This is a genomic window from Streptomyces sp. NPDC101227, from assembly GCF_044767545.1.
GTDB lineage: Bacteria > Actinomycetota > Actinomycetes > Streptomycetales > Streptomycetaceae > Streptomyces.
This window is the reverse complement of sequence record NZ_JBIWOD010000004.1, coordinates 545,366-596,372: the sequence shown is the minus strand read 5'-3', so window position 1 is coordinate 596,372 and position 51,007 is coordinate 545,366. Positions and strand designations below refer to the sequence as shown.

At 69.1% G+C, this 51,007-nt stretch carries 49 protein-coding genes, 1 rRNA gene and 1 pseudogene; 30 read left to right on the top strand and 21 right to left on the bottom strand.

Annotation, left to right across the window (positions count from 1 at the left end; genetic code table 11):
- The 9 genes from rrf to ACIRPT_RS12330 form a co-directional block, all read left to right on the top strand.
- A 5S ribosomal RNA gene (gene rrf / locus ACIRPT_RS12370) occupies positions 1-93 on the top strand; the annotation flags it as partial.
- A 72-nt stretch (positions 94-165) separates the two neighbouring features.
- Complete coding sequence (locus ACIRPT_RS12365; protein ID WP_403825833.1) at positions 166-849, top strand: HAD family hydrolase; 684 nt, start codon at positions 166-168, stop codon at positions 847-849.
- 43 nt (positions 850-892) lie between these two features.
- Positions 893-2,107 carry an MFS transporter gene (locus ACIRPT_RS12360; RefSeq protein WP_403825830.1) on the top strand — a complete coding sequence of 405 codons (1,215 nt, stop codon included), beginning with the start codon at positions 893-895 and terminating at the stop codon, positions 2,105-2,107.
- Positions 2,076-3,251: an acetoin utilization protein AcuC gene (locus ACIRPT_RS12355; protein ID WP_403825827.1), complete on the top strand. Its 1,176-nt coding sequence runs from the start codon at positions 2,076-2,078 to the stop codon at positions 3,249-3,251. The genes ACIRPT_RS12360 and ACIRPT_RS12355 overlap by 32 nt, the downstream gene beginning before the upstream one ends.
- 156 nt (positions 3,252-3,407) lie before the next feature.
- On the top strand, positions 3,408-4,223 hold the full coding sequence (locus ACIRPT_RS12350; RefSeq protein WP_403825824.1) for a phosphatase: 816 nt from the start codon (positions 3,408-3,410) through the stop codon (positions 4,221-4,223).
- Positions 4,224-4,351: 128 nt separating this feature from the next.
- Positions 4,352-4,561: a helix-turn-helix domain-containing protein gene (locus tag ACIRPT_RS12345; RefSeq protein WP_014144137.1), complete on the top strand. Its 210-nt coding sequence runs from the start codon at positions 4,352-4,354 to the stop codon at positions 4,559-4,561.
- A gap of 120 nt (positions 4,562-4,681) precedes the next feature.
- Positions 4,682-4,780 (top strand): 30S ribosomal protein bS22, encoded by a 99-nt coding sequence (locus ACIRPT_RS12340; RefSeq protein WP_003948845.1) that lies wholly within the window; start codon positions 4,682-4,684, stop codon positions 4,778-4,780.
- Positions 4,781-4,984: 204 nt separating this feature from the next.
- Positions 4,985-6,019: an NAD-dependent epimerase/dehydratase family protein gene (locus ACIRPT_RS12335; RefSeq protein ID WP_403825821.1), complete on the top strand. Its 1,035-nt coding sequence runs from the start codon at positions 4,985-4,987 to the stop codon at positions 6,017-6,019.
- Between the two features lie 29 nt (positions 6,020-6,048).
- Positions 6,049-7,047 carry a lysophospholipid acyltransferase family protein gene (locus ACIRPT_RS12330; protein WP_403515917.1) on the top strand — a complete coding sequence of 333 codons (999 nt, stop codon included), beginning with the start codon at positions 6,049-6,051 and terminating at the stop codon, positions 7,045-7,047.
- Between the two features lie 165 nt (positions 7,048-7,212).
- On the opposite strand, the gene ACIRPT_RS12325 is transcribed toward ACIRPT_RS12330, so the two are convergent.
- The 4 genes from ACIRPT_RS12325 to ACIRPT_RS12310 form a co-directional block, all read right to left on the bottom strand.
- Positions 7,213-8,415, bottom strand: a complete 1,203-nt coding sequence (locus tag ACIRPT_RS12325; protein WP_403825818.1) for a DUF5667 domain-containing protein — start codon at positions 8,413-8,415, stop codon at positions 7,213-7,215.
- A gap of 299 nt (positions 8,416-8,714) precedes the next feature.
- Complete coding sequence (locus ACIRPT_RS12320) at positions 8,715-9,500, bottom strand: ECF subfamily RNA polymerase sigma factor, BldN family (protein ID WP_403515921.1); 786 nt, start codon at positions 9,498-9,500, stop codon at positions 8,715-8,717.
- Positions 9,501-9,830: 330 nt separating this feature from the next.
- Positions 9,831-10,760: an HAD family hydrolase gene (locus ACIRPT_RS12315; protein WP_403825815.1), complete on the bottom strand. Its 930-nt coding sequence runs from the start codon at positions 10,758-10,760 to the stop codon at positions 9,831-9,833.
- 123 nt (positions 10,761-10,883) lie between these two features.
- The gene (locus ACIRPT_RS12310) at positions 10,884-11,162 is read right to left on the bottom strand and encodes a glutaredoxin family protein (RefSeq protein ID WP_403515925.1); all 279 of its coding nucleotides are present in this window, start codon (positions 11,160-11,162) and stop codon (positions 10,884-10,886) included.
- 331 nt (positions 11,163-11,493) lie between these two features.
- Between ACIRPT_RS12310 and ACIRPT_RS12305 the strand changes: the two genes are divergently transcribed.
- The 4 genes from ACIRPT_RS12305 to ACIRPT_RS12290 are packed head-to-tail and all read left to right on the top strand — an operon-like array spanning position 11,494 to position 16,356.
- Positions 11,494-12,288, top strand: coding sequence for a redox-sensing transcriptional repressor Rex (locus ACIRPT_RS12305; RefSeq protein WP_403515927.1), 795 nt, complete (start codon positions 11,494-11,496; stop codon positions 12,286-12,288).
- Positions 12,285-13,664: a glutamyl-tRNA reductase gene (locus tag ACIRPT_RS12300; RefSeq protein WP_403825811.1), complete on the top strand. Its 1,380-nt coding sequence runs from the start codon at positions 12,285-12,287 to the stop codon at positions 13,662-13,664. Before ACIRPT_RS12305 ends, ACIRPT_RS12300 begins: the two co-directional genes overlap by 4 nt.
- A complete protein-coding gene (gene hemC / locus ACIRPT_RS12295) occupies positions 13,661-14,698 on the top strand; it encodes a hydroxymethylbilane synthase (protein WP_403825808.1) in 1,038 nt (345 codons plus the stop codon). Before ACIRPT_RS12300 ends, hemC begins: the two co-directional genes overlap by 4 nt.
- Positions 14,695-16,356: a uroporphyrinogen-III synthase gene (locus tag ACIRPT_RS12290; protein WP_403825805.1), complete on the top strand. Its 1,662-nt coding sequence runs from the start codon at positions 14,695-14,697 to the stop codon at positions 16,354-16,356. The genes hemC and ACIRPT_RS12290 overlap by 4 nt, the downstream gene beginning before the upstream one ends.
- Before the next feature lie 93 nt (positions 16,357-16,449).
- On the opposite strand, the gene ACIRPT_RS12285 is transcribed toward ACIRPT_RS12290, so the two are convergent.
- Entirely contained in the window at positions 16,450-16,866 is a 417-nt protein-coding gene (locus ACIRPT_RS12285; RefSeq protein ID WP_403825802.1) for an acyl-CoA thioesterase, read from the bottom strand.
- Positions 16,867-17,227: 361 nt separating this feature from the next.
- On the opposite strand from ACIRPT_RS12285, the gene ACIRPT_RS12280 reads away from it, so the two are divergent.
- The gene (locus ACIRPT_RS12280; RefSeq protein WP_403825799.1) at positions 17,228-18,133 is read left to right on the top strand and encodes a helix-turn-helix domain-containing protein; all 906 of its coding nucleotides are present in this window, start codon (positions 17,228-17,230) and stop codon (positions 18,131-18,133) included.
- Between the two features lie 55 nt (positions 18,134-18,188).
- Positions 18,189-19,178 carry a porphobilinogen synthase gene (gene hemB / locus ACIRPT_RS12275; protein WP_403825796.1) on the top strand — a complete coding sequence of 330 codons (990 nt, stop codon included), beginning with the start codon at positions 18,189-18,191 and terminating at the stop codon, positions 19,176-19,178.
- Positions 19,179-19,237: 59 nt separating this feature from the next.
- Here the strand turns inward: hemB and bla are convergent, their stop codons facing one another.
- The 4 genes from bla to argS form a co-directional block, all read right to left on the bottom strand.
- Positions 19,238-20,149, bottom strand: coding sequence for a class A beta-lactamase (bla, locus tag ACIRPT_RS12270; protein ID WP_403825793.1), 912 nt, complete (start codon positions 20,147-20,149; stop codon positions 19,238-19,240).
- A 102-nt stretch (positions 20,150-20,251) separates the two neighbouring features.
- Positions 20,252-21,457, bottom strand: coding sequence for a S8 family peptidase (locus ACIRPT_RS12265; protein WP_403825790.1), 1,206 nt, complete (start codon positions 21,455-21,457; stop codon positions 20,252-20,254).
- Positions 21,454-22,239 (bottom strand): hypothetical protein, encoded by a 786-nt coding sequence (locus tag ACIRPT_RS12260; protein WP_403825787.1) that lies wholly within the window; start codon positions 22,237-22,239, stop codon positions 21,454-21,456. The genes ACIRPT_RS12265 and ACIRPT_RS12260 overlap by 4 nt, the downstream gene beginning before the upstream one ends.
- Before the next feature lie 443 nt (positions 22,240-22,682).
- On the bottom strand, positions 22,683-24,461 hold the full coding sequence (gene argS / locus ACIRPT_RS12255) for an arginine--tRNA ligase (protein WP_403825784.1): 1,779 nt from the start codon (positions 24,459-24,461) through the stop codon (positions 22,683-22,685).
- 199 nt (positions 24,462-24,660) lie between these two features.
- Here argS and lysS point away from each other — a divergent pair, with 199 nt between their 5' ends.
- On the top strand, positions 24,661-26,409 hold the full coding sequence (lysS, locus tag ACIRPT_RS12250) for a lysine--tRNA ligase (RefSeq protein ID WP_403825781.1): 1,749 nt from the start codon (positions 24,661-24,663) through the stop codon (positions 26,407-26,409).
- A 110-nt stretch (positions 26,410-26,519) separates the two neighbouring features.
- Positions 26,520-26,747, top strand: coding sequence for a hypothetical protein (locus tag ACIRPT_RS12245; protein ID WP_403825778.1), 228 nt, complete (start codon positions 26,520-26,522; stop codon positions 26,745-26,747).
- A gap of 34 nt (positions 26,748-26,781) precedes the next feature.
- Here ACIRPT_RS12245 and ACIRPT_RS12240 read toward each other — a convergent pair whose 3' ends face one another.
- The 3 genes from ACIRPT_RS12240 to ACIRPT_RS12230 all read right to left on the bottom strand — a co-directional run bounded on the left by ACIRPT_RS12240 (position 26,782) and on the right by ACIRPT_RS12230 (position 30,099).
- On the bottom strand, positions 26,782-28,155 hold the full coding sequence (locus ACIRPT_RS12240) for a DUF2637 domain-containing protein (protein ID WP_403825775.1): 1,374 nt from the start codon (positions 28,153-28,155) through the stop codon (positions 26,782-26,784).
- A 126-nt stretch (positions 28,156-28,281) separates the two neighbouring features.
- Positions 28,282-28,989, bottom strand: coding sequence for a DUF3558 family protein (locus ACIRPT_RS12235; protein ID WP_403825772.1), 708 nt, complete (start codon positions 28,987-28,989; stop codon positions 28,282-28,284).
- 210 nt (positions 28,990-29,199) lie between these two features.
- Complete coding sequence (locus ACIRPT_RS12230; RefSeq protein WP_403825769.1) at positions 29,200-30,099, bottom strand: hypothetical protein; 900 nt, start codon at positions 30,097-30,099, stop codon at positions 29,200-29,202.
- 173 nt (positions 30,100-30,272) lie between these two features.
- On the opposite strand from ACIRPT_RS12230, the gene ACIRPT_RS12225 reads away from it, so the two are divergent.
- From ACIRPT_RS12225 to ACIRPT_RS12215, 3 genes are all read left to right on the top strand, one after another.
- The gene (locus ACIRPT_RS12225) at positions 30,273-31,529 is read left to right on the top strand and encodes an RtcB family protein (protein WP_403825766.1); all 1,257 of its coding nucleotides are present in this window, start codon (positions 30,273-30,275) and stop codon (positions 31,527-31,529) included.
- A gap of 700 nt (positions 31,530-32,229) precedes the next feature.
- The gene (locus ACIRPT_RS12220) at positions 32,230-32,412 is read left to right on the top strand and encodes a hypothetical protein (RefSeq protein ID WP_403825763.1); all 183 of its coding nucleotides are present in this window, start codon (positions 32,230-32,232) and stop codon (positions 32,410-32,412) included.
- 596 nt (positions 32,413-33,008) lie between these two features.
- Complete coding sequence (locus tag ACIRPT_RS12215) at positions 33,009-34,079, top strand: aromatic ring-hydroxylating dioxygenase subunit alpha (protein ID WP_403825761.1); 1,071 nt, start codon at positions 33,009-33,011, stop codon at positions 34,077-34,079.
- 4 nt (positions 34,080-34,083) lie between these two features.
- Here ACIRPT_RS12215 and ACIRPT_RS12210 read toward each other — a convergent pair whose 3' ends face one another.
- Positions 34,084-35,004: a LysR family transcriptional regulator gene (locus ACIRPT_RS12210; protein WP_403825758.1), complete on the bottom strand. Its 921-nt coding sequence runs from the start codon at positions 35,002-35,004 to the stop codon at positions 34,084-34,086.
- A 242-nt stretch (positions 35,005-35,246) separates the two neighbouring features.
- Between ACIRPT_RS12210 and ACIRPT_RS12205 the strand changes: the two genes are divergently transcribed.
- Positions 35,247-35,828 (top strand): LysE family transporter, encoded by a 582-nt coding sequence (locus ACIRPT_RS12205; RefSeq protein WP_403825755.1) that lies wholly within the window; start codon positions 35,247-35,249, stop codon positions 35,826-35,828.
- A gap of 28 nt (positions 35,829-35,856) precedes the next feature.
- Here the strand turns inward: ACIRPT_RS12205 and ACIRPT_RS12200 are convergent, their stop codons facing one another.
- Positions 35,857-36,669 carry a LuxR C-terminal-related transcriptional regulator gene (locus ACIRPT_RS12200; RefSeq protein ID WP_403825752.1) on the bottom strand — a complete coding sequence of 271 codons (813 nt, stop codon included), beginning with the start codon at positions 36,667-36,669 and terminating at the stop codon, positions 35,857-35,859.
- A 183-nt stretch (positions 36,670-36,852) separates the two neighbouring features.
- Between ACIRPT_RS12200 and ACIRPT_RS12195 the strand changes: the two genes are divergently transcribed.
- Entirely contained in the window at positions 36,853-37,899 is a 1,047-nt protein-coding gene (locus tag ACIRPT_RS12195; protein ID WP_403825749.1) for a type III polyketide synthase, read from the top strand.
- 351 nt (positions 37,900-38,250) lie between these two features.
- Positions 38,251-38,643: pseudogene (locus ACIRPT_RS12190) on the top strand (RtcB family protein); the annotation flags it as partial.
- A gap of 110 nt (positions 38,644-38,753) precedes the next feature.
- Here ACIRPT_RS12190 and ACIRPT_RS12185 read toward each other — a convergent pair.
- Positions 38,754-39,419, bottom strand: a complete 666-nt coding sequence (locus ACIRPT_RS12185; protein WP_403825746.1) for a nitroreductase — start codon at positions 39,417-39,419, stop codon at positions 38,754-38,756.
- A 96-nt stretch (positions 39,420-39,515) separates the two neighbouring features.
- On the opposite strand from ACIRPT_RS12185, the gene ACIRPT_RS12180 reads away from it, so the two are divergent.
- From ACIRPT_RS12180 to ACIRPT_RS12165, 4 genes are all read left to right on the top strand, one after another.
- Positions 39,516-40,451 carry a sigma-70 family RNA polymerase sigma factor gene (locus ACIRPT_RS12180; RefSeq protein ID WP_403825743.1) on the top strand — a complete coding sequence of 312 codons (936 nt, stop codon included), beginning with the start codon at positions 39,516-39,518 and terminating at the stop codon, positions 40,449-40,451.
- Positions 40,452-40,808: 357 nt separating this feature from the next.
- A complete protein-coding gene (locus ACIRPT_RS12175; protein WP_403825740.1) occupies positions 40,809-41,519 on the top strand; it encodes a tRNA-dependent cyclodipeptide synthase in 711 nt (236 codons plus the stop codon).
- Positions 41,509-42,702 (top strand): cytochrome P450, encoded by a 1,194-nt coding sequence (locus ACIRPT_RS12170; RefSeq protein ID WP_403825737.1) that lies wholly within the window; start codon positions 41,509-41,511, stop codon positions 42,700-42,702. The genes ACIRPT_RS12175 and ACIRPT_RS12170 overlap by 11 nt, the downstream gene beginning before the upstream one ends.
- A gap of 36 nt (positions 42,703-42,738) precedes the next feature.
- Complete coding sequence (locus tag ACIRPT_RS12165; protein ID WP_403825734.1) at positions 42,739-42,876, top strand: hypothetical protein; 138 nt, start codon at positions 42,739-42,741, stop codon at positions 42,874-42,876.
- Positions 42,877-43,199: 323 nt separating this feature from the next.
- On the opposite strand, the gene ACIRPT_RS12160 is transcribed toward ACIRPT_RS12165, so the two are convergent.
- From ACIRPT_RS12160 to ACIRPT_RS12150, 3 genes are all read right to left on the bottom strand, one after another.
- On the bottom strand, positions 43,200-44,003 hold the full coding sequence (locus ACIRPT_RS12160) for a DUF2306 domain-containing protein (protein ID WP_403825731.1): 804 nt from the start codon (positions 44,001-44,003) through the stop codon (positions 43,200-43,202).
- A 168-nt stretch (positions 44,004-44,171) separates the two neighbouring features.
- Positions 44,172-44,966: an SDR family NAD(P)-dependent oxidoreductase gene (locus ACIRPT_RS12155; protein WP_403825728.1), complete on the bottom strand. Its 795-nt coding sequence runs from the start codon at positions 44,964-44,966 to the stop codon at positions 44,172-44,174.
- A gap of 202 nt (positions 44,967-45,168) precedes the next feature.
- Positions 45,169-45,504: a YnfA family protein gene (locus tag ACIRPT_RS12150; protein WP_403505963.1), complete on the bottom strand. Its 336-nt coding sequence runs from the start codon at positions 45,502-45,504 to the stop codon at positions 45,169-45,171.
- 87 nt (positions 45,505-45,591) lie between these two features.
- Here ACIRPT_RS12150 and ACIRPT_RS12145 point away from each other — a divergent pair, with 87 nt between their 5' ends.
- On the top strand, positions 45,592-46,347 hold the full coding sequence (locus ACIRPT_RS12145) for an AAA family ATPase (RefSeq protein ID WP_403825725.1): 756 nt from the start codon (positions 45,592-45,594) through the stop codon (positions 46,345-46,347).
- Between the two features lie 32 nt (positions 46,348-46,379).
- Here the strand turns inward: ACIRPT_RS12145 and ACIRPT_RS12140 are convergent, their stop codons facing one another.
- Positions 46,380-47,951 carry an FAD-dependent oxidoreductase gene (locus ACIRPT_RS12140; protein ID WP_403825919.1) on the bottom strand — a complete coding sequence of 524 codons (1,572 nt, stop codon included), beginning with the start codon at positions 47,949-47,951 and terminating at the stop codon, positions 46,380-46,382.
- Positions 47,952-48,086: 135 nt separating this feature from the next.
- On the opposite strand from ACIRPT_RS12140, the gene ACIRPT_RS12135 reads away from it, so the two are divergent.
- On the top strand, positions 48,087-48,767 hold the full coding sequence (locus ACIRPT_RS12135) for a TetR family transcriptional regulator (protein ID WP_403825722.1): 681 nt from the start codon (positions 48,087-48,089) through the stop codon (positions 48,765-48,767).
- Positions 48,768-48,805: 38 nt separating this feature from the next.
- Here the strand turns inward: ACIRPT_RS12135 and ACIRPT_RS12130 are convergent, their stop codons facing one another.
- A complete protein-coding gene (locus ACIRPT_RS12130) occupies positions 48,806-49,723 on the bottom strand; it encodes a DUF6597 domain-containing transcriptional factor (RefSeq protein ID WP_403825719.1) in 918 nt (305 codons plus the stop codon).
- A 95-nt stretch (positions 49,724-49,818) separates the two neighbouring features.
- On the opposite strand from ACIRPT_RS12130, the gene ACIRPT_RS12125 reads away from it, so the two are divergent.
- Positions 49,819-50,400 carry a TIGR03086 family metal-binding protein gene (locus ACIRPT_RS12125; protein WP_403825716.1) on the top strand — a complete coding sequence of 194 codons (582 nt, stop codon included), beginning with the start codon at positions 49,819-49,821 and terminating at the stop codon, positions 50,398-50,400.
- 6 nt (positions 50,401-50,406) lie between these two features.
- Here the strand turns inward: ACIRPT_RS12125 and ACIRPT_RS12120 are convergent, their stop codons facing one another.
- On the bottom strand, positions 50,407-50,880 hold the full coding sequence (locus ACIRPT_RS12120) for a MazG-like family protein (RefSeq protein WP_403825713.1): 474 nt from the start codon (positions 50,878-50,880) through the stop codon (positions 50,407-50,409).
- Between the last annotated feature and the right edge of the window lie 127 nt (positions 50,881-51,007).

The window sequence follows — 51,007 nt, the reverse complement described above, 5'->3', positions numbered from 1 at the left end:
ACGCCCGGTTACATTCCGAACCCGGAAGCTAAGCCTTTCAGCGCCGATGGTACTGCAGGGGGGACCCTGTGGGAGAGTAGGACGCCGCCGAACAATCTTTGTGGGAAGCCCCGCACCTTATGGTGCGGGGCTTTTCCGCGTTTACGGGGTCGGTACGCTCGAGGCATGCGCTACGACCTGGTCATTTTCGATAATGACGGTGTCCTTGTGGACAGCGAACCGATCTCGAATCGCGTGCTTGCCGAGTACCTCACGGAATCGGGGCACCCGACCACGTATGAGGAGTCGGTGCGGGACTACATGGGCGGGGCTATGCACCGTATTCATGACGTGGTGCTGGAGCGGTCGGGAGAGCGGCTGCCGGCGGACTTCGACACGACGTTTCATGGGCGGGTTTTTGAGGCGTTCCGGCGGGAGTTGGAGCCTGTTGCGGGGGTCGGCGAGGTGCTGGGGAAGCTGGCCGCGGACGGGGACGCCTTTTGCGTCGCATCTTCGGGGAGCCATGAGCGGATTCGGGTGGGGCTGAAGAAGTCCGGGCTGTTCGAGCGGTTCGGTGAGGAGCGGATCTTTTCTTCGCAGGATGTGGGGCGGGGCAAGCCCGAGCCGGATCTGTTTCTGCATGCGGCGCGGGTGATGGGGGTTGCCCCGGAGCGCTGTGTGGTGGTTGAGGACAGCGTGTTGGGGGTGCGGGCGGCGGTCGCGGCGGGGATGGACGTCTACGGGTTCACGGCGATGACGCCGTCGGCGGCGCTCTGGGAGGCTGGCGCGACGGGGCTGTTCGCCGAGATGTCGGAGTTGCCGGGACTGCTTCACGGGGCAGGCGAGCCATCCGCGGAATTGGTTGAGTGATCCATCTACCCATCAGTAGCGCCGAGTTCTAGGCTGTGCGGCCATGACGGCCCCACTGGTACCAGGAGCGCAGCTGCGGCACGGACGTGCCTCGCTTGCCATCAGCTTTTTCATCCAGGGGGCCGTTTTCGCCCTCTTGGTGACGCGCATACCGGCGATCCAGGACCGGTACGGGATCTCGGACGGCCTGCTGCCGGTCTTCCTGGCGGCGGTGCCGGTACTGGCCGGGGTCGGCAGCGTCGGCACCGAACATCTGGTGAAGCGGGTGCGGCCCAGCCGGGTGCTGCGGTGTGTGCAGCCGGTGGTGTGCCTGGCGTTGCTGGCCGTGGGGGCGGTCGGGTCGATGGGGCAGGTGGCGTGCGCGCTGGCGGCGTTCGGGCTGTCGGTGGGGGCGCTGGATGCCTCGATGAACATGCTGGGCGTCAGTTTGCAGCGGACGTACGGGCGAAGCATCATGCTGGGCTTCCATGCCGCGTACAGCCTGGGTGGCATCGTCGGGGCGTCGCTGGCGTGGGCCGGGGCGCACTGGCATCTGTCGCTGGCTGTGCTCTACGGGCCGGTGGTGCTGGTGTTGGTGCCGGTCGCGCTGGTGGCCGGTCGGTGGTTTGTGGACGGGGAGCCGGCACAGGCCGCTGAGGGCGGGACGGTGAAGGCGGCGCCGGTTGCGATGAGGCTGCTGTTGCCGCTGTGTCTGGTGATGGCGTTCGCGTATATCGGGGATTCGACCGTCTCCAACTGGAGCGCCAAGTATCTGCAGGACGTTCTGGGGAGCTCGGAGCAGCTGGCGACCGTCCCGTACAACGTCTATATGGTCACCACGCTGCTCGGGCGGGCCGTGGGGGACCTGGGCGTGCGGCGGTTCGGGGCGGCCGCGGTGGTGCGGACCGGGACGGTGGTCGCGGCGGGGGGCTTTGCCGTAGTGGCGGCGGCGCCTGGGGCGTGGATCGGGATGGTGGGGTTCACGCTGCTGGGGCTGGGGCTGTGTGTGATCGTGCCGCAGACGTTCGCGGCGGCGGGAAGGCTGTTTCCCTCGGCTTCGGACACGGCCATCGCGCGGCTGAATATTTTCAACTATGTGGGGTTCTTGATCGGTTCGCCGTTGGTGGGGGCGCTGGGGGATGCCTGGAGCTATCGGGGGGCGATGCTCGTACCGATGGCGCTCGTACTGGTGACGTTGGTGTATGCCCGCTCGTTCGGGTCACCGCAGGCCCGATACGGTGACGAACATGAGCGGCCGCGCACAGCTGATGTGGGATGAGGCAGTAACGGGCTACGACTTCGGGCCCGGCCATCCGATGGACCCGGTCAGGCTCGCGCTGACCATGCGCCTGGTGGAGGCGTACGAGCTCGACCGCGGGTCCCTGGAGGTGGTCGCGGCCAAGCCGGCCGGGGACTCCACGCTGCGGCTGGTGCACCGCGAGGACTACATCGAGGCGGTGCGCCGTGCCTCCGTCGACCCGGCGTCCGCGGATACGGCGTACGGGCTGGGGACGGAGGACGATCCGGCGTTCGCGGGGATCCATGAGGCGTCGGCGCTGATCGCGGGGCAGTCGGTCGGGGCGGCGGAGGCCGTCTGGCGCGGCGATGCGCTGCATGCGGTGAATTTCGCCGGCGGGCTGCACCACGCGATGCCGGGCGGCGCGTCCGGGTTCTGTATCTACAACGACGCGGCGCTGGCGATCGCCCGGCTGCTGGAGCTGGGCGCCGAGCGGGTGGCGTATGTGGATGTGGACGTGCACCACGGGGACGGCGTTCAGGCGGCGTTCTGGGAGGACCCGCGGGTGCTGACGATCTCCCTGCACGAGCATCCGCGGACGCTCTTCCCGCAGACCGGCTGGCCGGAGGAGACCGGCGGGGAGGGTGCGGAGGGCAGTGCCGTCAACGTGGCGCTGCCGGCCGGGACGGGTGACGAGGGCTGGCTGCGGGCCTTTCACGCCGTGGTGCCGGAGCTGCTGGGCGCCTTCCGGCCGCAGGTGCTGGTGTCGCAGCACGGCGCGGACACCCACTTCGAGGACCCGCTGGCCCATCTGGCGGTGAGCCTGGACGCGCAGCGGGCGGTGGCGGAGTCCTGCCATGAGCTGGCGCATACGCATGCCGACGGCCGGTGGGTCGCGCTCGGGGGCGGCGGCTATGCGGTGGTGGAGGTGGTGCCGCGCAGCTGGACGCATCTGACGGCGATCGCGGCGGGGCGGCCGATCGATCCGGCCTCGATGGTGCCGGAGGCGTGGCGGCATGAGGTGTATCGCCGTACGCGGCAGCCGGCGCCACGGCGGATGACGGACGGGCGCACGCCGCAGTGGCGGGACTTCGTCGACGGCGGTTACGACCCTGCCGACCGGCTGGACCAGGCGGTGCTGGCCACCCGGCGGGCGGTCTTCCCCGCGCACGGGCTGCTTCCGTAACGGCGCGGCAGTCGGCGCGCGCTGAAAGACCGTCATGGTGCGTCGATAGCTCCCCGGCCGTTCGGAGAGGGCCGTAGCCGTTCCCGTACTCCACGGATGTGTGACTACCCGTCGGTTAGGGCATGCGACGGCAGGTCACCGCATGACCATGGGCGCGTGTTGGGCACCGGGGCGCTGCGGGCGCACCTGATCGAGGCGCGGCTCGCGGGGACGATCGCGACCATGCGCGAGAAAAGTCTGGGACGCTATCGGCTCTTCGCGGCGCGCGATCCCCGGGTTCTGCTGGGGCTCGATCCCGAAGGGGACTGGCCGGTCGGCGAAGTTCTGCGACTGATGGGGCTGAAGTGCGGGGTTTCGGTCGATCCCGCGCACACTTCCGGCCCCGATGTGATTGATCCCGATCGAACGATCGGGGCGCTGGACGATTTCGCGGAGCGGGTCGGCGAGGCGGCCGGCCGGCGGACGCCGGTGCTGCTCGGCACCGGGCACCCGCACCGGTTGCTGGAGTTCTACGCCACGCTCGCAGACGCTCTCTCGGCGGCGGGCTGCCCCGTCCTCACCCCGGCGTATGGCTGCCGTGTCGACATAGCGACCAGGTTCGGGGTACGTACCCGCTCGCTCGATTACGTACGGGGAGTCGCGCTGATGCGCGAGGCGGGCGCGCGGGGAGCACCTGGTACGGGGGGCGTGCACACCCATTCGCCGCTCCCGATACGGACCGCACTGGCGGCCGCGGCGGACGCCGGTGGGCCGGTCCCGGGGCTGGTGATCGGCGACCACGGATGGGTCTGCGGGGCAGGTCAGCTGGGCATCGAGGCGATCGGGCTGGCGGATACGGACGACCCCGCGCTGTTCGTCGGGCAGGCGGAGGGACGGGTGTCCGCGGTGGTGCCGCTCGATGACGCCGTACGGTCCGCCCACTACCGTCCCCTGATGCGTTATGTACTCAATCGGGCTGGTCTGTCACGGTAGGCGGCTGTTCGCTGCTCCTCTTCCCCACTCGCATCACTGGCCCCTAATCTGGGGAGTGAGCGCATAGCGACGAAGAGTCACCGGAGGGGAAGCCGGTGACCGTCTTATGCGGAAGGTGCAGGTGTGGCATGGCTGCAGACCAGAGGCCTCTGAACGAGGTCGTGTTCCTGACCGTGGCGGAAGTTGCCACGGTCATGCGAGTGTCGAAGATGACCGTGTACCGCTTGGTGCACAGCGGTCATCTGCCCGCGATCAGGGTGGGGAGGTCTTTCCGGGTTCCGGAGCAGGCCGTTCACGACTACCTCCGTGAGTCCTATGTGGGGGTGGAATCAGCCTGACGGGTCCTTCGGCGACCCTCGGATTACGCCGTACGCTCGGCGCCGGGTAGGCTGGCCCGATGTAGGTAGTGTGGGCTCGGACGCCCCGCACCGAGTGATTCGAAGTAAGCGAGGGTAGTCGTGGGCTCTGTTATCAAGAAGCGGCGCAAGCGGATGGCTAAGAAGAAGCACCGCAAGCTGCTCAAGCGCACCCGTGTTCAGCGTCGTAACAAGAAGTAAGCGACGCTGAATCACGTTTTCGCGGCCTCCTGTCACCTTGGTGTGGCAGGGGGCCGCGGTGCGTTGTGGGCCGTATGGGCGGGCCTTGGGCGCGAAATGCAGCGAAGGGCAACCTGCGGTCATCGCGGCGCAACATCGACCCGATAGCGTGGCCCGTACAGCTCGACTCAGGCGGAGGCCGAGGGCGGGAAGGAAGGGCTGATCTTGGGCAAGGTCGTGCTCGTCACGGGAGTCGCACGCCAGCTGGGGGGCCGGTTCGTCCGCCGCATCCAGCGCGATCCCGACATCGACCGGGTGATCGGGGTCGATGCCGTGTCACCGGAGCATCATCTGGGCGGCGCCGAATTCCTCAGGGCCGACATCCGGCAGCCGACGATCGCCAGGGTCCTGGCCGAGACGGGCGTCGACACCGTCGTCCATATGGACATCAACGGCACGCCCCTGGGCAGCCGCGGCGGCCGGACCGCCGTGAAGGAAACCAACGTCATCGGGACCATGCAGCTCCTCGGCGCCTGTCAGAAGGCCCCGAAGGTGCAGCGCCTGGTCGTGAAGTCGAGCGCCAGCGTCTACGGTTCCGCGCCGAAGGACCCGGCGGTCTTCACCGAGACCACCCCGCCCAAATCGCTGGCCAGCGGTGGCTTCGCGAAGGACGTCGTCGAGATCGAGGGGTATGTCCGCGGCTTCGCCCGCCGGCGGCCCGATGTGGCGGTGTGCGTCCTGCGCTTCGCCAACGTCCTGGGGCCGTGCGCGGACTCCCCGCTCGCCGAGTACTTCTCGCTGCCCGTGTGGCCGACGGTCCTCGGCTATGACCCGCGGCTGCAGTTCGTCCATGAGGACGACGCGATCGAGGTGCTGCGGATCGCCGCCGAGGCGCCGCGCCGGGGCACGCTCAACAGCGGTACGTTCAATATCGCCGGGGACGGTGTGCTGCTGCTCTCGCAGATCTCCCGGCGCCTGGGGCGGCCCACGCTGCCGCTGTTCCTGCCGACCGTGACCTGGGCCGGTACGGCGCTGCGCGCCATCGGCATCACGGACTTCTCGCCGGAACAGATCCGGATGCTGACCCACGGCAGAGTCGTCGAGACGACACAGATGCGCGAGACACTGGGGTTCCACCCGCAGTACACGACGGCGGAGACCTTTGCGGAATTCGCCCGCAGCCGCGGCCCCGGGCTCCTGCCGCCCGAGTGCCTCGCCCGCACCGTCGACAAGCTCGCCGGCGTGCTGCCCGCACGCTGAGGCCCGACCCAGTGAGGAGTTCACCCACGATGGCGGACGCCAAGGTCATTCCCTTCGGCGAGGAGCCTCGGGCGCGCAGAAAGGCCAGGCGGGCCGAGCGCGCGGGGCAGGCTGCGGCGCTGGCGCCCGTACCGGAGGCGCGCAGCGAGCCCGAGGAGCCGGCGGCGCAGCCGCGGCCCAGCGCCGGGCGGTCCCTGGAAGAGAAGATCGCGGGCGGACTGGCCTTCCTGCGCCGGCGGATCACCGGCGACTACGAGGTCGACGACTTCGGCTACGACGAGGAGCTGACCGACCAGGTCCTGATGTCGCTGCTGCGGCCGTTCTACGAGAAGTACTTCCGGGTCGAGGTGAAGGGTGTCGAGAACATCCCCTCCGACGGCGGGGCGCTGATCGTCGCCAATCACTCGGGGACGCTGCCGCTGGACGGCCTGATGCTCCAGGTCGCGGTGCACGACCATCATCCGGCCGAGCGTCATCTGCGGCTGCTGGCGGCCGATTTGGTGTTCGTCCTGCCGGTGATAAACGAGCTGGCGCGTAAGGCGGGGCACACCCTGGCGTGCGCGGAGGACGCGCAGCGGCTGCTGGAGCGTGGTGAGGTCGTCGGGGTGATGCCGGAGGGCTTCAAGGGCATCGGCAAGCCCTTCGCGGACCGCTACAAGCTCCAGCGGTTCGGGCGGGGCGGGTTTGTCTCGACGGCGCTGAAGGCCGGGGTGCCGATCGTGCCGTGCTCCATCGTGGGCGCGGAGGAGATCTACCCGATGATCGGGAACGCCAAGACGCTGGCACGCGTCCTGGGGCTGCCGTACTTCCCGCTCACGCCGACGTTCCCGTGGCTCGGGCCCCTGGGGGCGGTCCCGCTGCCGACGAAGTGGACGATCCAGTTCGGCGAGCCGATCTCCACGGACGGCTATCCGCCGGAGGCGGCGGACGATCCGATGTTGATGTTCAACCTGACCGATCAGGTGCGCGAAACGATTCAGCACACCCTCTACAAGCTGTTGGTGCAGCGGCGGTCGGTGTTCTTCTAGGGAGGGGCGCTGCGAGGCCGCCGGCTTTCCCTGGCGGGGTCGCTCACCGGGGGAGTGCAGCGGCACGCCCTCTACAAGCCGATGGTGCAGCGGCGCTCGGTGTTCTTCCGAGGGAAGGACCGGAAGAACACCGAGCGCCGCGTCCGGAGAGAGCGCCGCGTACGGCTATTTCGAGGCGTCCTCGCCGTCGATGCCCAGGCCGGGAAGCAGTCCGGGCAGCAGCGGCGGCAGGGTGACGTCGGGGTGGCCGGGGGCGTGGCGCCCGTGGCCGGCGCGCGGGCTGGGGCTGCCGCTCTTGGCGGGCGGGTCGAGCAGGCCGCCCGTATTGCCGCCGAGCAGACCGTCGTCCTGGGACGGGGAGGCCGACGGGCGCGGGCTGTGCGAACCGGCGCGGTGCTTGCCGACGGAGGGCTTGCTGCCGGACGGCGTGGCGCGTTCGCCGGTGCCGGAGCCGGTTTCCGGGGTGGCGGGCGCGCCGTGATGGGAGCGCCTGCCGTCCGGGGGCTGCGGCAGCAGTGAGCGGAGCGGACCGACCTCTTCGTCTATGGCGTCGAAGACCGAGCTGACGCTGTCTCGGACGTCCATGAGCTGCACGGGGAGCTTGTCGCGCAGCTGTTTCCAGGTGCCGCGGTGGGACTTGGTGAAGGAGCTCAGCGCCTGGATGGGGCCGAGCGAGCCGTCGCGCTTGTAGGCCGCGTGCAGGAGGCGGTGGCCCTCGCCCGCGTCGTGCGTGACGCCGGCCAGCACCTTGCGGACCTCGCCGAGCGATTCATGGTCGAGGTGGGTGCCCCGGCCGCGTTCCATCAGACGGCGGGCCTCCTGGATGCGCGTGGCGGCCTGGTCGAGGTAGAGCCGCCCGCGGTCGGACTCGTCGTCGGCCATGCCGAGCTTGAGGTCCTCCATGCCGCGTTTGAGGCCGTAGAGGGAGTCGCCGGGAAGGGCGTCGGAGCTGGCCGCGGCGACGCCGCTGAACGCCCCGGCGGCGACGCCGACCGTCAGTCCGCCCGCGGCCAGCCCCTTGGAGAGCCGTGAGCGCGGGCGCAGCCGGCCGAGGGATTTCGCGGCGCGGTGTGCGCCCTTGGGTGTGCGCTGCTCGGGCACCCTGGCGTCGCCGGACGGGGCGCCTTCGGCGAAGGCGGCCTCCATCGCGGCCACGAGCTGGGCGCGCTGGACTGTCTTGACCTCGGTGGCCATCTCCGGCCTCGGGAGCTCCCCGAGGCCGTCGGCGACCGCCAACAGCCGTGCTTCTTCCGGCGCCTGCGCCGGGGTGTCGACCTGGTCCTCGGCCGCCGCGCCCTGGAGGACCTGCTCCTCCAGGGCCTGGGCGAAGGCGTTGGCCCGCCGGTGCGCCGAGACATTCGCGATCACCTGCGGCACCTCCTCTCGTCATCCCGCTCGACTCCCCGGACTGGCTTTGACTGTCCAGACGGACCGGACGGTGCACGCCGTACTTCGCGACCACTCGAAAGAGTGAGGGGCGGCGGGCATGGCGTGACCGCATGGAGCCTGCATTCCGCACAACGAGCGCCGCGGCACTCGGGTTACGCACTCACGATGATCTGACCGACCGGGCATGGACGGTCACGAAGAGTAAGTGCGGTATGCCGTGGCGGAGTTGGTGAATTCAGCGGAGGCGGGGGGCGGGGGGACGGTCGGGTCGGCGTCGGTCAGCGGGCGTCTTCGGGCAGGAGCCGTGCCAGGGTGCGGACGGCCCGGTACTGGAGGGTCTTGATCGCGCCCTCGTTCTTGCCCATGACGCGGGCCGTCTCGGCGACCGAGAGGCCCTGCAGGAAGCGAAGTGTGACGCATTCCTGCTGCTGGGGGTTGAGCTTGCGTACCGCCTCCAAAAGGGCGGCGTTGGAGAGCGATTCGAGGACCGAGTCCTCGGGGCTGCGCTCGACCTCATTGGCGTCGAGCATCTCTCCGGTGGTGACTTCCAGGCGGAAGCGGGAGGACTTGAAGTGGTCGGCGACGAGATTGCGGGCGATGGTCACCAGCCAGGCGCCGAAGTCACGGCCCTGCCAGGTGAAGGTGCCGATACGGCGCAGCGCGCGCAGGAACGTCTCACTGGTGAGGTCCTCGGCCGTGGCGCGGCCGCCCACCCGGTAGTAGATGTAGCGGTACACCGTGTCGGCGTACTGGTCGTAGAGGCTGCCGAAGGCGTCGGCCTCGCCGGCCTGGGCGCGTTCGACGAGGTCCATCATGCGACGGCTGTCGCTGTCGGCGGGGCGACGGGCGGTGGTCGTGCCGGTGCCGGAGCGGCGGGTTCTGCCGGCGGCCTTGCTGACCGCAGCGCTCCCGTCGGCCAAGGCGTAGCAGGGGCCGGCAGCGGGGACGGCTGAGGCGAATGCGGGGACGGCGTACGCGGTGGGGACAAAACTGCGCAGGTGGTCGACGAGTGTCGTACGCAGCGTAGCCAGGCCCGAGGCGTCAACCCCGACGTGTGGGTACACGGGACTCCCAGAGGCAGAGCTTCCATCACGTGCAGTGCGGGACCATTCACTCGTCGTAGGGACGTGTGGGTTCCGGATTGCGTCTGAGGAGAATAACGCTTCGTACAGGCAGCGCTACACCCAGTTGCTCAAATCATCGATTACTTACGGTCCGTGGCCGGTTGGTGGCAGATCAAGTATCGAATATGGAGCAACTATTGATCGGAAGGCGACGGAATCTGCCTGGTTGGAGGGCGTGTTGTGGTTGACCGCCAGCGGCGGGACTGACGGGGCGGCGGTGGGGGTAGGGAGTCCGGATGGTCCGCCGCGCCGTCAGGTGATCAACCCTGGTCAGCGGCGACGGCGCTGGAGCGCGACGGCGGCCGCGGCGCCGCCCGCGAGGGCGCCCACTCCCGCGGCGGCGGGGATGCCGATCCTGGCCGCCTTGCGGCCGGTGCGGTAGTCACGCAGCCGCCAGCCCTGTTCCCGGGCGTGCTTGCGCAGCCGGCTGTCGGGATTGATCGCGTACGGGTGCCCGACGAGCGAGAGCATCGGGATGTCGTTGGCGGAGTCGCTGTAGGCGGCGCAGTGCGAGAGCTCCAGGCCCTCGGCGGAGGCGAGCGCGCGGACCGCCTCGGCCTTGGCCGGGCCGTGCAGCGGTTCGCCGACCAACTTGCCCGTGTAGACGCCGCCGACGGACTCGGCGACCGTGCCCAGGGCGCCCGTGAGGCCCAGGCGGCGGGCGATGATCGTGGCGGTCTCGACGGGCGCGGCGGTCACCAGCCAGACCTTCTGGCCCGCGTCCAGGTGTGCCTGGGCGAGCGCGCGGGTGCCCGGCCAGACGCGCTCGGCCATGTACTCGTCGTAGATCTCCTCGCCGATGGACATCAACTCGGCGACGCGGTGGCCCTGGACGATCGAGAGCGCGCTGTTGCGGACGTCCGCCATGTGCTCGGGGTTCTCCGAGCCGGCCAGCCGGAAGTAGATCTGCTGCCAGGCGAAGCGGGCCAGGTCGCGCTTGTGGAAGAAGTGCCGCTTGTAGAGGCCGCGGCCGAAGTGGAAGAGGGCCGCGCCCTGCATGACGGTGTTGTCGAGGTCGAAGAAGGCGGCGGCCGCCTCGTCCCCGGCGACCGGGAACTCCGGCTCCTCCGGGGCTTCCTCGGGCTCGGGTGCCTCCTGGGAGGACTTGCGGGCGGCCTCGGCCGCGGCCTCGCCGGCCAGGACGCTGCGGGCCGTGGCGGGTCGTCTGCGGCGGGTGAACCATTGGGGAGCGGGCGCCATGACGGTAGCGTAGCCAGTTTGTTCGGTGCGACTGGTTACGGGCGCGTGTCCGTAAGGCCTGGGGCGATAAAAGGTTGGGCAAGGCCCCGCCGTACGGCCGTCCCGTACGGGTGCCGGGGGCGCTCAGGCGCCCAGTGCCGTACGCAGCCGCTTGGGGTCGACACGCCAGAAGTCGTGCTGTTTCCCGTCCACCAGGATGACCGGGATCTGCTCCCAGTAGAGGCGGTGCAGCTCGGCGTCCTCGGTGATGTCCTTCTTCTCCCAGGACGCGCCCGTCTCGGCGCAGATCTTCTCGATCACGGCCTGGGCGTCGTCGCACAGATGGCAGCCCGGCTTGCCGATGAGGGTGACCATCGCGTCGGCGGGGTTCTTGCGGGAGCTGCGGCTGAACAAGGGGGCCATGGAGCCATTGTGCCAATTCGGCAGGGTGCTCCGGGGCGTCGGTTCGCTTACCATCGGTGGGCGATTTGTAGGTTTCCGGGGGCATAGCGGCAAGGAGTGAGGGCTCGTGCTCCCGTCGGCGCTCCCGCGATACCAGTGGGAAGCGGGTGAACGGTGTGACGTCGGAGTTGGTTCCGCGAACACTGGTATAAGCCGCGTGACCCCGGTCACTTTGGGCGGACAAAGCGGACACCATCTTTGTGCACGCGTTCACAAAGGCATAGCCTGCGAGAGACAGGGCGGTCGGGTTCCATGCCGGCGCCCGCAGCCCCGCTCTACCCGCAGGAGCACCGTGGCAACTGGCCGAACTCACCGACCGGCGACCCGAAGCCGAGGCATTCCCGAGGCCACCGTCGCCCGGCTTCCGCTGTATCTGCGTGCCCTGACCGCGCTCTCGGAGCGTTCGGTCCCCACGGTCTCCTCCGAGGAGCTCGCGGCCGCGGCGGGGGTCAACTCCGCCAAGCTGCGCAAGGACTTCTCCTACCTCGGCTCCTACGGGACCCGCGGCGTCGGCTACGACGTGGAGTACCTCGTCTACCAGATCTCGCGTGAGCTCGGCCTGACCCAGGACTGGCCCGTGGTCATCGTCGGTATCGGTAACCTCGGCGCCGCCCTCGCCAACTACGGCGGCTTCGCCTCCCGCGGCTTCCGCGTCGCGGCCCTGATCGACGCCGACCCGGCCATGGCCGGCAAGCCCGTCGCGGGCATCGCGGTCCAGCACACCGATGAGCTGGAGCACATCATCGAGAGCAACGGCGTCTCGATCGGCGTCATCGCCACGCCGGCCGGGGCCGCCCAGCAGGTCTGTGACCGCCTGGTCGCCGCCGGTGTCACCTCGATCCTCAACTTTGCGCCGACCGTACTGACCGTCCCGGACGGGGTGGACGTACGCAAGGTCGACCTGTCCATAGAGCTGCAGATCCTCGCCTTCCACGAGCAGCGCAAGGCGGGCGAGGAAGCCGGCCAGGAGGGCGGCCAGGAATCCGGCCAGGAAAGCGGGCCGCAGGGCCCGGTGGCGCGCGCCGCTGCCGCTCCGGCCGACCGTAAGGGACCTGACGGGGACGTTCCCGCCGTGATGCCGGCATGAGTCTCCTCGTTGTCGGACTGAGCCACCGCAGCGCGCCGGTGAGCGTGCTGGAGCGGGCCGCGCTCGCCCCCGAGGCGCGCGGCAAGCTGCTCCAGGACGCCGTGTCGGCGGAGCCGGCCACCGAGTCCGCGGTGCTCTCCACCTGCAACCGCATCGAGCTTTACGCCGACGTGGACAAGTTCCACGCCGGGGTCGCCGAGCTGTCCACCCTCCTGGCCCGCCACGGCGGCGCGGCCCTGGAGGAGCTCACCCCCTACCTCTACGTCCACTACGAGGACCGCGCCGTCCACCACCTCTTCTCGGTGGCCTGCGGCCTGGACTCGATGGTCATCGGCGAGGGCCAGATCCTCGGCCAGATCAAGGACGCGCTCGCCGTCGCCCAGGAGCAGCACACCGCGGGCCGGCTGCTGAACGACCTCTTCCAGCAGGCGCTGCGGGTCGGCAAGCGCGCCCACAGCGAGACCGGCATCGACAAGGCCGGCCAGTCGCTGGTCACCTTCGGCCTGGAGCAGCTCGCGGGCGGCGCCGACGTCGCGAAGTGGGCCGAGGGCAAGCGGGCGCTGGTGATCGGCGCGGGCTCGATGTCCTCGCTGGCCGCGACCACCCTCGTACGCGCCGGCGTGGCCGAACTGGCGGTCGCCAACCGTACGGTGGAGCGTGCCGAGCGGCTGGTCCAGATCCTCACCGAGCCCGGCGGACCCGGCGCGGCGGGAGGGCTGACCGCCCGCGCGGTGCCGATGGGCGCCGTCGCGGCGGAGCTGGCGGACGCCGATGTGGTCGTCTCCTGCACGGGCGCGGCCGGGCTGGTGCTGGGCGCCGACGCCGTGGCCGCCGCACTGGCAGACCGTAAGGGCCGTACGGACGGTCTGGCGCTGCTGGACCTCGCCATGCCCCGAGACATAGACGCCGCGGTCCACCGGATCGAGGGCGCGCATCTCGTCGACATCGAGACGCTGGCCGACGCGTCCGCGGACGCGCCGATGGCGGCCGACGTGGACAAGGTGCGCGGCATCGTCTCCGACGAGGTCGCCGCGTTCGGCGCCGCCCAGCGGGCCGCGCACATCACCCCCACCGTGGTCGCCCTGCGCACCATGGCCGCGGACGTCGTCGCCGGCGAGATCGCCCGGCTCGACGGCCGCCTCCCCGACCTGGACGACAAGCAGCGCGCCGAGATCACCCAGACCGTGCGCCGCGTCGTCGACAAACTCCTGCACGCGCCCACCGTGCGGGTCAAGCAGCTCGCCAGCGAGCCCGGCGGCGCCGGGTACGCGGACGCGCTGCGCGAACTCTTCGATCTGGACCCGCAGACGGTTGCCGCCGTCAGCCGGGCCGACACGCGCGCCGACAGGCACGATGCACGGGAGCGCACATCATGACCGACACCTCTACAAGGGCTCTGACGCCCCTGCGGCTGGGCACCCGGCGCAGCAAGCTCGCCATGGCCCAGTCCGGACACGTCGCCGAGGCGGTGCGCGAGCTGACCGGCCGCCCCGTCGAGCTGGTGGAGATCACCACGTACGGCGACACCTCCCGCGAGCACCTCGCGCAGATCGGCGGCACCGGTGTGTTCGTCTCCGCGCTGCGCGACGCGCTGCTCGCCGGGGACATCGACTTCGCCGTTCACTCGCTCAAGGACCTGCCGACCGCGCAGCCCGAGAGCCTGACCGTGGCCGCGATCCCCGTCCGGGAAGATCCCCGTGACGCGCTGATCGCCCGCGACGGGCTCACGTTCGAGGAGCTCACCGCCGACGAGGACCGGGTGGCCCGTATCGGCACCGGCTCCCCCCGGAGGATGGCGCAGCTCAACGCCTGGGCCAGGGCGCTGGGCCGGCGCGTGGAGACCGTACCGATACGCGGGAACATCGACACCCGCATCGGCTTTGTCGAAAAGGGCGAGCTGGACGCGGTCGTGCTGGCCGCCGCCGGGCTCACCCGGATCGGCCGGATAGACGAGGCGACGCAGCTGCTGTCGCCCGACGTGGTTTTGCCCGCCCCCGGCCAGGGGGCGCTGGCGATCGAGTGCGCTGCGGTCAACGTGGACCTCGTCGCCCAGCTCGCCGGACTCGACGACCCGTACACCCGGGCCGCCGTGACCGCCGAGCGTTCCCTGCTCGCCGCCCTGGAGGCCGGCTGCTCCGCACCCGTTGGAGCACTGGCCGACCTTTCCCCAAGCTCTCGGGTTCGCTCGAGCAGGGAAGGCCCCAAGGCTGACGAGCAGACTGTCACCGAATTGCATCTGCGCGGCGTCGTCGGCACGACCGACGGCAGCACGCTGGTGCACTTGTCCACCACCGGGCACGTACCCGCCTCTCCCGACGATGTGACGACCCCGCTGAAGCTGGGTCGTGAACTCGCCGCCGAGATGCTCGCAAAGGGTGCGGCCGGTCTTATGGGGGAGCGAGCACTTTGAACCCCACCGCCCCTAACCACTCCGCCTCCGGTCAGGTCACCTTCCTGGGTGCCGGGCCGGGAGACCCGGGTCTGCTGACGTTGCGTGCCGTGGAGGCGCTGGCCTCCGCGGACGTACTGATTGCCGACCCGCAGGTGCTGGACGTCGTGCGCGTGCATGCCCGCGCACACGTGGACACACCGCTGCAGGCGTCAACTGACGAGGCGTCAATCCCCGTCACCCCCAATGGCGTTTCGGCGCTTCGGGACACCGCCAATCTTGTCATGGCGGCCGCGCGCGCGGGCAAGCGGGTCGTCCGTGCGGTCACCGGCGACCCCGGCCTGGACGGTTACGTCGCCGAGGAGATGCTGGCGTGCGCCGCCGAGGGCATCGTCTTCGAGGTCGTGCCGGGCATCGCCGCGGCCGTCGGCGTACCCGCGTACGCCGGTGTCCCGCTGCGCGACGCCCAAGGTGCCGACGTCCGCTTCATCGACGCCCGCAGCGCCGATGACCGCTGCTGGGCGGAGCTCGGCGCCAGCGACGCCACCGCCGTCGTCTCCACCACGCTGGACTCGGTGGCCTCGGCCGCCGGCGAGCTGGTGACCGCGGGCCGCAAGCCCGACACGCCCCTCAGTGTCACGGTCGCCGGCACCACCACCCGCCAGCGCACCTGGACCGCGACCCTCGGGTCCGTCGCCCAGGTGCTCAAGGCCGCCAAGGTGCTGCCCTCCCCGGACGGTGGCCAGCCGGTCATAGCCGTGGTCGGCGAGCGGAGCGCCCCGGCGCAGCGCGACCAGCTGTCGTGGTTCGAGTCCAAGCCGCTGTTCGGCTGGCGGGTACTCGTGCCGCGCACCAAGGAGCAGGCCGCATCGCTCTCCGACCAGCTCGTCTCGTACGGCGCGGTACCGCACGAGGTCCCGACCATCGCCGTCGAGCCGCCGCGCACCCCGCAGCAGATGGAACGTGCGGTCAAGGGCCTGGTCACCGGCCGCTACGAGTGGATCGCCTTCACCTCGGTCAACGCCGTCAAGGCCGTCCGGGAGAAGTTCGAGGAGTACGGCCTCGATGCCCGCGCCTTCGCCGGGATCAAGGTCGCGGCGGTGGGCGAGCAGACCGCCAAGGCGCTGGTCGCCTTCGGTGTGAAGCCCGACCTGGTGCCGAGCGGTGAGCAGTCCGCTGCCGGGCTCCTGGAGGACTGGCCGCCGTACGACCCGGTCTTCGACCCGATCGACCGGGTGTTCCTCCCGCGCGCCGACATCGCCACCGAGACCCTGGTCGCCGGGCTGATCGAGCTGGGCTGGGAGGTCGACGACGTCACGGCCTACCGGACCGTGCGCGCCTCGCCGCCGCCGGCCGAGACGCGGGAAGCCATCAAGGGCGGCGGCTTCGACGCGGTGCTCTTCACCTCCTCGTCGACCGTCCGGAACCTCGTCGGCATCGCCGGCAAGCCGCACAACGTGACCGTGATCGCCTGCATCGGTCCGGCCACCGCGAAGACCGCCGAGGAGCACGGGCTGCGGGTGGACGTCATGTCGCCGGAGCCCTCGGTCCACAAGCTGGCCGAAGCGCTGGCGGACTTCGGTGCCAAGCGCCGGGACTCGGCGCTGGAGGCCGGGGACCCGGTGACGCGCCCCAGCGAGCGCCGTCCGGGCGCGCGCCGGCGGCGGGCCACTCCGTAGGCGGGGTTTTCCGTAGGCCGGTCGGGCGCCCCCCTTGGGGGCGCCCGGCGTCAGGCCGAGCGTCGGTAGGGCGGTCAAGGGCCCGTGCCGGCGCTATTCGTCTGTTGAGGCGTAGGGCCGGAAGGCCGCCCGGATGGCGTCGGGCATCTCTTTCTTGCCGCCGGTCACGGTGTCGGTGAACACGTGCCGCACCTCGCCCTCCGCGATGAGCCGTTCGCCGACCTTGAACCTCGGGCGCACGATCATGCTCGTCGTGCCGAGACGGGTGATCGGCATTTCGATGTCGATCAGCTCGTCGTAGCGCGCGCCCTGGAGATAGCGAATCCGGGCTTCCGCCACGACCACGTCGGTGCCACTTTTGACCATGGATTCATAGCCCTCGGTGGTTTCGCGCCACAGCTCGGTCATGGCGACGTCGTAATAGAAGAGGTAGTGGCCGTTGAACACCACGTTCTGCTGGTCGCATTCGCTGTAGCGCACCCGCAGTTGGTGAGTGAAGAGCTTGGTCATGGGCGAGAGCGTAGTTGCCTTTTCGTGCGGATGATCGAGGTCCGGGGGAGTCGGTGGCTCCCTGAACTTCCCTGTGGGGTAGGGAAGTTGGTGGGCGCCGCCGGAGTCCGGAAAACCGGGATCCGGTGAGCCGCGCGGCGGCGCGGCGGGCCGTCAAGAAGAAAGAACCGGGTGAAAGAACCTTCCCAACCAACCAAACCTCGGATTCGTCACCCACGGGGGTGAATCGGCCCAACTCGGCTGGCGCGGGGGAGGTTTGGGCGGGCAGGCTCGCACTGACAACCGCAGACATGCGACGGCCCCCGCCGGGACGGCAATCCCAGTGCGAGGGCCTGACCACAGAGGAAGCGATCCCTTCCCGATGGCTGACAAGCAGCTTAGCGCCGCCGCGCGCCCCCACCCCCGTGTTCGGCGAAGTGCCACCCACACCGGGGTCACCCACATCAGGCACCACCAGCCGGACCGGTACACGATCATCGGCAATCACCTCTCCCAGCACCGCGAGCTGTCGCTGACCGCGATCGGGGTGGCCACCCACATCCTGTCGCTGCCAGAGGGTGCCTGCGTCGACATCCGGACCCTCGCCGGCCGCTTTCCCGAAGGCCGCGACCGGATCGCGTTCGCCCTGCGGGAGCTGGAGGCCCAGGGCTATCTCGAGCGGGTGCGGGAGCGCACGCCCAACGGGCGGGTGATCACCCGCACTTACGCCTGCAACGATCCCGCCGCGGGCCGCCGTGCTCATGGCGTGGCGGCGGCGGAGCCGGTGGTGCCGGCACCGGCAACGGCCCCCGCGGCACGGCCCTCGGCACCCTCCGTACCGGCCGAGCCGCCCGTACCGCCCGCCCCCGCCGAGCCGTCCCGTACGCCGCACCACGCCGCGGCCGTCGCGCTGCTCGCGGGGCTGCGGCGCAGCGACGACCGGCTGACCCTCGCCGAACGCGATGTCCGCCGGCTGGCCCCCGCCCTCACCCCCTGGCTGGAGAACGACGCCAGTCCGGCCGCCGTCCGGCGCACGCTCACCGCGGACCTTCCGGCGGTCCTGAAGAACCCCGCCCAGCTGCTCGCCTACCGGCTGCGGGAGCTGCTGCCGCCGCCCCTTCCGGAGATTCCCGCGGCCCCACCAGGGCGCCGGGACGGAGCCGCGCACCCACCAAACCCGTTCCAGACCTGCGACGGCTGCGAGCGCGCCTTCCGGGCCCCGGAGCCGGGGCGGTGCCGTGACTGCCGGTGCGATCCGGCGGCCGGGGACGCCGTTTTCGCGGCCTGACCGGCCGACGCCATGTTGGCAAAGGCGGGTGTGGGGCGGGCGTAGCGTGGGTGGCATGACGAAGTACGGAAGCTTCCCCGGGGCGCGGCCGCGGCGCCTGCGTACCACCCCCACCATGCGGCGGATGGTGGCCGAGTACCGTCTCCACCCGGCCGACCTGATCCTCCCGGCGTTCGTGCGGGAGGGCGCCGCCGAGCCGGTGCCGATCTCGGCCATGCCGGGGGTCGTCCAGCACACCCGCGACACGCTCCGCAAGGCGGCCGTCGAGGCGGTCGAGGCCGGGGTCTCCGGGATCATGCTGTTCGGCGTGCCCGAGGACGAGAAGAAGGACGCGGCGGGTACGGCGGGCACCGATCCCGACGGCATCCTCCAGGTGGCCCTCCGGGATGTGCGGGCCGAGGTCGGCGACGATCTCGTGATCATGTCGGACCTGTGCCTGGACGAGTACACCGACCACGGGCACTGCGGTGTCCTGGACGCCGACGGCCGGGTCGACAACGACGCGACGCTGGAGCGCTACGCCGAGATGGCGCAGGTGCAGGCCGACGCGGGCGCCCATGTCGTCGGCCCCAGCGGCATGATGGACGGTCAGATCGGGGTCGTCCGGGACGCGCTGGACCAGACCGGTCATGAGGACGTCTCGATCCTGGCGTACACGGCGAAGTATTCGTCGGCGTTCTACGGGCCGTTCCGCGAGGCCGTCGGCTCTTCGCTGAAGGGCGACCGCAAGACGTACCAGCAGGACCCGGCCAACCTCCGGGAGTCGCTGCGCGAGCTGGCGCTCGATCTGGAGGAGGGCGCCGACATGGTCATGGTCAAGCCGGCGCTGCCGTATCTGGACGTGCTGGCGAAGATCGCGGACGAGGTGGACGTGCCGATCGCGGCGTATCAGATCTCGGGTGAGTACGCGATGGTCGAGGCCGCGGCGGAAAAGGGCTGGATCGACCGCGACAGGGCGATCCTGGAGACGCTGACGGGCATCAAGCGGGCCGGGGCGAACATGATCCTGACCTACTGGGCGACGGAGGTCGCGCGGGGGTTGTGAGGCGTGGCATGCGTGGGGCCCCCGTCCGGATTTCCGGACGGGGGCCCCACGCGTGGGTGTCAGGCCGCCACGGCCTCGGCCAGCACGGCCGCGGTCTTCCTGATCAGCGGATTGTCGTAGGACGCGGCCTGCTCCGCCTTGCGGGTGAGCACGGCCAGCACGACGGGGGTGCCGTCCGCGGTCCAGGCGACGCCCACGTCGTTGCCGGTGCCGTACGAGCCGGATCCCGTCTTGTCGGCGATCACCCAGTCCTTGGGCAGCCCGGCCCGGAAGCGTTCGGTGTTGGTCCGGTTCGCCTCCATCCATGACGCCAGCCGGTCCCGGTCGGCGGCCGTCAGGGCATCGCCCACCAGGAGCCGGGCGTAGCTGCGGGCGATGGCGTAGGGGCTGGTGGTGTCCGTCGTGCGCCAGGGCTCGGCCGAGTTGAGCTGGGTCTCCCAGCGGTCGAGGCGGGTGGTGCGGTCGCCGAGGGAGCGGGCGAAGGCGGTGATGCCGGTGGGGCCGCCGATCTCGCGCAGCAGGAGGTTGCCCGCGGTGTTGTCGCTGCGCTGGAGGGCGGCGGCGCACAGCTCGGCGATGGTCATGCCGGTGGCGACGTGCTTCTCCGTCTCCGGCGAGTTGTCGACCAGGTCCGCGGCGGTGTAGTGGATGCGGCGCGCCAGGGTCTCGCCGTGCCGGTCGAGATCGCGCAGTACGGCCGCGGCCGCGAGGGTCTTGAAGGCCGAACAGATGGCGAAGCGGGTGTGCGCGCGGTAGGCGACGGTCGCGCCGGTGGCGGTGTTGTGGGCGAACGCGCCTATCCGTGCCCCGTGTTCGCGTTCCAGGTGGCGCAGGTGTGCGAGGGCCCTGCCGTCCGGCCGGTGCCGGGGCGAGGCCGCGAGGGCGGGCCCGGTGGCCGCCGCCAGCAGGCCGGCGGCCAGTCCGGCGCCCGTGCCGAGGACGGTGCGGCGAGGTAATGCGGTGGATCCCACGGTGGTACCTCCAGGTCGGAATGTGCGGCACTCCCCGGCCGCCGGGGGGTACAGGCGGGTGGCGGGCGGCGGCTTGCCGTCCGCCGCCCGCCTGCCCGGCCGCTAGCGAGGCGCGCCGGGGTAGGGCATGGGGCCCGCCGGGCCTGCCGGGCCCATGGGACCTGCCGGGCCCGCGTCGGCGTTGGCCTTCGCACGCCGGCGGCCCAGGACGCCGATCAGTATGGCGCCGAGGACCATCGCCAGGCCGGTGCCGGCCGCGCTGTACCCGACGGTCGTCAGGCCGGTGTCCAGCTCCGGGTGCGTGGTCTTCGGCGTGCCGTCCTGCCCGGCCGGGTGCTTGTTGCCCTGGTACTTGACCGGGGCGGCGCCGTCGGCGGGCGGGTTGGCGGAGGCCCGGACCGCGGCCGCGGCGTTGATCTGCCCGTAGCCGACCAGGGGGTTGTACCCGCCGGACGGGTGGTGGGCCGTGCTGGTCAGCACCGCGCGCACCTGCGCCGGAGTCAGCTTGTGGTTGTGGGAGAGCATGAGGGCCACGGCGCCGGAGGTGAGCGCCGCGGCGGGCGAGGTGCCGTTGACCGGCGCGTAGCCGCCGGTCTGCTTGGCGCTCATGATGCCCACGCCCGGCGCGGCCACGGCGTTGTAGGTCCGTACGGTGGAGAAACTGGCGCGGCTGCCGCCCTTCTGGGTGGCCGCGACGGCGATCACCTCCGGATAGCCGGCCGGGAAGGAGGTCTCGTTGAAGACCTCGGCGTCGTTGCCCGCGGAGGCGATGACCGGGATGCCCTTCTGCGCCGCGCGGGCCAGGGCGTCGATCTCCCCGTCATCGAAGTCGCGGCCGAACAGCTCGCCGCCGAGCGACATGGAGATGACGTCGGCGCCGTGGTCGACGGCGTAGTCAATGCCCTGGGCGACCGGGCTGGGCCCGTGCCGCAGCTCGGTGTGGTCCTTCTTCTCGTCGAGCACCCGGACGGACAGGATGTGGGCCTTCGGCGCGACCTTGAGGACGTCCGAGGCCATCGCCGTGCCATGGCGGCCCCAGCGCGGATCGCCGGGGTGGAGGCCGTCCTTGAAGTAGTCGGGGCCGGTGGTCACCCTGCCCGCCACTGCCGGGTGGTCCTTCTCGACGCCGCTGTCCAGGACCGCGACCGTGATGCCTTCGCCCTGCGCGATCCGCTGCGCCGCGGCGAGGCCGAGCGCCTGGTACTCCCAGCTGCTGGGGGTGGCGGCGGCGGGCGGTGCGGCCGTCACGCACAGCAGCGCGGCGAGCCCGGCCGCCCCTGTGGCCGAGCCGATGCGTCGCAAACTCATGCCCTCGTCCCCTCGTCCAACAGGTCGGTGACGTGCAGGTTCAGCAGGGTGACCAGGCTGTTGGCGGCGCCCTCCCACGGAACGCGGTCCTGCTCCCCGTGGTCGCTCGAATCGCCGAACTCGCCGGGCAGCCGGCCCGCCTTGCGGCCGTCGACCGCGCCGGCGGAGGCCGCGAAGGCGTACGGGAGATCCGAGGAACTCGCGGCCCCGGCCGAGCCGTTACGGCGGGCGTCGCTCCACTTGGCCGCGAGGCTGCCCGGGACGGCGTACGCCTTCACCGCCTGCGGCGGGTTGTCCTTGTCCCGCTCGTCGCTGAAGAAGGCGTTCATCTCCTCGGAGGAGGTGTCCTTCGGCAGGGCGATCAGCGCGACCGTCGCGACGGTGTTCCCCGTCGGATCGACGTAGGTGGCCCGCAGTACGCCCTTGCAGCCGAGCTTCTTCACCTGGGCCGCCGTGGCGCCGCTCAGCCCCTGCTCGCACCCGGTCTGCCGGGATATGCCGATGCGGTGCCACTGCGCGTGCGTGGGGTCGATGGCGTAGGTCCGGGTCTCCTTCGTGGCGCCGATGGCCGCGGGGAACAGCTTGTCCACGGGTTCGTTCTGCCACATCGTGGGGCCGTAAGCGCTGCGGTTCGCGGTGACCTGACCGGCGTTGGAGTACGCATGGGCCAACAGCCCGCCGCCTCCCAGCAGTCCGAGCGCGCCGACGACGGCCAGGAAAGCGGTGAAGCAGGATCGGGCGGTGTTGCTGCGTGCGGCGGGGGCGGTCGGCGGGCCGGGCATCCCCGGACCGGGCGGCATCCCAGGGCCCGGCGGAATCCCCGGCGCGCCCTGGGGGGCCCACCCGCCGGTCGGCCCCTGAGGCGCGTACGGCGGCGGGGGCTGCATGGGTGGCGGCGGAGCCGCGCCCTGGCCCTGCGGCCAGCCCCCTTGCTGGGGCGGCTGCCCGTATGGCCCGGCTTGGCCGGGGCCTCCGGGCGGCGGCGGCGGGTAGGACATGGCTCCCCCTCGTCGGTGTCGGCGTCCAGCGCGCCGGCGCCGAACAGCGGGGGCTCAACACAGTGGTGACGCACGCCCCCGCGCGTGCAGGAGAGAACCCTATCGATCACTTGTCCGGTGGAGCGAGGCGCGTTCTTGGATCGATACCGGGGGAACGGCGGGGGAGTACAGCAGCGGCGGCCCGGAAAAAAATCCGGGCCGCCGCTGCGGTCAGTACGGGCCGCCGCTCACAGCCGCTCGGGGGTACGGATCCCCAGCAGCGCCATCCCCTGGTGCAGGGTGCGGGCGGTCAGGTCGCACAGGAAGAGGCGGTTCTCGACGACCTCCACCGGGTTGTCCTCGCTGACGACCTGGCACTGGTCGTAGAACGTCGTGAACAGCGACGCGAGGCCGTAGAGATACGCGGCGAGCTTGTGCGGCTCGTACGACTGGGCCGCCTCGGCCAGGGTCTCTGCGAACTGGTCGAGGTGCAGTCCCAACGCCCGCTCGGCCGGGGCCAGTTCGAGCTCCGGGTGGGCCGCGGGGCGAACCTCGCCGGCCCGCCGGATGATCGAGCGGATACGGGCGTACGCGTACTGGAGGTACACGGACGTATCGCCGTTCAGCGAGACCATCTGGTCCAGGTCGAACTTGTAGTCGCGGCTGGCCGACGTCGAGAGGTCGGCGTACTTCACCGCGCCGATGCCGATCTGGACGCCGTTCTCGACGATCTCCTCCTCGGTGAGGGCGATCTTCTCGTTGTTCTTCTCGCGTACGACCGTCGTCGCCCGCTCGATCGCCTCGTCCAGCAGGTCCACCAGCCGCACAGTCTCGCCCGCACGGGTCTTGAACGGCTTGCCGTCCTTGCCCAGGACCGTGCCGAAGGCGAGCTGGACGGCGTGCGTCTTGTCGTTCAGCCAGCCGGCCCGGCGGGCGGTCTCGAAGACCATCTTGAAGTGCAGGGACTGGCGGACGTCCACGACGTAGAGCAGGGTCTCGGCGCCGAGGTTCTGGACGCGGTCGCGGATAGCGGAGAGGTCGGTGGCGGCGTAGCCGTAGCCGCCGTCGGACTTCTGGACGATCAGCGGGACGGGGTTGCCGTCCGGGCCCTTGACGTCCTCGAAGAACACGCACAGCGCGCCCTCGGAGCGCACCGCGACGCCGGACTCCTCCAGGAGCCGGCAGGTCTCCGCGAGCATGTCGTTGTAGCCGGACTCGCCGACGACGTCGGGGTCGCGGATGTCCATGTCGAGCTTGTTGAAGACCGAGTAGAAGTAGATCTTCGACTCGTCCACGAACCGCTGCCACAGCGCGAGGGTCTCCTCGTCGCCGGCCTGGAGCTCGACGACCCGGCGCCGGGCCCGCTCCTTGAACTCCTCGTCGGAGTCGAAGAGGGCACGCGAGGCCTTGTAGAGGCGGTTGAGGTTGGACGCCGCCTCCTCGCCGGAGATCTCGGCGCTCTCGCCGCCCTTGTGATCCAGCTCGTGCGGGTGCTCGGTCAGATACTGGATGAGCATGCCGAACTGGGTGCCCCAGTCGCCGATGTGGTGCCGCCGGATCACCTTCTCGCCGGTGAACTCCAGGATCTCCACCATCGCCGCGCCGATCACCGCGGACCGCAGATGACCGACGTGCATCTCCTTGGCGACATTCGGCTGCGCGTAGTCGATGACGGTCGTGCCCGCGCCTTCGGAGTACGGCACGCCCAGCCGGGCGTCGGCGGCGCGCTCGGCGAGGGTCTTGATGATCGCCTCGTCCGCGACGGTGATGTTGAGGAAGCCGGGGCCGGAGACCTCGATCTCCTTCAGGACGTCGTTCTCGCCGATCGCGTCCACGACCTTGGTGGCCAGCTCCCGGGGATTGCCCTTGAGCTTCTTCGCCAGCGCCAGCATGCCGTTGGCCTGGAAGTCGGCCCGGTCGCTACGTCGCAGCAGCGGGTCCGCGGAGCCGGCCTCCGGCAGGGCTGCCGAGAGGGCGTCCGCGACGCGCTGGTGGACCGTTGCTGCGAGGGAAGTGACCGAGGCCATGGAGATGAGCTCTCTTCTGGAGGGAGGGGTCGTTGGAGTGGAAAGGGTTTGCCAGTGAGTATCCCACGCCGGTACCACTGAATTTCTGACCGGGCGATGTCTGGGAGAATGGCACCGTCAGGCTTGTGTACGTCGGACGGCGGCGTCGGACGGACACCAGGGCGCAACGAGCAAGCACCAGGAAGAGGAAGGGCCGATCGTGGCTCAGCAGAGCACCGAGACCGACTGGGTCTCCAGGTTCGCGGACGAGGTCATTGCCGAGGCGGAGCGCCGCGCCCCGGGCAAAGTGACATCAGGTGCTGCCGCACCGGTCATCGTCTGCGCCTCGGGCCTGAGCCCGTCCGGCCCGATCCACCTGGGCAACCTCCGCGAGGTCATGACCCCGCACCTGGTCGCGGACGAGGTCCGCCGCCGCGGGTACGAGGTCCGCCACCTCATCTCCTGGGACGACTACGACCGCTACCGCAAGGTCCCCAACGGCGTCCCGGGCGTCGACGACTCCTGGGCCGAGCACATCGGCAAGCCGCTGACCTCGGTGCCGGCCCCGGCCGGTTCCTCGTACCCGAACTGGGCCGAGCACTTCAAGGCCGCCATGGCCGAGGCGCTCGCCGAGCTGGGCGTCGAGTACGACGGCATCAGCCAGACCGCGCAGTACACCGCCGGTGCCTACCGCGAGCAGATCCTGCACGCCATGAAGCACCGCGGCGACATCGACGCGATCCTCGGGCAGTACCGCACGAAGAAGGCTCCGGCGAAGAAGTCGCAGAAGCCCGTCGACGAGGCCGAGCTGGAGGCCGCCGAGGGCTCCGGCGCGGCGGCCGAGGACGACGGCAGCGGCGGCTCGGCCGGCTACTTCCCGTACAAGCCGTACTGCGGCCGGTGCGAGAAGGACCTGACCACCGTCACCTCGTACGACGACGAGACCACGGAGTTGGCCTACACCTGCACGGAGTGCGGCTTCGGCGAGACCGTCCGGCTGAGCGAGTTCAACCGCGGCAAGCTGGTCTGGAAGGTCGACTGGCCGATGCGCTGGGCCTACGAGGGCGTGGTCTTCGAGCCGTCGGGTGTCGACCACTCCTCGCCCGGCTCCTCGTTCGTCGTCGGCGGGCAGATCGTCCGCGAGGTCTTCGACGGGGTCCAGCCCATCGGCCCCATGTACGCCTTCGTCGGCATCAGCGGCATGGCCAAGATGTCCTCCTCCAAGGGCGGCGTGCCCACCCCGGCCGATGCACTGAAGATCATGGAGGCGCCGCTGCTGCGCTGGCTCTACGCCCGCCGCAGGCCCAACCAGTCGTTCAAGATTGCCTTCGACCAGGAGATCCAGCGGCTCTACGACGAGTGGGACAAGCTGGCCGCCAAGGTCGCCGACGGCTCGGCGCAGCCCGCCGACGCCGCCGCCTACAAGCGCGCCGTCGGCATTGCCGCCGGTGAACTGCCCAGCACGCCGCGCCCGCTCCCGTACCGCACGCTGGCGTCCGTCGTGGACATCACCGCGGGCCACGACGAGCAGACGCTGCGCATCCTGAGCGACCTGGACCCCGGCAACCCGGTCCGCGCCCTGGACGAGGTCCGGCCGCGGCTGGCCAAGGCCGAGTGCTGGATCACCACCCAGGTCCCGGCCGACCAGCGCACGATCGTCCGCGACGAGCCCGACGAGGAGCGCCTCGCCACGCTCGACGACCAGGGCCGCGCCTCGCTGCGGCTGCTGCTCGACGGACTGGACGAGCACTGGTCGCTGGACGGTCTGACCACGCTGGTCTACGGCGTGCCGAAGATCCAGGCGGGCCTGGAGCCGGACGCCAAGCCGACGCCGGAGCTCAAGGTCGCCCAGCGCGCGTTCTTCGCGCTGCTCTACCACCTGCTCGTCGGCCGGGACACCGGGCCGCGGCTGCCCACCCTGCTGCTGGCGGTCGGCGCGGACCGGGTGCGCAAGCTGCTCGGCGGCTGAGGGACTGCCGCCAGGTCGTACGAGCCGGTCCGGGCGTGCGACTTGGGGATGAGGACGGGTTCGGCCCCGGGGACGAAGAGCCCCGGGGCCGAACCCGTCACGCTGGAGCCATGAGGGGATTCATCGGATTCATCGCCATGATCCAGGGGGCGGTGGGCTTCGCCGGCCAGGTGTTCTTCGGCAAGAACTGGGGGATCCTGTCCCACTGGTTCGATCCGCCGGCTCTCGCCCATGCCGGGGTGTTCGCCGTCGGTGCGGCGCTCGCCGTATGGGGCGATCTGGACAAGAAGCGCAAGCAGAAGCGGGAGCAGGGGCAGGTGGCGGGCGGGGCGGCGTAGGGGCGCCGTCCTCGTTGCGGGGCTGTCGTCCCCGTTACGGGATGTACTCGGTATCCATCTCCGACCGGAACCGCAGCTGGAAGTCGCGCACGAAGGAGCGCAGATATCCCTCGGTCAGCGGGCCGCCGTTGCGCCCCTCGACCCCGTGGGATTCCAGCAGATAGCGCCCGAACTGCCGGGAGTCGGGGAACGTGTTCTTCTCGGTGACGTAGGCGCGGAAGGCGAGGAAGTACGCCTCGTCGCGGGGGACGTCGTCGGGGAGGGTGGTGATCGGGGGGAGGGAGTCGGGGGCCGGCTCCGGCTCCGGTTCGGGGGCGCCGGCAGGTCCCAGGGGGCGGCTGCGTCCGGGGCCCACGGGGACGGTCAACTGGGGCGCGGCGAGCGGGTGTTCGGCGTCGTCGGCCGGACGGGAGGCCATCTGGGGGACCGTATGGGGGGTCTCGGCGGCGGCCCCGGCGGTGAACCCTGCGGTCGCCTGGCCGACGGTCTCGTGCCGGGGGCCGAGCGGCGCCTGTCCTGCCCGTGTTCCGTTTACCTGCGTTCCCTCTGCCTGCGTTTCCCCTGTCCGCGCCGCGTCCGACTGCGTCGGGTGTTCCGGGGCCGGGTCTGCGGGCGGCATGTTTCCGGCGGCTATGTGCTCCGGCGCGCCGCCGTACGGCTCCGCCCCGGCGGCCGGCGCCGGGCCTGTCCCGGCCGGCATCAGCACCGGCGGCGCTATCCCCGCGGCCGTCAGCCCGGCCGGGGCGGTCTGGGCCAGCGGCACCCCGTACCGCGCCAGCCGCAGCGGCATCAGCGCCTCGACCGGCGCCCGGCGCCGCCACGCCCGCCCGTAGCGGCTCCGCAGCCGCGCCTGATAGACGAGGCGGTCCTGCTCGAGCCGGATGACCTGGTCGTAGCTGCGCAGCTCCCACAGCTTCATCCGGCGCCACAGCCGGAAGGTGGAGGGGAAGGCGAGCAGCCAGCGGGTGAGCCGGACGCCCTCCATGTGCTTGTCGGCCGTGATGTCGGCGATCCGGCCGACGGCGTGCCGGGCGGCCTCGACGGCCACCACGAACAGCACCGGGATGACCGCATGCATGCCCACACCGAGCGCGTCCGGCCAGGCGGCCGCGCCGTTGAACGCGATCGTCGCGGCCGTCAGCAGCCACGCCGTCTGGCGCAGCAGCGGGAACGGGATGCGGATCCAGGTCAGCAGCAGATCCAGCGCCAGCAGGACGACGATCCCGGCGTCGATGCCGATCGGGAAGACGGCCGAGAACGCCCCGAAGCCCTTCTTCTCGGCCAGCTCGCGCACCGCCGCGTACGAGCCGGTGAACCCGATGGCCGCGATCAGTGCAGCCCCGGCGATGACCACGCCGATCAGGATGCGGTGCGTACGCGTCAACTGCGCCGTCTTCGTCGCGGACACCCGCGGTTCCTCCCCGGCCTCGGCGAAATGGCGCGCCTAGCGTGGCACACCCGGTCAAGCCGGGGCCGGAGAGGGCCCGGGGCTACGGTGCGGCGGCGGTGTTGCGGCCGGTGTTGCGGTGCTGTGTCAGCCGTTCGCCTTGATTGCGGCGTTCACGGCTTCCTTGGTGGCGGCCTGGGCCTTCTTGAGCAGGTCGGCGGCCTTGGGGGTGTCGGCGCCGGCCATGCCCGCGCCGTTGTAGTTGACCGTCACGACGATGTTGGCGGTGCGGGCGATGACCGTCGTGTTCTTGAAGGCGTTGCCTTCCCGCTTCACGTCGTAGGTGATCGCGGTCGCCTCGTCGCCGGTTCCGGAGGTCTTGACGACCGACAGCTTCTTGGCGCCCGAGGTGGCCTTCGCCTCGGAGACCTGCTTGGCGTAGAAGTCCGTGGCGCGCTTCTCGCCGGAGCCGATCTTCGGGTTGGGGTCGGAGTCGTAGCGCTGGAAGCCGATGTCCAGCCAGCGGAACTGGGTGCCGTCGATGCCCTTGTCGTCCGAGCTGTCCCACGAGCAGGTGCCGTGCTCGCTGTCGGTGGAGTCGCCCTGCCTGCCGGCCTTGTTCTTCGTCTTGGGCACCATCGTGGCGAGGGTGTCCTTGGAGAACCCCTCGCACGGCCGCGGCAGCTTCGAGAACTTCGCGGCCGCCACGGTCGGCGACGGGCTGCTCGACTTGCTGGGGGCGTCCGAGGAGTCGTCGGAGCTCTTGGTGTCCGAGCCGGAGCAGCCGGCGACGAGCATCACCGGGACTGCTGCGCAGGCGAGAAGGCTGGCGAGTCGCTTGGCTGAACGGTGCATGGTTCCTTCGCTGTTCGTCGTCGTGGCGGCGGCCCCGCCCCGCGTCCGAGGGTCGTGCGGCGGTTCGTACGCGGGTTCGTACGGGGCAGGGCTAGACGGCACGGTACGCGGCGGAGCGGGATCGGTGGCCGATTCGTGTCGTTTGGACGAGGGGACGAGTAGGGCGAAGCGTCATAGTTCGAGCCAATCGCTTGGATCGCCCAATTGGGACTATTCGCTCAAGCTGTCGGCCAGCTCTCCGGCCAGCGAACGGGCCTTGTCCTGCAGTTCCTGGCTGACGGGCAGGTTGGCCTTGTCCGTGGACCACTGGTCGTAGGTGATCGTCACGATGACGTTCGACGTGCGAAAGACCACAGTGATGTCTCGGTGCACACCGGAGTCCGCGGTGGCCAGTTTGTCGTTCAGGAACGCCGCGTCGCCGAGGCCGCTCAGGACGCGCGGCGCGGTGGAGCTGCCGGGGTCCGCGGTCGCCTCGGTGGACGGCGACGCCGGGCTGCCGGACGGCTTCCCCTTGCCGCCCTTGGCCTTGTCGTCCTTGCCTTCCTTGGCGCTCTTCGCCTCCGGCGTGCTCTTGGGGGACGAGGGCGGTGCGGTGGGCGACGCGGAGCCGTCGGCCGGTATTTCGGCGGCCTGCGCCTTGTCGGAGTAGATCTCCTGGGCCCGGTCGTCGTCGCTGACGGCGGGGTCGTACGAGACCACCCGCACGATGTCGAGCGCCAGGTGGCGGGTGCCCTCGGTCGTCTCGCGCTTCCAGTGGCAGCCGACGCGGCGGTCGGTGTCATAGGTGACATCGGCCTGGCCCGCGTAGACCTTGTCCGCCTCCTCGCGGGAAAGCTGCTGGTCATCGCCGGGCAGCAGGCCGCGTACGGTGCTGCGCGCGGGGAGCCGGCAGGCCTCCGGGAGCGTCTGGTAGCGGCCCGGCTCGACGGCCTGGCTCGATGTGGAGGCGTCGCCGCCCTTGGCGTCGGCGTCCCCACCGTCGGTGCCGGAGCCGGCGGTGCAGCCGGTGAGGCCGACGGCGAGCGCCGCGGCGGCCACCAGTGCGGCACCGGGGGCGAACGACTTCCGTAGCGACTTTCGCTGCATGGTTCGGTGCACGGTTCGTTGCATCGTTCGCGGCTCCTTTCCTGTGGAGTCCCCCACGAAATGTGGTTGCCGCCGGGTGGCGGCCGATGGAAACAATGTCTACCGCACGTCTTGCCGCGAACGTCGGCCAACCGTCCAAGATCCGATGAGTTGTCCGCCTTTTGCGTTTTATATGCTTTCGGGGGAATGAGGAAGTTATGTCGTACACCGAGGTGCCCGGCGCCCAGGTGCCGATCCGGATGTGGACGGACCCGGCCGCGGTCGAGGGCGTCGCGATGCAGCAGCTGCGCAATGTCGCGACCCTGCCGTGGATCAAGGGCCTGGCCGTGATGCCGGACGTGCATTACGGCAAGGGGGCCACCGTCGGCTCGGTGATCGCGATGCGGGGCGCGGTCTGCCCGGCGGCGGTCGGTGTCGACATCGGGTGCGGGATGAGCGCGGTGAAGACCTCCCTGACCGCCAACGACCTGCCCGGCGACCTCTCCCGCCTCCGCTCCAAGATCGAGCAGGCGATCCCGGTCGGGCGCGGGATGCACGACACTCCGGTCGACCCGGGGCGGCTGCACGGCTTCCCGACGGCGGGGTGGGGGGACTTCTGGACGCGGTTCGACGGGGTCGCCGAAGCGGTCAAATTCCGTTATGAACGCGCGACGAAGCAGATGGGTTCGCTCGGAAGCGGAAACCATTTTCATGAGATCTGCCTCGACGAGGATCAGTCGGTGTGGATCATGCTGCACTCGGGGTCGCGCAACATCGGCAAGGAGCTTGCCGAGTACCACATGGGCGTCGCCCAGAAGCTGCCGCAGAACCAAGGGCTGGTCGACCGCGACCTCGCCGTCTTCATCGCCGACACCCCGCAGATGGCCGCGTACCGGAACGATCTGTTCTGGGCGCAGGAGTACGCGAAGCACAACCGCGAGATCATGATGGCCCTGACACAGGACGTGATCCGCAGGGAGTTCAAGAAGGCGAGGGTCACCTTCGACGAGGTCATCTCCTGCCAGCAGGAAGATGCCGAAGGCCAGATGGGGACCGTCGAGTACCGCCCTGGTGTCATCAGCTGCCATCACAACTATGTCAGTGAAGAGCGGTACGAGGGGATGGATCTGCTGGTTACCCGCAAGGGAGCCATCAGTGCGGGCTCGGGGGAGTGGGGAATCATCCCGGGTTCGATGGGCACGGAGTCGTACATCGTCCGCGGCCTGGGCAACGCGGCGTCCTTCAACTCGGCCTCGCATGGCGCCGGCCGCAGGATGAGCCGGAACGCTGCCAAGCGGAAGTTCTCGACGCGGGACCTGGAGGACCAGACGAGGGGTGTGGAGTGCCGCAAGGACTCCGGCGTGGTGGATGAGATCCCCGGCGCCTACAAGCCGATCGGCCAGGTGATGGAGCAGCAGCGGGACCTGGTGCAGGTGGTGGCGAAGCTCAAGCAGGTCGTCTGCGTCAAGGGCTGAGGCCCAGCACTACACGTGATCGGCAAAGCCTCGAACTGGATGCGGTCTGGCGAGCATCGGGGTCAAGCCACCGTTATGTCGCGTAGCAGTGCTCGCGGACCATGCATCAACCCTGTGGCAAACCAATACGATAGCGTGCTGAAATCTGCGATAGACCTCCATGATTGCAGGCGGCACGCTGTCCCTATGGCGTTACGAGGAAGTACGTCCTCCCGTAAGTGCACCCAGTGTGGCTGGCCGGTCGGCGAACCCGCTTGCGTGGTTTCACGACATCCGACCACCCAGGGCGTCGTCGTTTACGCACGGTGTGCTTGCGGTCGGCTGAGAGTGTGGCTCGACACGGACAGTGGGGTGAGTCCGCGTCTGCTCATTGCGAATGGTGGGGGAACAGCTCCTGAAGATGAGCGGAGATGAGGTTGGTCTGCGTCGATGAGCATCATCGGCGTAGTTCTTTGGCCGCCGGGGAGTTGGTCGCATATCCAGCCAGACTGCGGTAGATGAGACTCTGCGCAGTCGGTGCGAGGCGGCCGTCAAGGCATCGGTGAACGTGTCCGCACGCTGGTGTCGACGGCCGTCACGTGGAGCTATTCGGCAGGACGAGATGCCGACGGTGTGCCAGGTGCGGCCATCCTCCGTAGGTTGCGACTAGTGGTGTCGCTGCTGCGCGTGATGCGCTTTGACGGATATCGGAGTTCGGAGGATGAATACCCGGACGGACGAGCACTACCAGGAAAGTGGCCTGGCTGAGGGCCGCGGTGGCGGCGATGCGCAGGGAGCGGCCGTAGAGGTCGGGTCGTCGGCGCGGATTGCTGCGGCCCGAGTTCAGGTGGACCGCGCGCTCCTCGGTGCCCTCGTCGTCCTCGCCGAACCGCAGCTCCATTGAGGTGCCCAGGGCGAGTTGGAGGTAGTCGTTCGGAGTTCGCAGTCCACTCAGGGGTTGCGAACGTCGTCAGAGCCCAAGGCATGAGCCAGCAGCGCCAGCGAGCGCTAGAAGCGTATTTAGCAGCTTCCATCGATTTCCAGCAGTGGCGGCCTGCGGTTAGGTGGAGCTGACGACAGATTCGTCACCAGCACGTCTTGCGGCGGACAGCCTCACGTCTCGGCGACGGTCGACAGCTGCTGCGCGGGACCCATCGGGTGGCTCCATGATGACCTGCAGATTTACCAAATTGAGGGGACGAACCTTCACGACGCGTACGGCACGTGCGGCCGGAGAAAGGGAGCGCCGCATGCTTTCGCCGGACGCTTCCGATTCCGGAAGTTGCGCAAAGCGGAACCATCTTCCCACTTTCCTGCTGCCGGCGAACGCTGCAGAGTGATCACGGGACGGCCGTGCCTCGCACGCGGCTGTACCGGAATAGCCGCTGTCGCATCAGGCCTAAGAAGGGTCCGATTCCATTGATTACCTGGCCGCGCACGTATTACACGAGTCAGCAACACTTCGAGCGGGAGCGGGCGCAGATACTCGAGCGTTCTTGGATGTGCGTGACCCGCTCATCCGAATTACCCAAACCTGGCTCCTTCCGTCGGGTGCAAGTCGGTGGCGAAAGTGTGCTCCTCGTCCGCAATCGTGATGGCGAGCTGCGCGCTCATATCAATCTTTGCCGGCACCGCGGTGTGGTTTTGTGCACCGAAGATAGTGGGCAGTTCAACACATCGATTCGCTGCCCTTATCATGGATGGACCTTCGACCTGAACGGCCAGCTCACAGCAGCACCGTTCATGAAAGAACTCCCGCCTCAGACCAAGGAACGCCACTTGTATTCCGTCTCGGTGAGTGAGTGGCTGGGCTATATATGGGTAAACCTTGACCCCAGCGCTGTACCGCTTGCCGACCAGCTTGCGCCGATGCTGCATAAACGTTTTGGCGATGTCGACGTCCCTGGCCGCTATGGGTGCGATGAGCTCGAAGTGGCGAAGAGGGAAACGTACGAGGTCAACGCGAACTGGAAAATTCTCTTCGAGAATTTCTGCGAATGCTATCACTGCCCGACGATGCATCCTGAGGTTTGCGACATACTGCCCGAGTGGCGATCCGGCTACGGAACGGTAAGTGGCCCCACTGGCCCCAAAATCGAGGGTTCGAAAATCAACGAAAAGGCGGAGGGTTTCTCCCTCTCAGGGCGGGCGACTTCGGCGCCTTTGCCTGGTGTGCCCGAACACGACCACCGCACTTTCCATGGCCTCTTGTTGTGGCCCAATGTGCACCTCATGTTCATTCCAGACCATGTCATGTGCATGCGCTTCGAGCCTCTCGGGCCGGCAAAGACTCGTGTCATCGTGGACTGGCTTTTCCATCCGACTGCTGTCTCCGAGTCCGGCTTCGACCCGTCAGATGCGGTGGCTCTGGTGGATGTCACTGCGCGCCAGGACTTCGAGGCGTGTGAGCGAGTGCAAGCTGGCGCCGAGTCCTCCTATTTCGAGGAATTCCACACCCCGCACGAGAGCATGATCACCGACTTCCGCCGGTGGCTTGGTGAGCAGCTCAGTGACGGCGCGGAGACATCGGCTGGCGCGACTTCTCCCCAAGCGGATGTGATCGCGGTCTGAGGTATCAGTCGCTGTGCTCGGCGGTCCACCTGGAGGCCGTCGAGCGCAGCGCAGCGAGTCCGCGGCCGATCGGCCCCTGCTTGCTACTGCCCCGGCGTACGCAGGCCACGATCTGGCGGGTCGGCCGTGTCTCACCTCGCAGAGGCACGCGGGACACTTCAAGTCCTTCGGAGATCGGCGCCAGCCTTGGGATGAGGCAGATGCCCAACCCGCTCGCAACAAGTGTGGAGACGGCGAACCAGTCCACGGCGTTGTGGGTCACTCGGGGCACAAACCCGGCGGCGGCGCATGCGGTCAGCAGGAGTTGGTGCTGATCGCGAGGGTCTCCTGCTCGCAGCCACTCAGCTTCCGCGAGTTCGGTCAGCTCAGCGAATTCTCTTTGAGCGACGGGGTGCCCTCGCGGCACGAGAAGGTCTTGCGGTTCTTCGAGCAGGACGTGCTGTTCGAAGCGCTCATCGTCGGGCGGCGGGGTTCCCGTCGCGGGGATGGTGACGGCAATGTCGATCTCCCGGGTCAGCAGGAGCTGGAACCGGTCCTCCTCCGGGTCCTCACCGACGTGGAGCGTCATGTGTGGGTATTGCTCGGCGAGTTCGGTGCCCGCCGGAGCGACGATGGCGGCAAGAGCGCTGGCGACGGCCGAGATGCGTAGATGGCCGGCAAATCCTTCGCGATGTGCGGCCAGGTCGGCCGTCGCGCGTTCCCACTGGGCGAAGAGGCGGTCGCTGTGGCCGAGCAGCGTGTACGCGGCGGGGGTCAGTTTCACCCTGCGGCCAACCGGCTCCAGGAGCGTCACATTCAACTCGCCTGACAGCTGGCGGAGTTGCTGCGAAACGGTGGAAGGAGTCAGGTGAAGAGCCTCAGCTGTACCAGTGATTGTGCCGGTCTCTCGCAGCACGCGGAGTGCCTGCAGACGACTATCAATCATACGTTTCCCCCGAACGGTACTGTGCGTTTATCTTCGATAGACTCGAACAGTCATAGCATGGAGGCTGAGCACATGACGATTTATCAGGTGCCTAGTCGCCTCTTTGCTCACCCTGACCAGTTCCGTCGTGAGGACATCGGCTGGGAGCCGGCCAGACGTACGGTGCAAGCGCTGGACCAGACCTCCGCAGTCGCATGATCGATTCAATTCTGTCCGGCCTCTGGGCAGGGTACGGTCTCGCCGTGCCCGTCGGTGCGGTCGCCGTCCTGATGATCAATATGACCGCCAGGACCTCGTTCAGGAACGGTGCTGCTGCGGCGATTGGTGCGGCCACTGCGGACGCCCTGTATGCAGTAGCCGCAGTAATCGGTGGTGGGGCCATCGCGTCCACTCTCGCCCCTGTCGCCGATCCGCTGAGGTGGGCCGCCTCGGTGATCCTCATCGCCATGGCGGTTCGTATCGCAATGCAGGCCATGCGGCATAGGCCAGGTGCAACCGAGGAAGAGTCAGGCAACGAGTCAGAACTCCGCCCCTTCCGCGCCTATCTTACTTTTCTCGGGCTCACAGCACTCAACCCATGGCCGGCCATCTATTTCGTTGCCCTCGTCCTGGGCCGGCAGGCGCAAGGTAATCAGACACCCTGGCAGGCATCTGCCTATGTGATTTCTATCGTGATGGCTTCTGCCAGCTGGCAGCTCCTGCTCGCAGGTGGGGGAGCCGTGCTGGGACGCTTTCTGACAAGCCAGCGCGGCCGTTTCATCACCGCCATACTGTCAAGCCTGCTTATCGCTGGCCTTGCGATAAGCGTTGCTGTTACTGGCTGAAGACACGGGGGTTCTGCCTTCGCTTCCACTACTTTACTTTCCTGCCCAGGATGTATCCGAGTTGAAATCGATTCTCTGCACCGAACTCTTTCTTCATTTGAGATATGTGAGATTGAAGTGCCCGCTGGCTGATCGCCAAACGCCGAGAAATCTCTTTGTCTGACCTTCCATCGATGAGAAGATTTTTTATAGTCTCGCGAATCGACGGAACAACCTCGGAAGCGGCTTGCGCGGCAAACGAGGGGGTGAAGGGGAAGTTCTTTGCGCGGGTCCAGGCCCGTTCAAAAACGCCGGTTAAAAATCCGACGATGGCCGTATCGTCAATCCGTACTGCGGCAGTCCGCTGAACGTTTGCGGGAATGAAGGCCGTTTTTCGATCGACGATGATGATCCGCTCAAAGAATTCGGGAAGTGTACGTACCTGTGCACCATGGTCAATAGCTGTGCGGACATAATCCTTGGTCGTCGCGTCGAACCTGCTGCTGTGGTGGTAGATGGTTCGCATGGATATGCCTCTATTGAGATGTGCGCGCATCGTATCCATGGATTCCTCTAAGATTTCCTTTGGGCGAGGACCATCTGGCTGGGCAGTGAGAACTTCTTCCCTGACCGAGCCGACGGAAAATTGGATGGACCGATTTATGTCGCTCACGCCCACCAGGTAGGCCAGGCGACCATCACGAATTGCGTCTTCAGCGCTGGATCCTTCCAAGGGGAGCGCTGCGGCAATCTCCTGCAGGCGTCCCGCGCCTTCGTTCAGGCGAGCCGAAAGTTCGGACAATTCTCGTGCGGTGCAGTTGAAAGGAGTGTTCGGTTTTGTCTCATTAGCGCAGTCGGGCATGCGCACCTCTCCCCCTGGAAGGCATTTCGGCCAAGTGACGCTACCTGGTGATCAACTTCCATGCAAGAAGTTTTCATCTTTCATGCATCCGCCGTTAACGCGATTGAGCCGTGAGCCGCATTTATTGAATTTGTCTCATTAGTGTAGCTGTGTCGCATTTTCTATTTTCGTCGGTTACTTGGAATGGGGAATATGCCTACCGTCTGCCGTCCGAGCCTCAGCCTCCCTGACCATGTAGTGGATCTGGACGATGTGGTCCTCCACATGCAACATCAGCACTCTGAGCACCCTCGCCTTGGCACCGCGCTCCGCCTGATGCGCAGCACCTCGGTGGCAAGGCGCCATCTCATCGATCCACTGGAGATCGTGACAACGCCCCGCACCTTCGGTCAGCGAATGCGCCGGTATGCCGAAGAGGGAACTCGCCTTGGGGTTTCGGCTGCCAAGCAGGCTCTCGATGAGGCGGACACCGTGTGTGCTGAGATAGACAACCTCATCGTGGTCTCATGTACGGGGTATCTGCTGCCTGGGCTCGATGCATATATCGCAAATCAAATGGGCCTGGAATCCCGTGTGCGGCGTCTATCGTTCACGCAAGTCGGGTGCGCCGGCGGCGCCTACTCACTGGCAAGGGCGCAAGAATTACACAAGGCCCACACGGGTGCGGTTACGCTGATCGTTGCGGTCGAGCTCTCCTCCCTCTCCTACCAGGCAGGGGATTCCAGCATTGCGTCGTTCGTCTCGACTGCACTCTTCGGAGATGCTGCTGCGGCCGTGGTTATCCGCGATGATCGACCGGGTTTCCAGTTGAACGATGCTTACGAAGATCTGACGCACGACTCACTCGGTCACATCTCTTATGTGGTTGATGAGCTTGGCTTCCACTTCGACACAAACCCCCGCATCTCAAGGATTGTGGCAAATGCCATGCCGCAACTCAAGGAATGGCTTGGGAAAATTGGTGGACCGGTGGATCCAGAATTTCTCATAAGTCATACTGGCGGGCCTCGTATCATGCATGAAGTCAGTAAGGGCCTCCAGATTCCAACAGATATGTTCCGGTTGAGTGAGAAATCTCTTCAGGGGCGCGGCAATACAGCTAGCGTCGTGGTTTTCGACGTTCTTCGGCAGACCTTCGAGGATCCTCCGGAAGTAGGGGACTCCGGGCTCATTATCGCTTTTGGTCCAGGTGTAACAACTGTCGCTGTCACCGGCTCTTGGGTAGGCTGATCTGTTTCGCGAGATGACCTTGGCGGCCCGCAGATGAGGTGCCGGTGTTAACTGGGGCCAGCTACGTGGAGCCTTTCTGGTGCCGTAATTAAGCATCACCTAATGGCATGCGTCCCTCGATGGCCGCGTGCCAAATCAGATCCCCGACGGGCCCCGGCTGACCCTGCCTGACGAGCTGCTCGGTACAGCCGCCTGACCAGCGCTGCCGGTCTCTTCTCCCACGCTCCCCTGCAGATTTTGCACCAGAACTCCATCTCGTGGACCGAGCCGCGCTTTGATCGCGAGCATGGCCCTCGTCTGAGAAAGCGGGGACGCCAGGCGGGAGGGCGCGGCCATCGCTAGCAATTGTTCTGCCACCACAACTACGTGGCGGAGGAGCGGTACGACGGCATGGACCTGCTGGTGACCCGTAAGGGCGCGATCAGGGCGGGCAGCGGCGAGTACGGCATCATCCCCGGCTCGATGGGCACCGGCTCGTACATCGTCAAGGGCCTGGGGAACGCCGCGAGCTTCAACTCCGCCTCGCACGGCGCAGGCCGGAAGATGAGCCGTAATACGGCGAAGAAGCGGTTCTCGACGCGGGACCTGGAGGAGCAGACGCGGGGAGTGGAGTGCCGTAAGGACTCCGGTGTGATCGACGAGATCCCGGGCGCGTACAAGCCGATCGAGAAGGTCATGGAGCAGCAGCGGGATCTGGTGGAGGTCGTCGCCCATCTCAAGCAGGTCGTCTGCGTGAAGGGCTGAGGCCGGCACTACACGTGATCGACAAGGCCTCGGACCGGATGTGCTACGGGGCTCGATGCTGCAACGGGGGTAGCTCGTTGCCTCTTCGCGCGCCAAGTCGCCACGGCTACCTAGCCATCAAGGAAGGTGACGGTCTCGGAGAGCGGGGCGCGGTCGATGCGGGCGTAATGCGTGGCGGTGTCCTCGAACCCGATTGACATGCCACAGAACAGAATGAGTCCGTCAGGCGGTGACACGACCTCGGCGACGGTCTCGCGGTACACCGACCATGCCATTTGTGGGCAGCTGTGCAGTCCTTCGGCGCGAAGCAGCAGCATGATGGTCTGCAGGTACATGCCGATGTCCGCCCACTGGGCAGGCCCCATATCGCGGTGGACATAGCAGAACAGGGCGGCGGGAGCGCCGAAGCAGTCCCAGTTCGCGGCGACTGCCTTCCCACGTGCCTGTTTGTCCTCGCGTGGGATCCCGAGTGCGGCATAGCGCTGTTCGGCGGCGGCGGACCGACGCTCGCGGTAGGGGGATTTCGGATCGGGCGGATACATCTCATATTCTCGCTCATCCCCGGCGTCTCCCGCGGCCACGCGCTGGGCGGCGCGCTTCTTCAGTTCGGCCAGTGCCGGGCCCGTCAGTACGTAGGTGTTCCACGGCTGAAGGTTCGCTCCCGACGGCGTCCGGCCCGCAGCGGAAAGCACGCGTTCGAGTACATCTCTCGGAACTGGCTCATCAGTGAACGCGCGCACCGCCCGTCGGCTCGCAACCGCGGCATAGACGTCCATGGACCACTACCTCCTGAGCTCGGCTGCCGAATAGCCCGCCGCCCGGCGTGTTGGGCTTCTACCGTGTTGACGGTCGGCCGAGAGGAAAGGTGACCGATGAACGAGAAGGACGGCCTCGCGGACCGTTTCGAGACGCATCGTGACCACCTGCGTACCGTCGCCTACGGGATGCTGGGCTCGTTGAGCGAGGCGGAGGACGCTGTCCAGGAAGCTTGGTTGCGGCTGGTTCGCGTAGACGCCAATGGCGTGGACAACCTGGGCGGGTGGCTGAGGGTAGTCGTGTCTCGTGTGTGCCTGGACCTGCTGCGGTCCCGTGCGTCGCGACGAGAAGAACTTGTCGGCCATCAGGTGCCGGACGAGAGCCCGGCCCCTGCGCCCGGCAGCGACCCGGAAGAGGAAGCGTTGCTGGCCGACTCGGTCGGCCGGGCGCTGCTCGTCGTACTGGACAGGCTGGGCCCCGCCGAGCGGATCGCATTTGTGCTGCATGACATGTTCGTCGTGCCGTTCGACGAGATCGCGCCCATTGTGGGGCGCTCTTCGGTGGCTACGAAGAAGCTCGCCAGTCGGGCGCGCCAGAAGGTGCGAGGGACTCCCGCAGTTGCCGATGCGGAGCTTGCCCGGCAGCGACGCGTGATCGAGGCGTTCCTGGCCGCTTCACGAGCCGGCGACGTCGATGCGGTGCTCGCGGTGTTGGCCCCCGATGCCGTGCGGCTGGCCGATCGGGCTGCCCTTCCCGCGGGGCGGGCGACTGAGATCCGCGGTGCGCGGGCCGTGGCGGAGGAGATCGCCGCCTTCGGACGGAACTCGCAGTTCGCGGAGCCGATGCTGGTCAATGGCGTCGTGGGGATTGTGGTTGCACCACGTGGTCGGCTGGTTCTCGCCATCACCGTCACGATTGAGGGCGAGAAGATCGCCGGGTATGAGCTCATCGCCGACCCCACTCGACTTCATCAACTCGGTCTGGCTCTCCTCGGCAAGCAGAGACGAGACCCCCTTGAACGAGGCACCGAGGAGCTGCGCCAAGACTCTTGACGGGGGAGTCCACCTGGAGGCCATGTCGTGCCAGCGGATCGGCGCCTATGCAGGTGGTCGCGAAGCTCAAGCAGGTGATCTGCGTCAAGGGCTGAGCCGGCGCTACACGTGATCGACAAGCCCCGGACCCGAATGAGGTCCGGGGCTTTTGTGGAAGGAAGAGGCGAAGTCCTGTATTCCGGCCAGCGCTGACCGGTCCTCGCAGGGCTCTTGGATGCCGTTTCTTATGGCGGAGTAATGCGTTGATCAGTATGCGACGGATGTGGTCGAGCGATAGGTACCGCAGTGCAGCAAGCCACGAGTTACTGCCCCACGTTGACACCCTCTTCTGCGAAGCCGGAGAAGGAACCCCTGCCGTTGGCTGCTGAGACCGAGACCTTCTCCGTCCGGCCCTATACCTCGCACTGCCAGGTCATCCGCGATGAAGGTGCCCACGCCGTCATCGGTATCTCCCCCGGCAATTCCTACTTCTCCCACCAACGCGTCACCGACCTTGCTGCGTGGGGGTTGCGCAACTTCGAGCAGGTCGACCTGATCTACACGGACCTGCACATCACTGAGATGTACGAGGCGCTGGGCTACGGCCTGCATGACGCTCATCGGAAGGCCGTCAAGAATCTCCGTGGCCTGCGCGCCAAGGTCACCAATGCCGTCGCCGCTCTCGATCTGGACCGCTCCCGGCTCCGCGGCAGGCCGTTGTCCGCGTTGCTCGACAACCCTGCCTATCAACAGATGCGCACGAGCCTGGACCATCTCCTGGCCACAGATCCGGCCTTCCTCGGCGTGTGCGACCGGCTGGTCGAGGCGTTCTTCACGAACAAGTTGCCGGACTGCGATCCACCCACCGCCCGGCAACGCGACGTCTGCCTCGCCTACATCTGCGCAGAGGCACCACTGTTCCTGGACACCCCGGCGATCCTCGGCGTGCCGTCATCGCTCAACTGCTACCACCAGCTTCTCCCGCTGGCAGAGCTGCTGTACGCGCGAGGACCGGGCCTGCGGGCCTCCCGTAACCAGGGGCACGCGATCATCACCCCCAGCCCGCAAGGAGACAGTCATGGCTGTTGACAGTGACAACCTGCTGCGTTTTCCCTTCGATGCCCGCGGGGACCGGCTGCCGGCCCAGGTCAACGGGCTGCTGCGTGACGCGCCGGTCGTCAAGGTGCGCACCATTGCAGGAGACGAAGCCTGGCTGGTGTCCTCGTACGAGCTGTGCAAGCAAGTGCTGGAAGACAAGCGGTTCAGTCTCAAGGACACCTCGGCGCCGGGCGCGCCACGCCAGTACGCGCTTACCATTCCGCCCGAGGTCGTCAACAACATGGGCAACATCACCGGGGCCGGGCTGCGCCGAGCTGTGATGAAGGCGCTCAATCCGAAGTCACCAGGGGTGGAGAGCTGGATGACCGCCCGCGCCCACGCGCTGGTGGACACGCTTCTTGCGGAAGGAGCGCCGGCCGACCTCCGCTCTGAGTTCACGGTGCCGTATTCGACCGGGCTGCACTGTCACATCCTCGGAATTCCGCAGTCGGACGCCGCACGTCTGTATCGCAGCCTGCACATCGCTTTCATGAACTCGGCCACGCCGATTGTTGCGGCCGAGTTGAACTGGAATCGCGATATCGCCTACATGATCGGCCGTCTGGACGACCCGGACACCGGCGGTCTGATGGCCGAGCTTGCCGCGCTGCGCGACGACCCCGACTACGCACACCTGACAGACGAGATGCTGGCCACCGTCGGCATCACCATGTTCGGCGCCGGAACGATCTCCACCATGGCGTTCCTGACCATGGCGCTCGTGTCCCTGATCCAGCGTCCCCACTTCAAGACGCAGCTGGTCAGTGAGCCCGCACTGATCCCCGCTGCCGTGGACGAACTGCTGCGCCTCAACCTCTCGATCGGGGACGGTCTGCCCCGCTTGGCCATGGACAACGTGCAGCTCGGAGACGTCGAGGTGAAGAAGGGCGAGCTCGTCCTGGTCCTGGTCGAGGGTGCTCACAACGACCCGTCCGTCTTCCCCGACCCGGATGCCGTGGTCCTGCACCGCCCCAACGCAGCCGCGCATCTGGCATTCGGCGGCGGCGACCATTACTGCCCGGCAACCGCGTTGGCCAAGCGACACGCACAGATTGCCCTCGAGGTGCTGCTCGACCGGATGCCGGGCCTCGGCCTGGCGGTGCCGATGGAGCAACTTGTCTGGCGCACCGGGTTCATGAAGCGCCTTCCCGAGCGGCTGCCTGTCATCTGGTGAAATCGAACCGCGGGCCCCAACGCGAGATCCTCCGGTATGGCCCTGGTGCGCCGGATGTGTCATGCGCTGGACAGCGTGCCGTGCAGCATCGGCTACCTGTGGTCGGCGTGGGACGCGAAGGACCAGACCTTCGCGGACAAGGTCATGCGCACGGTGGTCGTCAGGACCGGGTAAGCCGGCGCCGAGCCGGCCGCCGGTCGGCTCCTCAACCGCCCGAAGGCCCCCTCGCATCCGCGCGAGCGGGGCCTTCGCGCCGCTCGGCCGCGATACCGCGGCCCGCCCCGCGGGTATCCGGTCGGGCCTCGGATATCCGGGTGTCGACCTCAAGGGGCAGCGGGGCTCGCGTGCTGTTGGAGGGAGCCGTAAGTGGCGTGGGCGATCTCGTGTGCTCTGGTGGGCGCAATCGCTGTGCCGGGACGGGTTAAGGGGTTTCCGGCTGGGTGCACGCGTCCCCCCCCCCGCCTGGGGCCGTGCGGCTTTGGAGATCGGGCCGACCGCTAGGCCGCCGATCGCCGGGCCTTCCCCTTCCCCTTCCCCTTCCCCTTCCCCTTCCCCTTCCCCTTCCTTCGTCGCTGGATTACGTACTCGGCCGCGATCAGATTGAGGACGAGGGCGATCCAGGCCGTTCCGCTGGCTATGTCGTGGGCGGCGGCCAGTTGGTCGCCTGCGTAGCTGACCGGGTCGGTGAGCTGGGCGGCCGCGAGGTGTTCGAGCAGGGGCTGGATGAGGCGGGAGGTGATGGCGACGAGGGTGAGGGCGAAGTTGCGGATCATCCAGACGCGGTGGTCGGCGTAGCGGCGTTGGCGCGCGGTGCGGTAACCGGCGATGCCGGTGATGATCCAGAGGATGTCGAGAACGGCCAGGGCGAGTTCGTTGCTCATGCCCGTGGGCGCGAAGTAGACGACGGGGAGACCGACCAGGGCCGACGGGAAGACGCCGGCGAAGAAGTAGGCGCGGCCGGTCCGGCGGTGTGCGGCGGGGTGACGGCGGCGTAGCCAGGGCCAGAACTGGGCGACACCGGTGAGCACCGCGACGGTGGCAGTGGCGATATGTGCCAGGAGCAGCGCGTAGTGGAGCTGGCTGCGCGGCGGGACGCGGCTGGTGTGCAGGTCCGGGGGGACGTAGGCGCTCAGCGCCTGGGCGGTGACGAGGACGATCACCGCGGCCATGGGGATCAGCCACCAGGCACCGCGGCGGCGGCTCCGGAGGCGGGATGCGGCCGGTCCGGGCGCTCCGGGCGGTCCGGTGGGCGTGGTGGCGTGGGTGGCGGCGGGGGCTTCCGGGTGCGTCGCGGAGGTCATGGGCCCACTCTTGCGAGAGCGGCGCCGCGGGACACGGGGCCGGGACACCCGGTTGGGGGTGTACCCAGGCCCCGTAGGGGAGGGGGGAGGGCATCAGGCGGGGCGGCAGGCGGGGTGCCCGGTGCCGCGCGGGCCGCGCGTGGGTCCGTGCACCCCGCCGGTGTGGCCTCACATGGTGCGGTGGACCTTGGAGTTGGAGGCCTGGGCGCGCGGGCGGACAACGAGGAGGTCGATGTTGACGTGTGCGGGGCGGGTGATCGCCCAGGTGATGGTGTCGGCGACATCGTCCGCGCTGAGCGGCTCGGCCACGCCCTCGTAGACCTTGGCGGCCTTGGCGGTGTCGCCGCGGAAGCGGGTGGTGGCGAACTCCTCGGTCTTGACCATGCCGGGAGCGACCTCGATGACCCGTACGGGCTCGCCGCACAGCTCCAGCCGGAGCGTTTCGGCGATGACATGCGCGCCGTGCTTGGCGACGACATAGCCACCGCCACCCTCATAGGTGGCGTGGCCGGCCGTGGAGGACAGCACGACGACCGTGCCGTCTCCCGATGCCGTGAGGGCGGGCAGCAGCGCCTGGGTCATATGGAGCACGCCGAGCACATTGACCTCGTACATCGCGCGCCAGTCGGCCGGGTCGCCGGTGGCGACGGGCTCCGCGCCGAAGGCGCCGCCGGCGTTGTTGACCAGGACGTCACAGCGCTCCAGGGAGGCGGCGAAGGCGTCGACGGCGGCGCGGTCGGTGACATCGAGGGCGTAGGCCTCGGCGTGCGGCAGCTCGGCGGCGAGCTCCTCTATGCGGTCCTTGCGGCGGGCCGTCAGGACGACGCGGAATCCGGCCGCTGCCAGCTGCCGTGCGGTGGCGGCGCCGATGCCGCTGCTCGCTCCGGTGATGACGGCGGTACGGGTACCCGACGCGGCGGCGTCCGGGGTGCGGCCCTCGGCGGTGGGGGCGTCGGCGGTCATGCGGTCTCCTCGTGGCCGGGGTTGGGGCCGGTGCGGGGGCCGGGGTATGGCCCGGGTGAGTGCGCCCCGTGCTCCGCAAAGGCTTGGGGAGGGGGGGCAGGGCGGTAGACGGCGGGCGGGGAGTGGTGGGTGGTGAGGTGATCGAGGGTGAGGTGGTCGGGCGGTACCAGGGCGGTACCTGGCCAGGATATGCAGGCGCGGATCAGCGGCCCCGGGGGACGTACATGATCACCGCCATACCGGCCAGGCAGATGAGCGCGCCGATGACGTCCCAACGGTCGGGGCGATAGCCGTCCGCGACCATGCCCCAGGCCAGCGACCCGGCGACGAACACCCCGCCGTACGCCGCCAGAATGCGGCCGAACTCGGCGTTCGGCTGGAGCGTTGCCACAAAGCCGTACAGGCCCAGGGCGATCACCCCCGCGCCGATCCAGATCCAGCCCTTGTGTTCCCGGACGCCCTGCCAGACCAGCCAGGCACCGCCGATCTCGAAGAGCGCGGCGACGACGAACAGGGCGATGGAACGGGCGATCAGCATGAGGCCAGGCTAAGGAGCGGCACGCCGCGCGCGGGGCCGGCGTCGTCGGGGGCGCCGATGTCGGTGCCCTGTGAGAGTTTCGGGGGCATGCTCATCGAACGCGCCTACGTGGACCTCCCGGAGGGGAAGGGGACGGCCGCGGACGGCTGGCCCTGGACCGTGCCCTGTGTGCGGCAGCTGGTGGCGGAGGGGCTGACGTTCCGGGCCCCGGTGACCTTCCTCGTGGGAGAGAACGGCTCGGGGAAGTCGACCCTGGCGGAGGCGCTGACGGAGGCCTTCGGGCTGGATTCGTACGGCGGCTCGGCGGGCTACAAGTACGCCGGTCCGCGGGCGCCGTCGGAGCTGGGCGCGCTGCTGCGGTTCTCCCCCAAGCTCTTGAGGAGCAGGGGGACCCCCATCACCCGCGCCGGGCGGACGATGGTCCGGGGGCCGCGCACCCGCCGCCGCGGCTTCTTTCTCCGGGCCGAGACCGCGCTCGATGCGCTGAGCCGCGAGCGGCTGACGCAGGCTCCGGGCGAGATGAGCCATAGCGAGGGCTTTCTGCTGGCCTTTCGGGAGAAGTTCGCGCAGCCGGGGCTGTATGTGATGGATGAGCCGGAGGCGGCACTGTCGTTCTCCTCCTGTCTCCAACTGGTGGGCCTGATGGATGAGTTGGCTGCGATGGGTGCGCAGGTCATCTGTGCCACGCACTCGCCGGTGCTGACGGCGCTGCCCGGCGCCGAGATCGTCGAGGTCGGTGAGCACGGCATGCGGGCCGCCGACTGGGCGGAGCTGGGCCTCGTCGATCACTGGCGCCGGTATCTGACCGACCCGCGGGCCTATCTACGGCATGTGCTCGCCTGACATGCCCTCGCCCGGCAGGCGCACTCCATGGCCTATGAGGTGACCGCGACGTGGTCGGCCGGACCGGCCTGGCCCGTCTCGGCGGGGGCTATCGCCCCGCCCGTCCACTGGAGGAGTGCGCTGCGGAGCGCGGCGGCGCGCTCGGCCGGTGCGGTGGCGTCGGTGGCCCAGGCGACGTAGCCGTCGGGGCGGACGAGCAGGGCCGTACGGCGGTCGCTCGCCCAGGAGGCCTCGGCGACCCGGTCGGCGTCGGGGCGGACCGTGCCGGTTTCGTCGGCCGGGGTGATGAGGACGAACGTGCCCCGGCGGAGGAGTTCGTACAGGCGGCTGCCGTCGGCCAGACGGACATCGGGGGCGCGACGACCGGCGAGGGGGTGGGCGCCGCGCGCGGCCGGATAGCTGATGTCGATGCCGGAGAGGCCGCGGACCGCCCGGCGGGACAGCGGACGGAGGTGGTTGACGAGCCGGGCCACCAGGGCGCGGGCGGCGAACGCCGGCGCGGTGTGCACCAGCCCGAGCCGGAGGATTGCGCCACTGGTGCGCAGCACCTGCTTGCCGACCGGATGGCGCTCGCTCTGATAGCTGTCCAGCAAGCTGCTGGGGGCGTGGCCGTGCAGCACCGCCGCCAGCTTCCAGCTGAGGTTGGCGGCGTCCTGCAGGCCGGTGTTCATGCCCTGGCCGCCGGCCGGGGAGTGGACATGCGCGGCGTCCCCGGCGAGGAAGACGCGGCCCACGCGGTAGTCGGGGGCCTGACGTTCGTCACTGTGGAAGCGGGAGACCCAGCGGGCGTCATGCATGCCGTAGTCGCTGCCGAAGGCGCGCCGCACGCACTCGCGGACCTCGTTGAAGTCGGCGGGCGCGTCCTCGGCGGCCCGGCGGTGGCGGTCCCAGCCGATGACCCGGTACCAGCCGTCGCCGAACGAGGCGATCAGCGCGAAGGCGTCCCGGGTGGAGTTGGCGACGAAGGGGGAGGCGGGCTCCTGCGCCAGCCGGACATCGGCGAGGACCAGCGAGCGGACGGCCGACCGGCCGGGGAAGGGCAGGCCGAGGGTCTCGCGGATGGTGCTGCGCACGCCATCCGTACCGACGAGATAGGCGGCGCGGGCTTGGTCGGTGCCCTGGGCGTCGCGGACGCGGACCGTCACTCCGTCGGCGTCCTGGACAAGGCCGAGCACCTCGCTGTCGTAGCGGAAGGTGACCCCGGCCTCGCGGGCCCGCCGCGCAAGCAGTCGTTCCACCTCGAACTGCGGGGTGACCAGCACAAAGGGGAAGCGGGACGGGATGAGCGCGGGGTCGAGGCTCGCGTCGCCGAAGAGCCGGAGGCGGTTGAGCCGATGGCCGCCGGCGATCAGCTCGTCGGCTATTCCCCGGGCGTCCAGCTGCTCCAGGGTGCGGGCGTGCACGATCAGCGCGCGGGTGAGATTGCTGAGCGCCTCGGGGCGGCGCTCCAGGAGCGTGACACGCAGCCCGGCCTCGGCGAGGTCGCCGGCGAGCAGCAGTCCGGTCGGGCCGGCGCCGACGACGATGACGTCGCTGCCCGGGGTCTCGGTCTCGGGGGTCGTCGTCGAGTCGGTGGTGCTGGGCTTGCGGTTCGTCGCCGCCATGGCCGCCTCCAGTGCCAACAGTGCCAACAGATTCAAGAGAGCCAAGAGTGCCAACAGGTGTTGGTCAACGCTTGTTGGCAAGAGTAAATCGCCCGCGAGTGGCATGTCAACAGCTGTTGGCCTACATTTGTTGGCATGGCTGACCACACACCCGCCACCAGTTCCTCCGGCACCGCCGCCGACAGCCCTCCCCCCACCCCTGACCTGGCCCTGGGTGCACCCCCCGTCGCCGCCGAGGCCCCCAATGCAGGCCTCCACGCCCGCCCCCGCCGCTCCGACGCGACCCGCGCCGCGATCCTCGCCGCCGCCCGTGACCGCTTCGCCGCCGACGGCTACGAGCGCGCCACGATCCGCGCCATCGCCCGCGACGCGGGCATCGATCCGTCGATGGTGATGCGCTACTACGGCAACAAGGAGGGCCTCTTCGCGGCCGCCTCGGAGATCGACCTGCGCATCCCCGACCTCACCCAGGTGCCGCGCGAGGAGATCGGCGCCCGGCTCGTCCGCCACTTCATCGAGCGCTGGGAGGGCGACGAGACGCTGACCGGCATGATGCGCGTCGGCGTCACCAATGCCGCCGGCGCGGAGCGGATGCGGGGGATCTTCGCCGACCAGATCAGACCGGTGCTCGACGCCGTCTGCCCGGCGCCCGAGGAGGCGTCGACCCGCGCCGCGCTGATCGAATCGCAGATCCTGGGCATGGCGCTGTGCCGCTATGTCCTGCACATGCCACCCGCCGTCGCGCTCGGCCGCGACGAGATCGTGGCCTGGCTGGGCCCCACCGTCCAGCGCTACCTGACGGCCGATCGCCCGTGAGGAAGCCCGCCGCCACGCGCGCCGTCCCGGCCCGCGGCTCAGCGCCCGTATGCCGTCGGGGACACCCCCACGGTCGCCGTGACATCGCGGATCAGATGCGCCTGATCGCTGTAGCCCAACTCGGCCGCGACCGCGGCCCAGTCCGCCTCCGCCCCGGAGGCGGCACGTTCCAGGGCCTCATGGACGCGATGGCGCAGCAGCACCCACTTGGGGCTGACCCCGACATACCCGGCGAACAGCCGCTGCAGCGCCCGTACGGACATTCCCTCGTCCCGTGCGAACTCCGCAACCCGCCGGATCGTACGGTCCCGGCGGATCCGGTCGGCCAGGCGCACGGCGAGCTCGGCCTGCTCCAGGACCCGCGGCCCGCCCCGTAGCAGCGGGGTCAGAAAGGCATCGAGCGCCGCCACCCGGGCGTCCTCGTCCGCCGGCTCCAGCACACCGTGCGCGACCGCGCACCCATCGGGCCGGAAGGCGTCCCCCTCGTCCCCCTCGGGCCGGACCGCGTCCCACCCGGCGCGGCCCACGCTCCCCTCGGTACGGTCCGCCCGGCAACCGGGACGCTCCCCACTGCCGAACACCGCATCGAGCGGCAGCCGCCGCCCCGTCCAGTCCGTGACCGGCCGCCCCGGCGCGAACGGCCGGAAGCCGCCTGGCCGGAACTGCACCCCGCACACCCGCCCCCGCCCCACCAGCTTCTGCGAGAACAGCTCCAGCCCGACACCCGCGACCTCGCCGAATCCGCGCCGGTCCGCGTACCGCTGGAAGACGACGTTCACGGACGGGTGCGGGACGACATGCGTGGCGTACGGCTCGGCCAGATCCCAGTCGATCAGCCAGTAGTGCTCCACATACGGGCGCAGCGGTGCGGCGGGGAGGCGGCGGCGGAACCGTACCTGGGTGAGGAGCCCCCGGGCGTCGACGATGCCCCGGGTATCGCGCCGTGGAGCGGTCATGTCCACGAGCCTACGGCGGGTCGTCGCGCTCACGAAGGCGCCGGCTGTCGCGTTTTTTCAAGCCACCGGCGAGGGGCTCCCATAGCGTCGGGCACATGACACAAGAACCCATCGGTGAACTGCTCGACGCGGCCGCCGGGGCCGCGCTCCCCGTCCTGCGCGGCGTGCGCGACGATCAGCTGGACCGGCCGACGCCGTGCGCGGAATACGACGTACGGGATCTGCTCAACCACCTCTTCCACGTGATCGTCGAGTTCCAGGCGCTGGCCGCCAAGAAGGACGCCGACTTCAGCCGTACGCCCGACCGGATCGGCGAGTACGGGGCGCAGTGGCCGGACCGCTTCGCCGAGGAGGCGGCGCGGCTGGCCGAGGCCTGGGCGGCGCCCGGCGCGGAGGACGGGCTGAGCGGCGGGATGAAGCTGCCGGCCCGGACCGTCGGCGCGATGGTGCTGCTGGATCTGACGGTGCACGGCTGGGACGTGGCGCAGGCGACGGGCCAGGCGTATGCGCCGGCCGCCGGTTGCGTGGCCGAGCTGCGCTCGCTGGTCGCCCAGATGGCCCCGACGGCCCGGGAGATGAACGTCTTCGGCGCGCCGGTCCCCGCACCGCCGGGCGCGTCCGACCTCGAGACGCTGCTGGCGGAGACGGGCCGCGACCCCCACTGGACGGCCGGCTGAGGAGCGTCAGCGCGATGCCGACGGATCCTCGGCGGGAGCCGGCCGGCCCGTAGGACTCGTAGCAGGAGCCGACCGGCCCGTGGACGACGCCGCACGCTCCGCCACCCGGTCCAGATGCCCGTCGAACACCCGCCGCGCGTCCGGCGTCAGCGTCCGCAGCGCCACCATCGCCGTCACGATCACGTCGCAGAGTTCGCTCTGTACGTCGTCCCAGGTGTGGCTGTGGCCCTTGCGCGGGTTCTGGCCGGTGGCCCCTATGACGGCCTGTGCGACCTCGCCCGCCTCCTCCGAGAGCTTGAGGATCCGCAGCAGCCGCACCTGTTCGGGCGGTAGCACATTCTCCCGGTCGAGCCAGCGCACCAGCTCGTCGACGACCTCCCACACGGCCGGCCCTGCCGCCGCGCCCTCGGTGCAGGGCTCGGAATCGGGTACGGGGTCGGGCACGGCATCGGGCACGACATCGGAGTCGCCGTGAGACACGGCGTCAAGAACGGGACCGGGCAAGGGATCAGACAAGGAGTCAGACAAGGAGTCAGGCAAGGGGTCAGGCAGGGCATCAGGTGCGGCATCAGGCATGGCCCGATTGTGCCCGTGCCCCGCCCGCCTC

Bases quoted from the DNA above. Each gene is read 5' to 3' on its own strand.
- ACIRPT_RS12280 (WP_403825799.1), top strand. From the start codon at position 17,228: ATGGCTGACAAGCAGCTTAGCGCCGCCGCGCGCCCCCACCCCCGTGTT.
- hemB (WP_403825796.1), top strand. From the start codon at position 18,189: ATGACGAAGTACGGAAGCTTCCCCGGGGCGCGGCCGCGGCGCCTGCGT.
- ACIRPT_RS12245 (WP_403825778.1), top strand. From the start codon at position 26,520: ATGAGGGGATTCATCGGATTCATCGCCATGATCCAGGGGGCGGTGGGC.
- ACIRPT_RS12360 (WP_403825830.1), top strand. From the start codon at position 893: ATGACGGCCCCACTGGTACCAGGAGCGCAGCTGCGGCACGGACGTGCC.
- ACIRPT_RS12150 (WP_403505963.1), bottom strand. From the start codon at position 45,504: ATGCTGATCGCCCGTTCCATCGCCCTGTTCGTCGTCGCCGCGCTCTTC.
- ACIRPT_RS12235 (WP_403825772.1), bottom strand. From the start codon at position 28,989: ATGCACCGTTCAGCCAAGCGACTCGCCAGCCTTCTCGCCTGCGCAGCA.
- hemC (WP_403825808.1), top strand. From the start codon at position 13,661: ATGACCGACACCTCTACAAGGGCTCTGACGCCCCTGCGGCTGGGCACC.
- ACIRPT_RS12345 (WP_014144137.1), top strand. From the start codon at position 4,352: ATGGCTGCAGACCAGAGGCCTCTGAACGAGGTCGTGTTCCTGACCGTG.
- ACIRPT_RS12300 (WP_403825811.1), top strand. From the start codon at position 12,285: ATGAGTCTCCTCGTTGTCGGACTGAGCCACCGCAGCGCGCCGGTGAGC.
- ACIRPT_RS12330 (WP_403515917.1), top strand. From the start codon at position 6,049: ATGGCGGACGCCAAGGTCATTCCCTTCGGCGAGGAGCCTCGGGCGCGC.
- ACIRPT_RS12310 (WP_403515925.1), bottom strand. From the start codon at position 11,162: ATGGCCCCCTTGTTCAGCCGCAGCTCCCGCAAGAACCCCGCCGACGCG.
- ACIRPT_RS12220 (WP_403825763.1), top strand. From the start codon at position 32,230: ATGAATACCCGGACGGACGAGCACTACCAGGAAAGTGGCCTGGCTGAG.
- ACIRPT_RS12170 (WP_403825737.1), top strand. From the start codon at position 41,509: ATGGCTGTTGACAGTGACAACCTGCTGCGTTTTCCCTTCGATGCCCGC.
- ACIRPT_RS12230 (WP_403825769.1), bottom strand. From the start codon at position 30,099: ATGCAACGAACCGTGCACCGAACCATGCAGCGAAAGTCGCTACGGAAG.
- ACIRPT_RS12210 (WP_403825758.1), bottom strand. From the start codon at position 35,004: ATGATTGATAGTCGTCTGCAGGCACTCCGCGTGCTGCGAGAGACCGGC.
- ACIRPT_RS12130 (WP_403825719.1), bottom strand. From the start codon at position 49,723: ATGACCGCTCCACGGCGCGATACCCGGGGCATCGTCGACGCCCGGGGG.
- ACIRPT_RS12355 (WP_403825827.1), top strand. From the start codon at position 2,076: ATGAGCGGCCGCGCACAGCTGATGTGGGATGAGGCAGTAACGGGCTAC.
- ACIRPT_RS12180 (WP_403825743.1), top strand. From the start codon at position 39,516: ATGAACGAGAAGGACGGCCTCGCGGACCGTTTCGAGACGCATCGTGAC.
- ACIRPT_RS12140 (WP_403825919.1), bottom strand. From the start codon at position 47,951: ATGGCGGCGACGAACCGCAAGCCCAGCACCACCGACTCGACGACGACC.
- ACIRPT_RS12215 (WP_403825761.1), top strand. From the start codon at position 33,009: ATGTGCGTGACCCGCTCATCCGAATTACCCAAACCTGGCTCCTTCCGT.
- ACIRPT_RS12365 (WP_403825833.1), top strand. From the start codon at position 166: ATGCGCTACGACCTGGTCATTTTCGATAATGACGGTGTCCTTGTGGAC.
- ACIRPT_RS12135 (WP_403825722.1), top strand. From the start codon at position 48,087: ATGGCTGACCACACACCCGCCACCAGTTCCTCCGGCACCGCCGCCGAC.
- ACIRPT_RS12260 (WP_403825787.1), bottom strand. From the start codon at position 22,239: ATGCCCGGCCCGCCGACCGCCCCCGCCGCACGCAGCAACACCGCCCGA.
- argS (WP_403825784.1), bottom strand. From the start codon at position 24,461: ATGGCCTCGGTCACTTCCCTCGCAGCAACGGTCCACCAGCGCGTCGCG.
- ACIRPT_RS12125 (WP_403825716.1), top strand. From the start codon at position 49,819: ATGACACAAGAACCCATCGGTGAACTGCTCGACGCGGCCGCCGGGGCC.
- ACIRPT_RS12160 (WP_403825731.1), bottom strand. From the start codon at position 44,003: ATGACCTCCGCGACGCACCCGGAAGCCCCCGCCGCCACCCACGCCACC.
- ACIRPT_RS12200 (WP_403825752.1), bottom strand. From the start codon at position 36,669: ATGCCCGACTGCGCTAATGAGACAAAACCGAACACTCCTTTCAACTGC.
- ACIRPT_RS12285 (WP_403825802.1), bottom strand. From the start codon at position 16,866: ATGACCAAGCTCTTCACTCACCAACTGCGGGTGCGCTACAGCGAATGC.
- ACIRPT_RS12315 (WP_403825815.1), bottom strand. From the start codon at position 10,760: ATGGCGCCCGCTCCCCAATGGTTCACCCGCCGCAGACGACCCGCCACG.
- ACIRPT_RS12265 (WP_403825790.1), bottom strand. From the start codon at position 21,457: ATGAGTTTGCGACGCATCGGCTCGGCCACAGGGGCGGCCGGGCTCGCC.
- ACIRPT_RS12155 (WP_403825728.1), bottom strand. From the start codon at position 44,966: ATGACCGCCGACGCCCCCACCGCCGAGGGCCGCACCCCGGACGCCGCC.
- ACIRPT_RS12165 (WP_403825734.1), top strand. From the start codon at position 42,739: ATGGCCCTGGTGCGCCGGATGTGTCATGCGCTGGACAGCGTGCCGTGC.
- ACIRPT_RS12185 (WP_403825746.1), bottom strand. From the start codon at position 39,419: ATGGACGTCTATGCCGCGGTTGCGAGCCGACGGGCGGTGCGCGCGTTC.
- ACIRPT_RS12225 (WP_403825766.1), top strand. From the start codon at position 30,273: ATGTCGTACACCGAGGTGCCCGGCGCCCAGGTGCCGATCCGGATGTGG.
- ACIRPT_RS12145 (WP_403825725.1), top strand. From the start codon at position 45,592: ATGCTCATCGAACGCGCCTACGTGGACCTCCCGGAGGGGAAGGGGACG.
- ACIRPT_RS12195 (WP_403825749.1), top strand. From the start codon at position 36,853: ATGGGGAATATGCCTACCGTCTGCCGTCCGAGCCTCAGCCTCCCTGAC.